The sequence below is a fragment of the Arcobacter sp. F2176 genome (genome assembly GCF_004116465.1).
Classification (GTDB): Bacteria; Campylobacterota; Campylobacteria; order Campylobacterales; family Arcobacteraceae; genus Arcobacter; species Arcobacter siniprincipis.
This window is the reverse complement of sequence record NZ_PDJV01000021.1, coordinates 1-48,297: the sequence shown is the minus strand read 5'-3', so window position 1 is coordinate 48,297 and position 48,297 is coordinate 1. Positions and strand designations below refer to the sequence as shown.

The 48,297-nt window shown below is 27.1% G+C and carries 43 protein-coding genes, 1 other RNA gene and 1 pseudogene; 35 read left to right on the top strand and 10 right to left on the bottom strand.

What is annotated here, in order from left to right:
* The 3 genes from CRU95_RS16665 to CRU95_RS14200 all read left to right on the top strand — a co-directional run.
* The coding region (locus tag CRU95_RS16665; protein ID WP_164969802.1) for a hypothetical protein at window positions 1-1,115 on the top strand (1,115 nt) is incomplete at its 5' end.
* Between the two features lie 47 nt (window positions 1,116-1,162).
* Window positions 1,163-3,205 carry a hypothetical protein gene (locus tag CRU95_RS14205; RefSeq protein ID WP_164969801.1) on the top strand — a complete coding sequence of 681 codons (2,043 nt, stop codon included), beginning with the start codon at window positions 1,163-1,165 and terminating at the stop codon, window positions 3,203-3,205.
* Window positions 3,206-3,254: 49 nt separating this feature from the next.
* Window positions 3,255-3,914 (top strand): hypothetical protein, encoded by a 660-nt coding sequence (locus CRU95_RS14200; protein ID WP_129101780.1) that lies wholly within the window; start codon window positions 3,255-3,257, stop codon window positions 3,912-3,914.
* Window positions 3,915-4,264: 350 nt separating this feature from the next.
* Here the strand turns inward: CRU95_RS14200 and CRU95_RS14195 are convergent, their stop codons facing one another.
* A complete protein-coding gene (locus tag CRU95_RS14195; RefSeq protein WP_129101779.1) occupies window positions 4,265-4,978 on the bottom strand; it encodes a hypothetical protein in 714 nt (237 codons plus the stop codon).
* 21 nt (window positions 4,979-4,999) lie between these two features.
* A complete protein-coding gene (locus CRU95_RS14190; protein WP_129101778.1) occupies window positions 5,000-5,215 on the bottom strand; it encodes a hypothetical protein in 216 nt (71 codons plus the stop codon).
* A gap of 153 nt (window positions 5,216-5,368) precedes the next feature.
* Here CRU95_RS14190 and CRU95_RS14185 point away from each other — a divergent pair, with 153 nt between their 5' ends.
* The 3 genes from CRU95_RS14185 (at window position 5,369) to CRU95_RS14175 (ending at window position 9,003) form a co-directional block, all read left to right on the top strand.
* On the top strand, window positions 5,369-5,623 hold the full coding sequence (locus CRU95_RS14185; RefSeq protein ID WP_129101777.1) for a helix-turn-helix domain-containing protein: 255 nt from the start codon (window positions 5,369-5,371) through the stop codon (window positions 5,621-5,623).
* Between the two features lie 1,630 nt (window positions 5,624-7,253).
* Window positions 7,254-8,798, top strand: a complete 1,545-nt coding sequence (locus tag CRU95_RS14180) for an anti-phage dCTP deaminase (RefSeq protein WP_129101776.1) — start codon at window positions 7,254-7,256, stop codon at window positions 8,796-8,798.
* The gene (locus CRU95_RS14175) at window positions 8,785-9,003 is read left to right on the top strand and encodes a hypothetical protein (RefSeq protein ID WP_129101775.1); all 219 of its coding nucleotides are present in this window, start codon (window positions 8,785-8,787) and stop codon (window positions 9,001-9,003) included. The genes CRU95_RS14180 and CRU95_RS14175 overlap by 14 nt, the downstream gene beginning before the upstream one ends.
* Before the next feature lie 69 nt (window positions 9,004-9,072).
* Here CRU95_RS14175 and CRU95_RS14170 read toward each other — a convergent pair whose 3' ends face one another.
* Window positions 9,073-10,308, bottom strand: coding sequence for an integrase arm-type DNA-binding domain-containing protein (locus CRU95_RS14170; RefSeq protein WP_129101774.1), 1,236 nt, complete (start codon window positions 10,306-10,308; stop codon window positions 9,073-9,075).
* A 194-nt stretch (window positions 10,309-10,502) separates the two neighbouring features.
* Window positions 10,503-10,897: a transfer-messenger RNA gene (gene ssrA / locus CRU95_RS14165) on the bottom strand.
* A gap of 145 nt (window positions 10,898-11,042) precedes the next feature.
* Here ssrA and CRU95_RS14160 point away from each other — a divergent pair.
* The 5 genes from CRU95_RS14160 to ppk2 (CRU95_RS14140) all read left to right on the top strand — a co-directional run bounded on the left by CRU95_RS14160 (window position 11,043) and on the right by ppk2 (CRU95_RS14140) (window position 15,745).
* Window positions 11,043-12,248 (top strand): saccharopine dehydrogenase family protein, encoded by a 1,206-nt coding sequence (locus CRU95_RS14160; protein ID WP_129101773.1) that lies wholly within the window; start codon window positions 11,043-11,045, stop codon window positions 12,246-12,248.
* 133 nt (window positions 12,249-12,381) lie between these two features.
* Window positions 12,382-12,546 carry a rubredoxin gene (rd, locus tag CRU95_RS14155; RefSeq protein WP_129101772.1) on the top strand — a complete coding sequence of 55 codons (165 nt, stop codon included), beginning with the start codon at window positions 12,382-12,384 and terminating at the stop codon, window positions 12,544-12,546.
* Window positions 12,539-13,675, top strand: coding sequence for a carboxynorspermidine decarboxylase (gene nspC, locus CRU95_RS14150; RefSeq protein ID WP_129101771.1), 1,137 nt, complete (start codon window positions 12,539-12,541; stop codon window positions 13,673-13,675). The genes rd and nspC overlap by 8 nt, the downstream gene beginning before the upstream one ends.
* Before the next feature lie 18 nt (window positions 13,676-13,693).
* Complete coding sequence (gene ppk2 / locus CRU95_RS14145) at window positions 13,694-14,617, top strand: polyphosphate kinase 2 (protein WP_258238729.1); 924 nt, start codon at window positions 13,694-13,696, stop codon at window positions 14,615-14,617.
* Between the two features lie 3 nt (window positions 14,618-14,620).
* Window positions 14,621-15,745 carry a polyphosphate kinase 2 gene (gene ppk2, locus CRU95_RS14140; protein ID WP_129101770.1) on the top strand — a complete coding sequence of 375 codons (1,125 nt, stop codon included), beginning with the start codon at window positions 14,621-14,623 and terminating at the stop codon, window positions 15,743-15,745.
* A gap of 2 nt (window positions 15,746-15,747) precedes the next feature.
* On the opposite strand, the gene CRU95_RS14135 is transcribed toward ppk2 (CRU95_RS14140), so the two are convergent.
* Window positions 15,748-17,418 (bottom strand): VWA domain-containing protein, encoded by a 1,671-nt coding sequence (locus CRU95_RS14135; RefSeq protein ID WP_129101769.1) that lies wholly within the window; start codon window positions 17,416-17,418, stop codon window positions 15,748-15,750.
* Between the two features lie 100 nt (window positions 17,419-17,518).
* Here CRU95_RS14135 and tig point away from each other — a divergent pair, with 100 nt between their 5' ends.
* The 18 genes and pseudogenes from tig to CRU95_RS14045 all read left to right on the top strand — a co-directional run bounded on the left by tig (window position 17,519) and on the right by CRU95_RS14045 (window position 32,788).
* Entirely contained in the window at window positions 17,519-18,820 is a 1,302-nt protein-coding gene (gene tig / locus CRU95_RS14130) for a trigger factor (protein ID WP_129101768.1), read from the top strand.
* A 20-nt stretch (window positions 18,821-18,840) separates the two neighbouring features.
* On the top strand, window positions 18,841-19,425 hold the full coding sequence (gene clpP / locus CRU95_RS14125) for an ATP-dependent Clp endopeptidase proteolytic subunit ClpP (RefSeq protein WP_129101767.1): 585 nt from the start codon (window positions 18,841-18,843) through the stop codon (window positions 19,423-19,425).
* An 8-nt stretch (window positions 19,426-19,433) separates the two neighbouring features.
* On the top strand, window positions 19,434-19,946 hold the full coding sequence (gene def, locus CRU95_RS14120; RefSeq protein WP_129101766.1) for a peptide deformylase: 513 nt from the start codon (window positions 19,434-19,436) through the stop codon (window positions 19,944-19,946).
* Window positions 19,947-19,977: 31 nt separating this feature from the next.
* Window positions 19,978-20,976 carry a TIGR00341 family protein gene (locus CRU95_RS14115; protein ID WP_129101765.1) on the top strand — a complete coding sequence of 333 codons (999 nt, stop codon included), beginning with the start codon at window positions 19,978-19,980 and terminating at the stop codon, window positions 20,974-20,976.
* Between the two features lie 83 nt (window positions 20,977-21,059).
* Window positions 21,060-22,568 (top strand): YifB family Mg chelatase-like AAA ATPase, encoded by a 1,509-nt coding sequence (locus tag CRU95_RS14110; RefSeq protein ID WP_129101764.1) that lies wholly within the window; start codon window positions 21,060-21,062, stop codon window positions 22,566-22,568.
* A 79-nt stretch (window positions 22,569-22,647) separates the two neighbouring features.
* Entirely contained in the window at window positions 22,648-24,114 is a 1,467-nt protein-coding gene (locus CRU95_RS14105; RefSeq protein WP_129101763.1) for a PAS domain-containing sensor histidine kinase, read from the top strand.
* 1 nt (window position 24,115) lies between these two features.
* On the top strand, window positions 24,116-24,799 hold the full coding sequence (locus CRU95_RS14100; RefSeq protein WP_129101762.1) for a response regulator: 684 nt from the start codon (window positions 24,116-24,118) through the stop codon (window positions 24,797-24,799).
* 95 nt (window positions 24,800-24,894) lie between these two features.
* Window positions 24,895-26,082 (top strand): NAD(P)/FAD-dependent oxidoreductase, encoded by a 1,188-nt coding sequence (locus tag CRU95_RS14095; protein WP_129101761.1) that lies wholly within the window; start codon window positions 24,895-24,897, stop codon window positions 26,080-26,082.
* A gap of 9 nt (window positions 26,083-26,091) precedes the next feature.
* Window positions 26,092-26,445: a DUF1641 domain-containing protein gene (locus CRU95_RS14090; protein ID WP_129101760.1), complete on the top strand. Its 354-nt coding sequence runs from the start codon at window positions 26,092-26,094 to the stop codon at window positions 26,443-26,445.
* A 191-nt stretch (window positions 26,446-26,636) separates the two neighbouring features.
* Window positions 26,637-26,762, top strand: a pseudogene (locus tag CRU95_RS14085) (hypothetical protein); the annotation flags it as partial.
* Between the two features lie 69 nt (window positions 26,763-26,831).
* A complete protein-coding gene (gene era, locus CRU95_RS14080; RefSeq protein ID WP_129101758.1) occupies window positions 26,832-27,713 on the top strand; it encodes a GTPase Era in 882 nt (293 codons plus the stop codon).
* 97 nt (window positions 27,714-27,810) lie between these two features.
* Entirely contained in the window at window positions 27,811-28,677 is an 867-nt protein-coding gene (locus CRU95_RS14075) for a hypothetical protein (RefSeq protein ID WP_129101757.1), read from the top strand.
* Window positions 28,649-29,344 carry a hypothetical protein gene (locus CRU95_RS14070; protein WP_129101756.1) on the top strand — a complete coding sequence of 232 codons (696 nt, stop codon included), beginning with the start codon at window positions 28,649-28,651 and terminating at the stop codon, window positions 29,342-29,344. The genes CRU95_RS14075 and CRU95_RS14070 overlap by 29 nt, the downstream gene beginning before the upstream one ends.
* Entirely contained in the window at window positions 29,328-30,680 is a 1,353-nt protein-coding gene (locus CRU95_RS14065; RefSeq protein WP_129101755.1) for a GspE/PulE family protein, read from the top strand. Before CRU95_RS14070 ends, CRU95_RS14065 begins: the two co-directional genes overlap by 17 nt.
* Window positions 30,677-31,540 carry a type II secretion system F family protein gene (locus tag CRU95_RS14060; RefSeq protein ID WP_129101754.1) on the top strand — a complete coding sequence of 288 codons (864 nt, stop codon included), beginning with the start codon at window positions 30,677-30,679 and terminating at the stop codon, window positions 31,538-31,540. The genes CRU95_RS14065 and CRU95_RS14060 overlap by 4 nt, the downstream gene beginning before the upstream one ends.
* Window positions 31,541-31,564: 24 nt before the next feature.
* Window positions 31,565-31,873 carry a type II secretion system F family protein gene (locus CRU95_RS14055; RefSeq protein WP_164969800.1) on the top strand — a complete coding sequence of 103 codons (309 nt, stop codon included), beginning with the start codon at window positions 31,565-31,567 and terminating at the stop codon, window positions 31,871-31,873.
* A 9-nt stretch (window positions 31,874-31,882) separates the two neighbouring features.
* The gene (gene folE / locus CRU95_RS14050; protein ID WP_129101752.1) at window positions 31,883-32,455 is read left to right on the top strand and encodes a GTP cyclohydrolase I FolE; all 573 of its coding nucleotides are present in this window, start codon (window positions 31,883-31,885) and stop codon (window positions 32,453-32,455) included.
* Between the two features lie 6 nt (window positions 32,456-32,461).
* Window positions 32,462-32,788: a hypothetical protein gene (locus CRU95_RS14045; protein WP_129101751.1), complete on the top strand. Its 327-nt coding sequence runs from the start codon at window positions 32,462-32,464 to the stop codon at window positions 32,786-32,788.
* On the opposite strand, the gene CRU95_RS14040 is transcribed toward CRU95_RS14045, so the two are convergent.
* Genes CRU95_RS14040 through CRU95_RS14030 form a run of 3 tightly spaced genes read right to left on the bottom strand, consistent with a single transcriptional unit; the run spans window position 32,785 to window position 36,622 of the window.
* Window positions 32,785-34,086 (bottom strand): PAS domain-containing sensor histidine kinase, encoded by a 1,302-nt coding sequence (locus CRU95_RS14040; RefSeq protein ID WP_129101750.1) that lies wholly within the window; start codon window positions 34,084-34,086, stop codon window positions 32,785-32,787. The two genes, CRU95_RS14045 and CRU95_RS14040, sit on opposite strands and share 4 nt — an antisense overlap.
* A gap of 38 nt (window positions 34,087-34,124) precedes the next feature.
* Window positions 34,125-35,480 (bottom strand): magnesium transporter, encoded by a 1,356-nt coding sequence (gene mgtE, locus CRU95_RS14035; protein WP_129101749.1) that lies wholly within the window; start codon window positions 35,478-35,480, stop codon window positions 34,125-34,127.
* A 2-nt stretch (window positions 35,481-35,482) separates the two neighbouring features.
* Entirely contained in the window at window positions 35,483-36,622 is a 1,140-nt protein-coding gene (locus CRU95_RS14030; protein WP_164969799.1) for a peptidoglycan DD-metalloendopeptidase family protein, read from the bottom strand.
* A 106-nt stretch (window positions 36,623-36,728) separates the two neighbouring features.
* Between CRU95_RS14030 and CRU95_RS14025 the strand changes: the two genes are divergently transcribed.
* From CRU95_RS14025 to CRU95_RS14015, 3 genes are all read left to right on the top strand, one after another.
* Complete coding sequence (locus CRU95_RS14025; RefSeq protein ID WP_129101747.1) at window positions 36,729-37,691, top strand: murein L,D-transpeptidase family protein; 963 nt, start codon at window positions 36,729-36,731, stop codon at window positions 37,689-37,691.
* Window positions 37,692-37,752: 61 nt separating this feature from the next.
* Window positions 37,753-39,963, top strand: coding sequence for a phosphoribosylformylglycinamidine synthase subunit PurL (gene purL, locus CRU95_RS14020; protein ID WP_129101746.1), 2,211 nt, complete (start codon window positions 37,753-37,755; stop codon window positions 39,961-39,963).
* A 59-nt stretch (window positions 39,964-40,022) separates the two neighbouring features.
* Window positions 40,023-40,733, top strand: a complete 711-nt coding sequence (locus tag CRU95_RS14015) for a sulfite exporter TauE/SafE family protein (RefSeq protein WP_129101745.1) — start codon at window positions 40,023-40,025, stop codon at window positions 40,731-40,733.
* A 2-nt stretch (window positions 40,734-40,735) separates the two neighbouring features.
* On the opposite strand, the gene CRU95_RS14010 is transcribed toward CRU95_RS14015, so the two are convergent.
* Window positions 40,736-41,719 carry a D-alanine--D-alanine ligase gene (locus CRU95_RS14010; protein WP_129101744.1) on the bottom strand — a complete coding sequence of 328 codons (984 nt, stop codon included), beginning with the start codon at window positions 41,717-41,719 and terminating at the stop codon, window positions 40,736-40,738.
* Between the two features lie 183 nt (window positions 41,720-41,902).
* Window positions 41,903-43,720: an ammonium transporter gene (gene amt / locus CRU95_RS14005; RefSeq protein WP_129101743.1), complete on the bottom strand. Its 1,818-nt coding sequence runs from the start codon at window positions 43,718-43,720 to the stop codon at window positions 41,903-41,905.
* Window positions 43,721-43,876: 156 nt separating this feature from the next.
* Between amt and purH the strand changes: the two genes are divergently transcribed.
* The 3 genes from purH to CRU95_RS13990 all read left to right on the top strand — a co-directional run bounded on the left by purH (window position 43,877) and on the right by CRU95_RS13990 (window position 48,018).
* Window positions 43,877-45,409, top strand: coding sequence for a bifunctional phosphoribosylaminoimidazolecarboxamide formyltransferase/IMP cyclohydrolase (gene purH, locus CRU95_RS14000; RefSeq protein WP_129101742.1), 1,533 nt, complete (start codon window positions 43,877-43,879; stop codon window positions 45,407-45,409).
* Between the two features lie 307 nt (window positions 45,410-45,716).
* Entirely contained in the window at window positions 45,717-47,087 is a 1,371-nt protein-coding gene (locus CRU95_RS13995; RefSeq protein WP_129101741.1) for an AAA family ATPase, read from the top strand.
* The gene (locus CRU95_RS13990) at window positions 47,077-48,018 is read left to right on the top strand and encodes a DUF4435 domain-containing protein (protein ID WP_129101740.1); all 942 of its coding nucleotides are present in this window, start codon (window positions 47,077-47,079) and stop codon (window positions 48,016-48,018) included. The genes CRU95_RS13995 and CRU95_RS13990 overlap by 11 nt, the downstream gene beginning before the upstream one ends.
* Window positions 48,019-48,297: the final 279 nt, after the last annotated feature.

The following is a 48,297-nucleotide window of genomic DNA, read 5'->3' as shown; positions in this document are numbered from 1 at the left end:
TATTAGAACAGTTGATAAAAAAAGATGAAAATATATATACTTTTCAATTTTCATCTAATGATATAAAGCCTATAGGTAGTGAGTTATGGAAGTTATTATATAGTAAAAATAAATCAAAAAAAGATGCTTTTGAAAAATGGATTTATTTAATGTCTAATGCCTTTGATTATAATGGGATAGTTGATTTAGACTTTGAAAATGAAAAGTTTAAAGATGATTTTTTAGACGAATCTGTAGATTACATTTTAAATTCAGATGAACTGAAAGAGACATGGTATGATATCTATAAAAAACTTTGTTTAGAGGCTAATAGGCATCACTTTTCAATTTATAGTACAAACATTGAATTACCAAATGAATTAAGAAAACTTAACCCTGAAAATAATATATTAGATGCTTTTTTATGGTGGAACAATAGAGCAATTACAGACAGAATTTTTCCAACAGGTATAACTATATATGAGGATTTGATTTATTTTGTAATAATAAATGATGTATTTATATATAATGAAGAAAATAGTTTTTCAAGAACAAAAAAATTATTTAATGATTGCCAAAGTAGACCATTTTTAGCGGGTCAACTTTTAACAACTTTATTTAATGATTCGTTAATTCCTTTTTATTTAAGTAGTTCAGAAACATTGACTATTGGAATGAAACATATTTTGTCAAATAATAATTTACCAACACTTAGAACAAATTCAAATGACTATGTACTTCAGTGGAAAGAAATGATATGGAATCAATCAATTGAAGTTTTCTTTTCATTTTTTGAAAAATTTATTGATATACAAAAGAGTTCTAATATTATTTCTAATTTACTTATTTTAATGGTAGAAAACCATTACTCTATGAATCAAGAGCAATCTTTTTATTTAAATAATGTATTAAAGTTTTTTGAAAAAGTAATGGTGATTCAAGTTTCAAATCATCCTAAACAATCTTTATTGAGACTTACTTTACCCAGTATTTCTAAAAAAATTATCAACAGTAATATAGGTAGAGGTCTAAGTTTTCATCTTCCATATGAAAAAATACATTTATTGTTATGGCTTTTAAATAAAAGTCATAAAGAATCTTTAGAGATTAGTGAAAATGATGATTTTTTCAATTAAATACTATTATTATCTCCGATATTATTAATCTTTATCAATCTTCACTAATGTATGCTTTAAAAAACCATGGTTTATCTGAAGATAGTATTATGGATCAATTTGATTGGAGTTTATTGGTTCAATTATCTACAAACAAACAAAAAGAGAGTCTATTTAATTCTAGCACTACTTTAATATCTAACAAAGACTATAAAGATGATGATGTTTTCCATATTCTACATACAATTAGAGTGCACTTTAGGTTTTTACTAAACTTATATAAAATATCTGTTGAAAAAGATAAAGTATTAATAGAAAATGCTCTAGTTATTATTGTAAAAGAATATACCGATAATACTGATTGGAAGAAAAATATTTTTCAACCATTTTTAGAAAAAAATGAACATAACTTAATTGGTATGTTTTTAGAATTTTTTAATCAGTTTCATAATGATAATAGAAAAGAGATTTTAGCGTATCTTTTAAACAATACAAGTATTGCAAATATTTTTGAAGTATTAAAGTACTCTACATCTACAGAAATAAGAAAAGAGGTATTTAAAAAATTAAAGACAAGACAAATAGGAGAAGAAGACTTTTCCCATATGTTTGAGATAATTGATACTTTAGTTTTAACATTAAATGAAAATGAATTGGAAGATTATTCTGAGCCATTATTAGACATTTTAGAAAATAATCAAAAATCAGATCATTTTAAAAAAATCTACAAAGAAATAAAGTATAAAAAGGATTTATTAAAAATCTTTAATCAAAAGGTTTTACAGACTAAAGATAAAATAAAGAAACTCAATAAAGTTGAAAACCCATTTAATGATAGAAAAAACTTCGGTAGTTTTAAACAATCAATGCAAGAAGAAATGGAAAGACATAGAAGATTTATAGTAGCTTTATTATATTTTGAAGAAGAACCTGAGAAAACTTATAAAATTTTAAAAGCTATTTTAAATGACTCTATTCAACCAATATATGCGCTAAACTTATTGATTGTTCGTTGTAAGCTGCTTAATAAAGATGATGATAATTATTTAGAGTCATATAAAGATGCTCTTTTAGAATGGGAGAATTTATCAATCCAATTTGAAAATAATATTTTAGATAAAAGTGAATATGTAATTTTACTTGAAGGCTATCAAATTATAAATAATTTTGATAAATTTTTGTATTATTGGAATACAATGCCAGAGTATTTAAAGAATGACTTGGATATTGTCCCTATAAGATGTAAGTTTTTACAGAAACAACAAATGTCTGCAACAGCAATTAAATACTTAGAAGAAGTTTTTATTTTTCATAAAGAAATTGACAAATCTAAAAAGGATGAATTAGAAAAAATTAAAGATGATTTAGTAAATGAATATGAAGTTGCATATAAAAGTAAACAAATACTTAAAATCAACTCAAGTTCAATAATATTAACTCCTGAAGAAGCAAAAGTATATTGGTTAAAAATAAAAAATATGATAGATGAACATCATGCTAAAATATTTCCTAGAGAAGAAGAATTATCTTTGGAAGAATTTATTTTAGAAAATATGCGTTTAATATCATTAGAATTATTAGAACGTAGAGAAAATGTAAAAAATAAAAGCAAAAAACTCTTTATAGAAGATATGATTAATGACTGGGTGACATCATTAATAAACCAAAGAATGGGTTTTATTAACTGGTCAGCTAGAGATCAATCACGTGGAGGGAATTCAGCAACTGATAAGAGTGCAGGAGAACGGGATATTATTGTTTCAAATCAATCTAAAGATGATTTATTCTTAATAGAAGCATTTAGATTATTTGGATGTTCACGACAGACTATTAAATCACATATGGATAAGTTAGATGGCTATAATGCAAAAGGTTGTAATGTTGTCGTTGTTTTAGTTTATTGTAAAGTGAAAGAATTTTTTACATTATGTAATAACTATAAAAACTATTTAGTAAATCAACAATATAAAGGTTTTGATAATACAAATTTATCCAACAATATTTTTGACGAGATTGATTCAAAAAAAGTGAACTTAAAGATTTTCAAAGAAATTCGGAAGAAAAATAATAAGGAGATTACTTTGTATCATTTATTATCTGATTTTGAATAAATGATATATGGGGAAAGTACAATTATTTAATTTTAGAGGAAATAATTAGATGAAATACAATTTAGTTGATATTGCAGAAGAGATAGCACAAGAAGGCTATAATATAGGATTATTTGCATGTAAATTTTTTTATCAAGAGTCAAAATTAGAATCGTTAAAAAATTGTATGGACGATTACATAGTAAATAGGTTTTCTCAGCGACTTGAATATTTTGCATACGAACATAGTAAAATTAGTGATAAAGAAAAAAAAGAGTTTTATAACGATTTAGTAACTAATAATAAAAACTTAAACTATTTATATGAATTTATAGAAAATGCAAGAAGAACTACATATGAAATGCAAGCTAAGTTTTTAGCAAGACTATCGGTTGAGCTAATACGTAATAAAACACTACAATATCAAGAAGCTGAATTAATAAATATTGTTTTACAATTAAATGATATGGATTTTTTATCTATTAAAAATAATCTAATATTACCTGAGAATACTATGGATAGAGGTTATTTTGAAATTAATAAAACTATTGATTATTTTACTTATAAAAAATGTATTAAGTTACAGATTTTTGATGAGATGACAAAAAAGAATTTTAGGTTATCTGGTATAGAAAAACCTTCACCAAATTATGAAAAAAACATACATGCTGAATATGCTATCTATAGTCATATAACACAAGATTTTATGAAGATTTTAAATGAAATATAAAAATTTTATAATAATATTGGTTACAGTTATAAAATAAAACTTTTTAATAGTGGAATTCTAATCTCACTTTATAAATAAAATGAGATAGAGCTAATCTAAAAGTTTAAAGAAGATAAGTCTAATTGTGTGATAAAAAATTGCAGTTTTTTATCATCTCGTTAAGCTTTCTTTTCTAGTACAAATTCTATTCTTATTTTTTTTAAATGTCAATAAGTTGTATTCATCTCATACATTTATTTAATTGACAAAATTAAAACATTATTATAGAATTATTCTAGTCACTTCTCAACAATATTTTATTGCGTGGTTATTGGTAGCAAGTCTACTGGGAGTGATTCTTCTAAAGCTACTTATTGTTTAACAGACTTAGCTAAGCCATTATTTACAGTATATGTATATTGTCTATCAAAATAACCATTAGTCCACCAATTAAAAGTAATATCTTTTAACTCTTGTTTATCATCAAAAGTCATAGCTACAATTTCTATTTCAGTACTTCTATCTTCTCCATTTTCAATATCAAATGCAGTTCTTCTTTCTCCTAATCTCCAACCATAACCTGATGGAAACTTAATACCAGTACCACTAAAATATCTTCCACCCTCTCTATCATCATAAACTCTACCTATTCCCATTTCATTGGCAACAAAATATTGAACTTTTTTAACGCCTTTTGTTTCTGTTGTTCTAACATAGATATTATTTTCTTCTTTTGTAATTTTATTAACCCATTTTTTTGTACCTACTATTTTAATAGGAACTAATTTAGATGATTTATTATGAGTAGCATAACTTGTATTATCTACTTGATGGTTGATACTTGTTTCTTTGTTACCATCAAATTTAGCACCACTCCATAATTGATAAGGTATAAAAAAAGATTTTGTTTTACAATCATATAAATTATCTATATGCCAAGCTGATAAATTTTTAGTTGGTTTAGAACACTCTTTGTTAGTAACTTTGTTTAACTCCGAAACATTTTTAAATGTAGTAGTAGCACAACCTGAAAATAAAGCTGTAACTACTCCTATACTTAAGATTTTTAATATTGTAAATTTCACTTTAGTTCCTTATTTTATTTATTATCTAGTAATAGGACAAGTATTTAAATTTAAAAGACCATTATTGTTACTCATAAGTCTTTCATCTTCTCTATCCATTCTGTCAAAATCGTCATATTTATCTTCTTGAATATTAGCTTGAACAACTTTTTCTTGTGATAAATTTGTAGTTGTTGAACTACATCCATTTAGAAATAAAACCAAAACTATAAATTCCAATACTAATAATTTTTTCATACTAAACTTCCTTTATTTCATGGCTAGATATTTGATAATTCAATGAAAAGTTTCTTTAATATTTTACAATAATAACTCTAAATACTAACTATAGTTAGTTGAGAAGATTTTTCATAAGAAATATACTTGTAAAAACTAACTATAGGTATAAAAATGAAAAACTGTGACATTACTGATAAACAAATGCAAAAGATTTATAAAAAGATTGGTGAGAATGTCAAAAATGAAAGAAAAAAGAAAAAAATAACTCAACTAAATCTATCTCTAGCAATTGGTCATAAAGCTGTAGGAACTATTTCTGTTGGAGAATTAGCACTAAATAATAAACATTTTAATATAGAACATCTAATCAAAATAGCTAATGTTTTAGAAGTGGATGTTTGTGAGTTTTTTAAAGGTATACATTAGAGTATAAATATTTATAAATATAAAATTAATTGCTCTATAAAATCAATCTAATCTTAAACTAGTTTAAGGTTTAATTTCTGAAACTTAAATGAATACTGGTGGAAGCTTAAAAAATGTATGTTTTTTCTAAAAAAAAATGATTTTGAGTTATTTTTAGCTTATGAGATAAGAATGACTATAAAATAAGGATAAAAGTGCAAAAGTCATTTTTCTACTTTTTCCGATTTCATGGTACATTGAGTGACAGTTTTTATGCAGTTTTTTTTAAATAGTAAATTTTTATATATAATAATAAATATGGTAAAAATGCCATTTCTTGCCTTTTAGATAATAAACCATTTTTGGATTGCAGAAAGTGCAAAAGTCATTTTCCCACTTTTCTCGATTTTATGGTGTATTGAGTGACAGTTTTTATGCAGTTTTTAATTTTTACACCCATTAAAAAACACCATTTTTTTTAAAAAGCAAGAATGACCTTTAAGTGCAAAAGTCATTTTTTCACTTTTCCCGATTTTACGGTGCATTGAGTGACAGTTTTTATGCAGTTTTTAATTTTTAGACCCATTAAAAAACACCATTTTTTTTAAAAAGCAAGAATGACCTTTAAGTGCAAAAGTCATTTTTTCACTTTTCCCGATTTTACGGTGCATTGAGTGACAGTTTTTATGCAGTTTTTTTAAATTGGATTTTTGTTGCAGAATTAAAAATATGATAAAAAAATCAAATAATTTTTAATTTTATGATGCTTAATTTTTTTTCAAACGAGATTCTTTATAATAAGTATTAGACTAAACTTACAATAATTATTAAAAGTAGGAGACTATAACGTTTTTTATGAGTTTGATAATTAAAAATACTGTGCAAATAAGGTATGTAAATAAAAAAGTCTTACCAAATAAGGTGTCTAATTAAAAAATACTCATAATATAAGGTAGGTAAAGTATATAAAAATCTTACAATATAAGGTAGGTGACTTTTAAAAAATCAAGAAATTTGGGGGATTATAGGCATTTACTAAAATAAAATCAAATAAATACTCACAATATAAGGTAGATAAATTGTAAAAATCTTACCAAATAAGGTATCTAATTAAAAAATACTCACAATATAAGGTAGGTAAACTATATAAAAATCTTACAATATAAGGTAGGTGACTTTAAAAAAATCAAGAAATTTGGGGGATTATAGGCATTTACTAAAATAAAATCAAATAAATACTCACAATATAAGGTAGGTATCAAACGAATATATAAATAAATTAAGAGTAATGTCTTAGAATCAAGAGCTAAAACATAGGAATTATGGGATATTCAAGAAGATAAAATTAAAAATACTGTGCAAATAAGGTGTGTAAATATAAGAAAATCTAGATTATTAAGAAACTTTGCTTTGAGTAATTTAAGCGATGCAGAGTTTATACAAAATATTGGTTTATTGCCTTTGGTTAAAAAGGTTATTGAGTTTAAGGATAAGTTGAAGGGGATTTGATTGTTTATTTAAATAATTAGATAAACTGTCCTCGGAATTTTGCTGTGTGTAATTAAATTTGTTATTTATTAATATATTAGGAAAATTTTAATATAATCACGTTAATTAATATTACCTTTAATTTATTAAATATAGGAAAAAAATGTCAAGTGCTGTACTAAAAAAAACTGAAGATTCTGCTCTATTTAAATTAACAACAACATCATCAACTACAAAAGAAAAAATTGAAAATACATCTACTGATGAATTAATAATAGGTATTTGTTCTCCCATTGGTTCTAATAGAGATTATGTTATAGAAGCAATAAAAAAAAGATTGACTGATTATAATTATGAAATAGAGTATATAAAAGTATCTGATTTTATTGAAACGTACTACGATGTTTCTCCTAATAGTGAAGTTGGTAAAACACCTGCCTATTCTAATTTGATGTGGAAAATAGAAGGTGGAGATAACTTAAGAACTAAATATAATAATAAATCAATTCTTATTGAATTAGCAATTAAACAAATACGAGAAGAAAGAAAAATAAAAAAAACGACGGATGCAACATCAAGAAGAAAATGCTATATAATAGATTCTTTAAAAAACTATGAAGAACTAAAATTATTACAATCTATTTATGGAGATATATTCTATTTATTTAGTATTTTTTCACCTGAAGAGGAGAGAAAAGAAAATTTAAGAAATAATGGATTATCTAACGATGAAATCAAGAGTATAATGGCTTCAGATGAATATGAAAATGATTTATTTGGTCAAAATGTAAGAGATACATTTATAAATGGAGATATTTTTATTAGAAGTTCTAAAGTAAATAAGAAATCACTTCATGAAAGAATAAATAGATATATGCATCTTATCTTTGATACTAAAATAATTACGCCTAATAGTGATGAAGAGGCAATGTATAATGCTAAATCTTCAGCTGGTAATTCTGCCTGTTTATCTCGACAAGTGGGAGCAACAATTACTGATGAAAATGGAGTTACAATTGCACGTGGCTGGAATGATGTACCAAAGTTTGGTGGTAATCTATATACTGATACAGATAATAAAAGGTGTAAAGACTTAGGATATTGTAGTAATGTAACACATAGAACTGGTATTTTAGACAATATTGAAGAAGAAATTGGAAAAGCACTTGCTCAAAATAGTAAAGATATAAAAAATGTTATGGATATAATTAAAAAATCTAAATTTAAGAATATTATTGAGTACTCTAGATCTATTCATGCAGAAATGCATGCTATTATTATTGGTAGCCAAATGACTAATAATAAAATGGTTGGAGGTAATTTATATTGTACTACTTATCCTTGTCATAATTGTGCAAGACACATCATCTTAGCTGGTATCAAAAATATTTATTATATTGAACCCTATAAGAAAAGTTTAGGTATGACATTACATAGTGATGCATTAACAGAAGATGAAAGTGATAATAAAAAAGTTAGAATACTTGCATATGATGGAGTATCTCCAAGAAAGTATCTTAATTTCTTTTCCATGAAGGAAGAACGAAAGAATAAAGATGGTAAAATTATAAAACAAGATATAAAAATTGCTCGTCCTAAAAGTAGAATATCGTTACAAGCAATTCCAACTTTAGAAAACCAAGCAATTCATGCATTGGTTGAGTGTGGATTAATAAAAGAAGAAGGGGCTGAAAATGGTGAAAACTAATAGAAAAATTAAGCAACTAGAAATAGATTTTACATATGAAAATACATCAAATACTCATACAGTTGTTTCGAAAACTTCTAATATAAATGTAAGTATGTATGAAATAAGAATGAATTCTAGAAGAATACTTCAAACAAATTATATTAAAGAGAAAAATAGAAAAGAATTAATATCTTATATTATTCAAAATGAAAAATCTTTTTAAACTAATTATTGTAGGAATCTAAATTTATACTTATATAAGGTAATAGTTTTTTTATTAAAGTATATAGCATTATTTACATTTTATATAATCCAAATATTCAGCATACCATTCAATTAAACCTCTCATGCTGTCTCTATATAATGCTCTATTATAAGCTGCTTTTATTTTATTTTGTTCTTTATGAGCAAGTAGGGCTTCGATAACTTCTCCTGTATATTTATGCCCATTTTCAGTATTTGCATTTTCGTAAGCTATTGTAGAAAACATAGCTCTAAAACTATGTGCTACAAGTTCATCTTTTGCATAACCCATTCTTCTTAATGCTCCAATAATAGTATTATCACTCATAGGTTTATCTTTATCTCTAAAACTTGGAAATACATATTTACCACTTCCTGAAAATGGTTTTATTTCATTTAGTAAGTTTATTACTTGGTTTGGTAATGGAAGTATAAATTCTATTTTTGTTTTCATTTTTTCTTTTGGGATAATCCATAGTTTATTTTCAAAATCTATTTCAGACCATTCACAATATCTAATATTAAAACTTCTAACAAAAACATAAGGAAGCATTTTTAATGCCATTTTTGTTGAGTAATCTCCGTTATAGTCATTAATAGCAAGAAGTAAAGCTTTTATATCTTTATCTTTCGTAAAAGTAGGGTAGTGTCTTTTTTCTCTCTTACCTAAGATTGTTTTTTTTTCTATGTCAGCTATTATGTTGTGTGAAGTGTATTCTAATGTTACTGCATATTTATATATTTTGTTTAATGTCGTATAAACTCTATTAGCAGTTTCTACAATTCCTTTATTTTTTAAGTCTTGTAGTATTTCAATGATATTTAATCTACTTATATCTTCTATTGATTGATTCTTTATAAATGGATAAATATAGTTTTGTAGTGCTTTTCCTAATTTATCATGATAATTTTCAGAAACTTCTGATTCATAATTTTTATGCCATTCTTGAGAAACTTTATAAAATGTGTTCTCTTTTTTCTTTTCATTTGTATTGTTTTCTTCTTTAGCTTGTCTTTTTTGTTCAATGGGATCAATGCCTTTTGCGATTAGATTTTTATAATCATCTCTAATCTCTCTAGCATCTTTTAGAGAAATTGTTGGATATGTTCCTATAGATAAAACTTTTTCTTTATTATTGAATCTATATTTTAATCTCCATCTTTTTCCACCAGATTTTACAACTAATAAGAAAAGACCTCCACCATCAAAAAGTTTATAATCTTTTTCTTTAGGTTTTGCAGATTTAATTTCTATATTAGTCAAAGGTATGATAGTTCTTGCCATGTGAATCCTTTTGAGAATTTTTAGGGTACTTTTTTTAATTCAATTTCTTAATTTTACAAAAAGAACCCTAAAAAGTACCCCAAAAAATTTAGATTTACTGAAAAGTAATTAGATGATGTTAGACGAAAAATGATAATAAAGTCCTATTTGTTAGTGGCTTAATGGACTTTTATGAATTGTATGGAGAGTTATAATGGTGGAGATGTCCGGAATTGAACCGGAGTCTTAAAACAGCTACTACCAGCGTCTACATGTTTAGTAAAAGGTTGAAGAATTTCACTTTACAACAACTCAACCTGCAAGGCATATTGTGAAGCTAAGATTTTAAATGTCTCAAAATAGTCAAATCAACTCTAAAATGATAATCTATCTAGGGTGAATCTCCGTAATACTACATAGATAGAATCTGTAGTGGAAACCTCCAAAGTCTCAAGCCGTTAGGCGAGTCTGTGTTTAACTTATGCTACTTTAGCGTAAGCTGGAGCGTAATTTGTATTATTTGCGTCTAAAAAAAATGAACCGTATAACGGCATGTTCAGGCCGACATGCAACCAATCCTCACTGCTCTAATCGATACCAAGTCATCCCCATATCAAAGAAGAGGATTATATCCTAAATTTCTTTAAATAGAATTTATCTTTATGTAATTAAATTTTAATCTAATTTTGGTAACCTTGTTGTTCTTTAACTATTATTTTAATATAATATTAATAATTTTAAAAGTAGAGGTTTTTATGAAAAAAGGTATATTAATTATTGGTGCTGGTGGAGTAAGTCGGGTTGCAACTGTTAAGTGTGCGATGAATATAGATACATTTGAAAAAATTACATTAGCTTCAAGAACTATTTCAAAATGTGAATCAATCAGAGATGACATTTTAAAAAATCAAAATGTAGAGATCTCTGTAGCTTCTGTAGATGCTGATAGTGTTGATGATTTAGTAATACTTATTGAAAAAGTTAATCCAAAGTTAGTTTTAAATGTGGCATTGCCATACCAAGATTTGACAATCATGGATGCTTGTACAAAATGTGGTGTTGATTATGTGGATACTGCAAATTATGAACATCCAGATGTTGCAAAATTTGAATATAAAGAACAATGGGCAAGAAATGATCAGTTTAAAGATGCTGATATTATGGGATTATTAGGTTCAGGTTTTGACCCAGGAGTTACTGGTGTTTTTTGTGCTTATGCTCAACAAAATCTTTTTGATGAAATCCACTACATTGATATTATGGATTGTAATGCAGGTGATCATGGATACCCTTTTGCTACAAACTTTAATCCAGAAATCAATCTTAGAGAAGTATCTGCAAATGGTAGATATTGGCAAAAAAATGATGAAGGTGTTGGGGAATGGATAGAAACAAAGCCACTAGAAATAAGAGTTGATCATGATTATCCTGAAGTTGGTGTAAAGCCATCTTATCTTTTATACCATGAAGAGTTAGAGTCATTGTCAAAAAATATTAAAGGTCTTAAAAGAATTAGATTCTTTATGACATTTGGAGATTCTTATATACAACATATGAATTGTTTACAAAATGTAGGAATGTTGGGAATTGAACCTGTTATGCATAAAGGTGTAGAAATTATTCCAATAGAATTTTTAACTACATTACTACCAGATCCTTCAAGTTTAGGGCCAAGAACTGTTGGAAAAACAAACATTGGGTGTATCATAGAAGGTGTAAAAGATGGTAAAGCTAAAAAAGTTTATATTTACAATATTTGTGATCACCAAGAGTGTTACAAAGAAACAGGTGCACAAGCTGTAAGTTATACTACAGGAGTTCCTGCAATGATTGGTTCAAAACTGCTTTATAAAGGTATTTGGAAAAACAAAGGTGTATTCAACATCGAAGAATTTGATGCTAAACCATTTATGGATGAATTAATGGAACAAGGTCTTCCTTGGAAAATAGTTGAACTATAAATAAAACATTTTAAAAAGTAACTCGTTACTTTCTTTAGGCTTTGCTTCTTTAGATGGAATTTATTTCCATCGTTAAAAGAAGTTAAAAATATAAGGTTCCCTTGAAAAATGGAACATTTTTAAAGGACAAATTATGCAAAAATATATCTGTAAAGTATGTGATTATATATATGATCCAGCCATTGGTGATGAAGATAGCGGTATAGCTGCTGGGACTGCATTTGAAGATTTACCAGAAGATTGGGAATGTCCAGACTGTGGTGTGAGTAAAGAAGATTTTGAGCCATATAATGACTGATATTGTTAATTCTTTTGAAGATTTACCAAGTCCTTGCTTTGTATGTGAAGAAGAACTTTTAAAGAAAAATCTTGAACTTTTAAAAAAAATTCAAGATGAAGCAAGTGTGAAAATTCTACTTGCTTTAAAAGGTTTTTCATTATATTCAACATTTGATTTATGTAAAGAGTATTTACACGGGTGTTGTGCTTCTGGATTACATGAAGCGCTATTGGCATCTAAAGAGTTTGGAAGAGAAGTTCATACTTATTCTCCTGCTTTTAAAGAAGAAGAAGTTGATGAAATAGTGTCACTGTCAAATCACATTGTATTTAATTCAATTGCTCAATTAAAAAAATTTGAAAACAAAGCTATAGGTAGAACTTCTATAGGGCTTAGAGTAAATCCAGAATATTCTTCTGTTGAGGTTGATTTATATAATCCTTGTGGAGCATTTTCAAGACTTGGAATTACAAAAAAGAATTTTGATAAAGATGCAATTTTCAATGTAGACGGTCTTCATTTTCATGCCCTATGTGAACAAAATGTAGATGCACTAGAGGGTGCTTTAAAAAGTTTTGAAGAAAAGTTTGGTGAGTTTTTACCTAAAATGAAATGGGTAAACTTTGGTGGTGGACACCATATTACAAGAGCTGATTATGATATAAATGGATTAGTTACTCTTTTAAAAGAATTTAAAATAAGATATCCACATTTAGAAGTTTATTTAGAACCAGGTGAAGCAGTAGGTTGGAAAACAGGATACTTAACTGCTACAGTTTTGGATATTGTAAATAATGGTATGGACATAGCTATTTTAGATACTTCAGCAGAAGCTCATATGCCAGATACTCTTGCTATGCCATATAGAGCTGATATTAGAAATAGTGCAGAATCTGGTCTTAAAGCCCATACTTATAGATTAGGTGGAAATACTTGTTTAGCTGGTGATATTATTGGGGATTATTCATTTGATGAGCCATTAAAAGTAGGTGATAAAATAATTTTAGAAGACATGATACATTATACGATGGTAAAAACTACCACTTTTAACGGAATTAAGTTGCCATCTATTGCAATAAAAAAGGCAGAGGATTGTTACCAAATTGTAAAAAACTTTGGTTATAATGAATATAAAGCAAGACTTTAATATTTAGAAGGTAATAAAATGGGACAAAAGCGAGTTATAATTGAAGATGAATTCAAAGAAGACGAAGAGATTGATACCCATGAAAATATAAAACATAAGTCAAAAAATTTTAAAAGAAAAAGAAAAGAGTTAAAACAAAAAGGTAAAAAAGTTCAAATCTGGGTAAAAAAAGAGACCTTAGAATATGAAAAAGAACTTACTTTATTACAAATAGAATTATTAAAATTTCAAAATCATGTAAAAGATATGGGTTTAAAAGTCTTGATGATTTTTGAAGGAAGAGATGCAGCAGGTAAAGGTGGTACCATAAAAAGAATCACTGAGCATCTAAATCCTAGAGGTGCAAGAATAGTGGCTCTTGGGAAACCAGGTGATATAGAAAAAACACAATGGTACTTCCAACGATACACTCAACATCTACCTAGTGCTGGAGAAATGGTCTTTTTTGATAGATCTTGGTACAACAGAGGTGGAGTTGAACCTGTTATGGGATTTTGTACCACAGAAGAACACCATGAGTTTTTAAGAGAAGTACCAGAATTTGAAAAGATGATTGTAAAATCAGGAATAATTTTGTTTAAATTTTATTTTTCAGTTTCAAAAAAAGAGCAAGCAAGAAGATTTAAAAAAAGGGAGATAGATCCTTTAAAACAATTTAAACTCTCTCCCGTAGATAAAGAATCCCAAAAACTTTGGGATAATTACACAACAGCTAAATTTTCTATGTTAATGGCTTCAAATACAGATATTGCTCCATGGATTGTTATCAGAAGCGATAATAAAAAATTGGCTAGATTAAACTGCATAAAATATATTTTAACAAATGTAAAATATACAGATAAAGTTGAATCTGAATTATTAAATATAGACAAAAACTTGGTAAATACGGGAACTCAAGAAATTGAGTACATGGAAAAAGAGAATAAATTTGCAAAGGTATAATAGATGAATTTAAATGATTTTGAAAAAACAGATTATAATGGTTTATATGTTTCAAAAGTTGCTCATGTAACTTATGGAAGAAAATATGTAGCAAGATTTCAATATGACAAAAAAAGATATGTAAAAGTTTTAGGGTATTCAAAAAAAGATAACATTACTAAAAGAGATGCTATTACTTTGATGAATAATTACAAAGATAGTATTATTATAGCTCAAGAAGAAGAACCGAAGATTGAAGTTTTAGATGAGAATAAAACTACTTTACCAGCCAAAGAATATGAAAAAGTAGTATCACAAAATAAAGAGATGAAAGATTTATTAGGTGATTATAAATCTCTTGCTAAAAGTGTTATGAAAGATGGTATAAGAAAGATTTATGAACTTGAAGAGCTTAAACATTATCAAATAGAATTAATCAAACTTCAAGATTATCTAGAAAAAGAAAATAAAAGAATGATTATTCTTTTTGAAGGTAGAGATGCATCTGGAAAAGGTGGAGCTATCAGAAGAATTACTAGATATATGAACAATAAACATTACAGAATAGTTGCTCTTGGTAAGCCCGATGATACACAAAGAAATCAATGGTTTTTCCAAAGATATATTCAACACTTTCCAACAGGTGGAGAGATGGTTTTATTTGATAGATCGTGGTATAACAGAGCAATGGTAGAACCAATTTTTGGATTTTGTACACAAGAAGAACATGAAATCTTTATGGAAGATGTTGTTAATTTTGAGCAAGATTTAGTAAGACAAGGAATGATATTAATTAAATTATATTTCTCTGTTTCTAAAGATGAACAAAAAAGAAGATTTGATAGAAGAATTGAAGATCCTCTTAGACAATGGAAATTTTCAGAAGTAGACATGCAAGCTCAAGATTTATGGGGTGAGTTTTCAGAAAAAAAATATGAAATGCTTAGACGAACTAATTCAAGAAGTGCACCATGGCATATTGTAAGAAGTGATGATAAATTTTTATCAAGAATTGAAGCCATGAAAATCATACTAAATTCTGTAGATTATGATGGGAAAAATTATGCTTTAAATTTTGAAGCAAATGATAAAATCAACATCTCTGTTCAAAGAGAGTTGATGCAAATGAGAAAATCAGCTAATTACTAATATTACCAAGGAGATGAAGAACTATTTTCCGAATTGTTCTTTGTCTCAACTTTTTTTAGTAAGATGGGTGTTTTCTGATTTTTAAGTAAATTAAGCCACTTTTTCTCTTCTTTATTTGATAATAAATCTTCTTTTATTTTAGTTTGATTTGATTCTTTTTTATCTTTCTTATTTTTATTTTCTTGATTACTTTTATCACCCTTCTTCTCTTTGTTTTGTTTATCTTTTTCATTGTTTTGTTTAGTGTTTTTATCATTCTTATCATTCTTATCGTTTTGATTCTCTTTTTTGTCTTTATTATCTTTATTTTTCATCGCATTTTTTACAATTTCCAAGTTCTCTTTTGTCTCTTTGTCTTCTTTTATTTTTAAGGCTTTTTCGTACATTTTTTTTGCGTTTTCTAAATCATTTAGTTTAACATAAGTATTTCCCATATTGTGCAGTTTTTTGAACTCTAATTCTTCATTACTAGTTGTTATATCTTTATATGTATCTAAGGCACTTTTGTATTTTTTTTCTTTGTATAAAGAATTAGCAAAATCATATTTGCCTTCGTTTGTATTTATAAAGTCTTTAAACTTATTAGAAGCAGTTTCATAGTCTTGTTCATTATAAGCTTTTGTTGCATCTTTAATAGTATTAAAATCTAGTAATGAAGCTTGTAGATTAATATTTTGAAAAAGGAATATAATAATAGATAATTTTACAATTGATTTGATATTTGGCAGTGATGAAAAGGCAATTAAGAGTAAAATTAAAGCTAAGCATAAAGGATAATAAAATAGTTCAGTATAAGTTTTTTGTTTTTTTATTTGCATATTTATTTTATTTGCTTTTTTTGTAATATCACTTATGATTGAGTTTATATCGTCATCATTTAGTGTATAATTTGTATATCCACCATTTGTATTTAAACTAAGTTTTTTTATACTTTCATTCAGTTTTACCATTGCAATATTACCGTCTTTATCATTTTCATACCCATCTTTTAATGGTATTGGAGTTGGTTTGTTTGTAGCAATTGTTATGATATAAATATTTTGATTATTTTTATTTGCATACTCAATTTCTTTTTTGTAGTCACCTTCATTACCCCCATCTGTTAATAGAATTATATTTTTTGATTTATAATTTTTTAACAATTTATTTGAAGCTTCAAGTGCTGAAAATATGTTTGAACCATTATTTATATTTAGATCATAATCAAAATTTTGAAGTAAAAAATTTAATGAGGTAAAATCATTTGTAAGTGGTGATAATATAAATGATGATTGACCAAAAATTATCACTCCAATTGAGAGTTGATTTGGTGATTTGATAAGATCTAATACTTTTTTCTTTGCCATTTTTAATCTACTTGGAAGAACATCTTGCGCTAACATTGATTTTGATGCATCAATTGCTACAACCACAGGAATTACTTCTTGTTTAATATTTTGTTCTTTTTCATTTGTCACAGGTCTAGCAAGAGCAATTACCATAAAAATGAGTGCTATGAAAAGTAAAATATTTCTACTTTTTTTTGTTAGATTTGAATTTGGTATTGCAAGTCTATTTAAAACATCTTGATCAAATATTTTTTCAAATTTGCTTTTTTGAGTAATAATTAAAAAAAACAGTATTAAAGAGGGAATTAACATTAAAAAAAGAACATTAGGGTATAAAAATTGCATTGAGACTCTTTTGTGTAGATTTATATAATGAACAATTTTAGTAAAGCCTTAGTAAAATTTAGATAAAATCGCTCAAAATAATTATATTGGAGAAAAGTTAATGGAATTTAACGCAAAAAGAGTTGATGAAGCTAATGCAGAAATAACTGCAACTATGACTAAAGCTACAATCGACGCAAAAATGGACAAAATTGCTAAAGAAGCTGCAAAAACAATGAACATACAAGGGTTTAGAAAAGGTAAAGTTCCTGTAAATGTTGTTAAAGCTAGATATGGTGAAAAATTGTCTGAAGATGCAGCTAACGAAGTATTAAGAGATTTATTACAAGAAGGATTAGCTAAATTAGAAATTGCGAATGAAGAATTAATTGGTGAACCAGGTGTTAGTAAATTTGATAAAAAAGAAGATGGTGACATTGATGTAGAACTTAAGATTTCTTGTAAACCAAAATTTGATTTAGGTGATTACAAATCATTAGTTCCTGCTGTTAAAGAGAAAAAAGTTGCTAAAAAAGATCTTACTGAGAGATTAGAAAATCTTGCAAAAGGTTCAGCTCCGTTAGAAAAAATCAAAAGAAAAAGAATGGTAAAAGAGGGTGACTTCGCTGTCATTGATTTTGAAGGTTTTGTTGATGGTGTTGCTTTTGAAGGTGGTAAAGCTGAAAAGTATGCATTAGAAGTTGGTTCTAATTCATTTATTCCAGGATTTGAAGAGCAAGTTTTAGGAATGAAATATGAAGAACAAAAAGATATCGTTGTAACTTTCCCTGAATCTTACCAAGCTAAAAATTTAGCTGGAAAAGAAGCTACATTTAAAGTAACTTTACATGAAATTCAAGAAAAAGTTCCTGCTGAATTAGATGATGAATTTGCTAAAAAGATGTTACCAAATGAAGAAGATGCTACAATTGATACATTAAAAGCAAAAATTGAAGAACAAATGAAAACTGAATTAATGTATACATATTATAGAGAAGAATTAAAACCTGAATATTTAGACAAATTAGTTGAAAATGTTAAATTTGCTTTACCAACAAGTGTTGTTGAACAAGAAGTTAATTATGCTTTAAATAATAAAGTAAGAACAATGACTGAAGAAGAAATTAAAGAACTTCAAGAAAATGCTGAAAAAGTAGAAGCAATTAGAGATGAATTAAAAGCTGATGCTGAAACTTCTGTAAAAGCTACATTTATTGTTGATGCTTTAGCTGCTGCTGAAGGTGTAGAAGTAAATGATCAAGAAGTTACTCAAGTAATTTATTATGAAGCAATGCAAAATGGACAAAATCCTCAAGATGTTTTAAAACAATACCAAGATGCAGGTTATATGCCAGCTATTAAAATGTCAATGATTGAAGATAAAGTTTTAAATAAATTATTTGACGAAAAATTAGGTAAATAAATTAATAATAGGAAAATTATATGAGTTATATTCCATACGTTGTAGAAAAATCTGGTAGAGGTGAAAGAAGTTATGATATTTATTCAAGACTTCTAAAAGATAGAATTATTATGTTAAGTGGAGAGATAAATGATGCTGTTGCTTCTACAGTTGTAGCACAATTACTTTTCTTAGAAGCTGAAGATCCAGATAAAGATATCTATTTATACATAAACTCTCCGGGTGGAGTTATCACAAGTGGAATGTCTATATATGATACTATGAACTATATCAAACCTGATGTTTGTACTATTTGTATAGGACAAGCTGCTTCAATGGGTGCATTCTTATTAAGTTCTGGAGTTAAGGGTAAAAGATATTCTTTACCTAACTCTAGAGTTATGATTCACCAACCATTAGGTGGAGCACAAGGTCAAGCAACTGATATTCAAATTCAAGCAAAAGAGATTCAAAGAATGAAAGATACTCTTAACCAAATGATTTCTGAACAAACAGGTCAACCATTAAAAGTTATTGAAAAAGATACAGATAGAGATAACTTTATGAGTGCAGAAGAAGCTTGTAAATATGGATTGATTGACGAAGTAATCACAAATCACAAGTAAGAGAAACAATGGTTAGAGAAGTAATAACTTATCCAAATAAGTTACTTAGAACAAAATCAAAAGATGTGGAGAAGTTCGATGAAGAACTTCACACTCTTTTAGATGATATGTATGAAACAATGATTGCTCAAAGTGGTGTAGGACTTGCTGCAATTCAAGTTGCAGTTCCCCTTAATGTTCTTATTATTTTAATTCCAGATGAAAATGATATTCAAGCAAAAGACTCTTTAATAGAAGCAATAAATCCAAAAATAACTCATAAAGATGGAATTCAAGTTTTTACTGAAGGTTGTTTAAGTGTTCCTGGATTTAATGAAGATGTTAAAAGAGCTCAACATATAATTGTAGAGTATCAAGACAGATTTGGGAACAATCATAAAGTAGAAACAGAAGACTTTCCCGCAGTTGCATGGCAACATGAAATGGACCACCTTGAAGGTCACCTTTTTATTGAAAAACTTTCTTTGATGAAAAGAAAGAAATTTGAAAAAGAGTATAAGAAAAACCAAAAAAATAAATAAAGTTTTTTTTATACTACTCAAAAGAGATTAAATGAAATATCTTGAAGTAGTTCTAAATGAATCAAGCAATGAACTTGTAAAGAAGATTGCAGAAAATGTAAAAGCTAAAGACTTGCGTTTTTCTCCTGTAGATAAAGATGGTATGCAAGTATCAAGAATGATTGTATCTGATTATAATTTGCAAAAAACTATAGATAGTTTTTGCCATATTATGGGAGATCAAGTTACTTCTAAAGTGATGATTCTTCCAATAGAAGCTTATTTACCCAAAGAATCAGAAGAAAAAGAAAAAAAAGAAAATGAAGCAAATGCTGCAAAAGAAACAATATATAAGGAAATGAAAGAAAATAGTGATATTAATTCAAACTATATTTCTTTATTAGTTTTTTCTACAATTGTGGCCACAATAGGACTAATTCATAATAATTTAGCAATTATTATAGGAGCAATGGTTATTGCTCCACTACTAGGACCCAATATTGCATTTAGTTTTTCAGCCTCAATTGGGGATACTAAGCTAATGTATTCTTCAAGTAAAACAGTTCTATTTGGTCTTTTTATATCAATAATGCTTCCAATGTTTTTTGCAATGATTTTTAATCAAACTTTTGATGCCCATGAATTATTATCAAGAACAGAAGTTAGTTATGACTCTTTTATTCTTGCTTTAGCTTCAGGTGCTGCTGCATCTTTGTCAATTACTACGGGTTTATCTAGTGTATTAGTGGGAGTTATGGTATCTGCTGCATTATTACCTCCTGCTGCTGTTTTGGGAATTATGATTGGCTCAGGAAATAGCGATTTAGCAATTGGAGCTGGAGTTTTGCTTTTGATTAATATAACTAGCATTAATTTAGCTAGTAAAATAGTATTTTTTATTAAAGGTATTAGGCCTAGATTATGGCAGGAAAAAGAAAAAGCTAAAAAGGCTATGATAATTTATATATCTTCATGGATAATTTTATTGATAATATTATTTATGTATGTTTATTATAATCCAGCTATATTAAAAGGTACTTTTATTAGATAAAATATTAAATAAATATTTTAATTACAAAAAAATTAATATAAAATTACATATAATAAATAAAATAATTATTATATGGATTTTATATGAAAACTATCAAAAGTGCTACTTTAGAGTCATTGGATGCAATTTGTGTGGATGTTGAGGCTACATTTACAAAAGGATTACCTAGTTTTTCAATAGTTGGATTAGCTAGTTCTTCTATTCAAGAGTCAAAAGATAGAGTAAAATCTGCTTTATTAACAAATGATTTTAAGTTTCCACCTAAAAAAATCACTATCAATCTTTCACCTTCAGATATAAATAAAAATGGTACTCATTTTGATTTATCAATTGCATTACTTGTAGCTTTATATGACACCAAAGTAAAATTTGATGATTTTTATATTTTTGCAGAATTAGCCCTTGATGGAACACTAAAAGAAAATAGTTCCATCTTCCCTTCAATATTATCTTTAGCAAAAAAAGTTGATAAACTAAATGTATTAGTACCAAAATCTATTGAAGATAAAATTGCAATGATTCCTAATATAAGTGTATATAGTGTAAAAAATTTAAATGATACAATTATGTTTTTTAATTCTAAAGAGAAAGAACAGTATAAAGTTCCTCCATATACAATGTCTTGTAATACTTTGTTTATAAAAAACAAACAATTTTATTATAACAAAAAATATATGTTGGATTTTTTGGATGTAAAAGGACAAAAAGTAGCGAAAAGGGCAGCTTTAATTGCTGTAAGTGGTAACCATAATATAATATTTGAAGGAAGTCCTGGTTGTGGAAAGTCTATGATAATAAAAAGGTTACAATACATTATGCCACCACAAACAGTTGAACAAATACTAGAAAAAGCAAAATTAGATTCACTCAATTTGATTGAGCCAAACTTTGATGCAAGTACGGTTTTTAGGTCTCCACATCATACTTCAACAAGAGCATCAATATTTGGAGGAGGTACAATTAATTCTAAAATAGGGGAAATAGCTCTATCAAATAATGGGATATTGTTCTTTGATGAACTTCCACATTTCCCAAAAGCTATACTTGAATCAATGAGAGAACCACTAGAAGACAATAAAATATTAATCTCAAGGGTAAATTCAAAAACAAATTATGAAACAAAGTTTTTATTTGCATGTGCCATGAATCCTTGTCCTTGTGGCAATTTATTAAGTGCTACAAAACAGTGTAGATGTAATGAATTAGAAATCACAAGATATAAATCAAAACTATCAGATCCTTTTTGTGACAGAATTGATATTTTTGTGACAATGACGGAGGTAAATTATGATGATAAAGCAGATATAAGTTCAAGAAAAATGCATGAAATGGTTTTAAATGCTTTTAAAATCCAAATGCAAAGAGGGCAGAGTGATTTAAATGGAAAATTAAAAGATGAAGATATCAATAAGTATTGTATATTGGATTCTACTTGTGAGAATATTTTAAATTTAGCAACAACAAATTATTCACTCTCTTTTAGAAGTATTAACAAAGTTTTAAAAGTAGCAAGGACGATTGCTGATTTGGAAAATAGTGTAAATATAAAAAAAGAACATATTTTTGAGGCGCTTAGTTTCAGAAAAAGATAATTTGTTTCTCTTCAATTCTTTATGTTAATCTTATCAATCTATGATATAGTGATTTTTATAATATATCCATGGAGTTTACATGATATTTAGAGATTCGAAATTAGCAAATTTAAATGAAATACCAAAAACTATAATTTTACTTATTGATAATAATGAAAAAATCGTAGAAAGTTGTGGTAAACAGCTTGAATTATTTAATATCTCTGTAAAAAATAAAAAATTGAATAAACTCTTTTCTAAGAATAACTATAATTTATTAAAACCTTTAATAAACCAAGAAGAAGAAAGTATAAATATTTATTGGGAAGGAATTAGTTTTGAAGTTAGTTTTCAAAAAATTCCTAATAGTGAATTAGGAGGTTTATACTTTTTTGATATTACTAAATACTCCAATGTGGAAAATGAACTTAAAAAAAGTATGCATGATTTAGTTTCTAAAAAAGAGGAATTACAAGCTGTTTTTGATTTAGCTGCAAATGGAATTTCAATATTAAATAAAAATGGTATGTTTTTATATGCAAATAATTTCTTTCAAAAAATGATGGGTTATACAATGGAAGAACTATATAAAGAATCATGCATATCATTATCCTCAGAAGAGTATAAAAAAGCATCTGAAACAGCAGTAGAAAAAGCTATAAAAGAAGGAAGTGTTGTAAACTTTAGAAAAGTATGCGTTTCAAAATCTGGGGAACATATAAATGCTAGTATGTCACTTAGTTATGTAAAAATAACAAATACAATTGTAATGATAACTTCTGATATTACGGATGACATAAAATACCAAGAAGAGTTAAAAAGACAAGTCGAATTAGAAGTTGCAAAAAGAACAGAACAATATGAAGTTATGTGCCACCAATCAAGACTTGCAGCTATGGGAGAGATGATTGATTCTATTGCTCATCAATGGAGACAGCCTCTAAATGGCTTAGGCATTATAGTTCAAGGACTAAGACATATTTCTAATGCACAAGAGATAAATAAAGAGCTTCTTTTTGAGATAGAATTAGAAATCATGGAAAAAGTTAATTATATGTCCCAAACAATAGATGACTTTTCAGAATTTTTTAGAATATCAAAACAAAAAGAGACTTTTAATTTGCTAAAAAATATTAAAGATGCAATAAGACTTATTAATGTTCAACTAAAATTAAATAACATTGATATAAAAATAGTAGTAAGTAAGAATACTACTTTAGATGTTTTAGGCTTCCCAAATGAATTTAGACAAGTTATTATGAATATGGTTCATAATTCAATGATGGCAATCATAGAGAAAGAAGTGACAAATGGATATGTACATATTGATATAAGTTCTACAAATATTGAAAATAAAGTAACTATTTTAGATAATGGTGGAGGAATTGATAAAAAATATTTTGAAAAAATATTTGACCCATATTTTAGTACAAGAGAAAAAGGTAGTGGAATTGGGTTATATATGTCGAAAGTTATAATTGAACATCATATGAAGGGTAGATTAAGTGTAAAAAATCAAAATAAAGGCACAAAATTTACTCTATTTTTACCAAAAGGGAAAGAGTAAAATGGAAAAAATATATTCTCGTTTACAATCTCATACAATATTAATAGTTGAAGATGATGAAAGTACTTTAAAGTGGTTAAAAAGAGTTCTTAGTATTTATTTTAAAGAAGTATATGTTGCTTGTGATGCTTTAGAAGCTTTGGAAAAATTTAATATAAATAAAACAGATATTGTATTGACGGATATACAAATGCCTCAGATTGATGGATTAACTTTTTTGAAAAAACTTGCTTCAATATCGCCTCAAACCATGAGAATAACAATGACTGCTTTTAATGCTGTTCCATATTTAAATCGTGCAGTTGATTCAGGAGTTCAATTTTATTTAAAAAAACCTATTGATATAGATGAATTACTTTTTGCAATATCTTCTCATATGCCAAATAGTAATGAAATTATTGAAACTGTAAATTTAGGTAGAGGTTTTATATATGACCATTTAAAAAAGATGCTTTTTAAAGAATCAAAGTTAATAAAACTTACTAAAAAAGAGTTGCTTTTATTGGAATTGTTTTTAAAAAATAAACAAGGGTTTATCTCCTTAGAATTAATAGAACAAAGTATTTGGGAAGAACAAGCAACCCCTGATGCAATACGTATGGTAATAGTGGGCTTACGTAAAAAGTTATACAGTGAACTCTTTGAGAACTTAAAAGGTTTAGGATATAGAATAAATCTTTCATAACATATTTTAAAACCTTATATAAATCTTATATAAACCTTATATTTGCCTTGTTTTGCTTTGTTACAATATTTTACATACGTTGTAAGGAGTGAAAAATGAAAAAGATTCTTATTGTTGGTGGCGGTACTGCTGGAACAATGACCGCAAATAATTTAGCAAAAAAATTAATGCCTGAGATTGACAGAGATGAAATAGAAATTACAATGATTTCAAATTCATCAAAGCATGTTTATAGACCAGGAGCTATGTATGTTGCTTTTCATAAATCAGCTGGAAATGAATTTATAAGAGAACAAAAAAGTCTTCTTATGCCTGAGATTAATTTTCATGTGGATGCAGCAGTTGATATTCAAACAAAAAATAATTGTGTTGTTGCTCAAAGTGGTAAAAAATATGTATATGATTATTTAGTACTTGCAACAGGTTGTGAAGTAGCACCTGATAGAATTCCTGGTCTTGAAGAGGGGGGAGATTGGTTTTATACTTACGAAGGTGCTAAAAAAATTGCTAAAAAGTTTGAGAAACTTAAAAAAGGTAGAGTGTTAGTTACAGTTAGTTTTCCTAAAACTGAAAATATTCCACATCAATGTGGAATTGCACCTATTGAAACAACAATGATGTTACATGATTATTTAACAGAAAGAGGTGTTAGAGATGATGTTGAAATTGTATATACATATCCAAAAAAGGCACAATCTGTAGTAGATGGATTATTTTTACAAGTTCCGACATCAAATGTATTACCAATGATTTTTGATGGTATTAATGTAAAACATAAAACATCATTTACCTTAAATAAAGTGGATCCAAAGAAGAAAATAGCATATTCTGAAGAAGGGGAAGAGATAGAATTTGATATTTTAATGTCAACTCCACCTTTTATTGCAGCAAAAGTTATAAGGGATTCTGGCTTATCAAAAGCAAAAGATAATGAAGGTTGGCTTCCTACAGATAAAGAGAGCTTAAAAGTAATAGGTTTAGACAATGTTTATACTTTAGGCGATACAGTTGATTTATCTGTTTCAAAAGCAGGAGGGACAATTCACAATCAAACTGATGTAGTTGCCGATAATATTGCTGCTGAAATTAGGTTTGGGTACCCTACAGAGTCTTATGATGGTAAAGTAATTGCTGTTGCACAAATGGGACTTTCTTGTGGTATGCCTTTATGGTATGACTATGAAGAAGATGTTAAACCCACACCTTGTAGTAAATTAGGGAGTTTCGTAAGATTAGGTTTTAATAAAGGTTTATATTGGGCAGCTGCTCGAGGTATGTTATAGGAGAAAGTTATGAGTGAAGAAGTAAAAGTAATAAAAAGTGCAGAGATGCAAAAAATCGAAGAACAAATGACTATGTTAGTTCAAACTGGTAGATTGAATAATTTAATTGATTTATTAGCAGTAGTATCTGATCAAATTGAAATGACAACAACTCCAATGGTTGAAAAGATGGTAACATCAATTGATAATATGGCAACCGCAGGTTTTATAACTGAAAATGCTGTACGTCATGCAAAAAGAGAAAATGCTAAAAATGAAGTACCTTCCTTATTTGGTTTATTAAAACTAATGAAAGACGAAGATACAAGAAGGGGATTAGCGTTTATGTTAAATTTAACAAAAGGTATTGGAAAACAACTCTAATAAGTATAATTTATAACTGTCTATTAAGCCCGTGCATAAATTTATGTACGGGTACACATTTGTAATTTTAGACTTAATATAAAATAAGTACTTAAAAGTTATTAATATACGACTATTGAACCTTAATACTACAGTGCAATGACACAAAACTCTGAACAGTCTTTATATATATAAATTTATCAATGACAAACTATTTACTATTTTTTAGAAGTATTAACAAAGTTTTAAAAGTATCAAGGACGATTGCTGATTTGGAAAATAGTGTAAATATAAAAAAAGAACATATTTTTGAGGCGCTTAGTTTCAGAAAAAGATAAAATTATTGTATAATGCGAAAAAATTAGATTTTACGAAGGAAAACTTCGTATTGATTACAAAGGGATAAAATGACAAAATGCGGATATGTATCAGTAGTAGGAAGACCAAATGCAGGGAAGAGTTCACTACTAAATTGGTTAGTTGGTGAAAAGATTGCGATGGTTTCTCATAAAGCAAATGCTACAAGAAAAAGATCAAATATAATAGTTATGCATGAAGATGACCAAGTTATATTTGTAGATACTCCAGGAATTCATGAAACAGAAAAACTATTAAATCAATTTATGCTTGATGAAGCACTAAAAGCAATGGGTGATTGCGATTTGATTTTATTTTTAGCACCAGTTACTGATCAAGTTTCTCATTATGAGGCTTTTTTAGAAAAAAACAAAAAAAATACAAAACATATCTTACTTCTTACAAAAATAGATTTTGTCTCAAATGAAGAAGTTTTAGCAAAAATGAAAGAGTATGAAAAATTTTCTGATAAATATGAATCAATCATACCAGTATCAATAAAAAAAGCAACAACTCATGCAGATATTTTAGATGTAGTTGTAAAATATCTTCCTGAACACCCTTATTTGTTTGATCCAGAGATTTTGACAACTGAACACTTAAGAGATATTTTTAAAGAGTTTATACGAGAGTCAATTTTCGAAAATATTTCTGATGAGATACCTTATGAAACAGATGTTTTAATAAACAAAGTTGAAGAGAAAAAGAATGTTGATGTAATAAAAGCTACAATAATTGTACAAAAATCTACTCAAAAAGGTATGATTATTGGTAAAGGTGCAACTGCAATAAAGAGAATAGGGAAAGATGCCAGAGAAAAAATAGAAAAACTTACCGGTAAAAAATGTTTCCTAGAACTATTTGTTTCTATTAAAAAAGGCTGGACTAAAAACAGAGAAGGCTTAAAAGAGCTGGGATACGATATAGATTGATTAAAAATTTCATATTAGTTATTGTGTGATAACTAATATGAAACAGTTTTGTTATTTTTAAGTTTCATAATAATATAATTTATTATGGAATACTCAAATGATACAAAATATTATAAGTCTTGATTTTACTTATTCAAATATAATTAAAGTTTCAGAAGAAATTTTAAATAAAAACCTTGAAAAGTTTATTTTTCATAATTTGAAAGAAAAAACTACTTTTAAAAAAAATCACAAAATCTTTTACACTTACTTAAAATACTCAAATGAGTATTTTGTCTGTTTTTATGAAAATAAGAATAATGCAGTATTTATAATTGAATTAATTATTAAGTATATCAAAACTAAAAAACTTTGTAATAAAAGAGTTCTCGTTTATTATCAAGATTATTTATTATTGTTTGAGAATTCCTATTTTTATTACTTTCAGAAAATAGAAAATGAACTTCAAAATCAAGATATCCAAGTGTATATCAAAAAAAGATTTTTATTTGATTATGATGAAGTAATAAATATTGAGAATAACGAGTTACAAGCTTATAAAAATAAAAAAATAATTACATCAGATTTATCTTATATTCATAATAACAATGAATTAAAGTTTTATTACTTATATCTATTCTCACTACTTTTTTTATGTTTATCTTTTCTATGTTTTACTTATTATGAAAAAGAATCTAATAAAAAAGAACTTCAATTAATCCAGAATAATAAAACAAAACAAAACAAAATAATTCCAAAAAGTAAAAGTTTATATTTTAAAATGAATAGTTTATTTTCCACATTGGAAGAACATAATATAAAAATATCAAAGTTTGATTTTAATAAAAAAAGTTTAACAATAACTCTTTTTGCTAAAAATAGAGAGGACTTTTATACTTTTATTCAACCTTATAAAAATAAAAAAATAAATTCATTTTTTAAAACAAAGGAGGGCTATGAGATTAATGCATCATTTGTTTTTTAATAGCAAATATAGAACTTTATTCTATTTTCTTCCTTTATTTCTTACTATTTCTTTTATCTATCTTTTTTACTCATTTAGTCAAATAAATGAATATCAAAATATAAAAAAAGTAAATATTATTAAAAAAGAAAAAAAATTAAGATTATTTGATTTTATTTATGATTTAGAAGAAGAAATAAAACATAAAAAACTAGATGTTAAGAATATAAAAATTACACCTAAAAAAGTTTTTTTACAAATTGAAGATGATTTTTTAAAGAGTATAGCTGTTATTGATTTTATTGAAAAATATAGTTCTAAAATAACTATTAATAAATTAAGCTTTAAAACTCTAGGTAACAATAAAATAAACTTATACATAGAAATAGAGTTAAATAATAAGGATATATTTTATAAAAAATCAATACCACAAGAGATTAAGAATATAGTTTTATATCAAAAAAATACAATAAATAGTAAAGAAACATTTATTATTAACGATATAAAAGAAGATATAAAAATTGATGCAATTATTAATAGCACTGTTTTAGTAAATAATAAGTGGTACAAAATAGGAGAAAAAGTAAATGGAGAAAAAATAATTTCTATAAAAAGTGATTTTATTGTGATAGAAAAAAATAATCACAAAACAAAAGTATGGATATATCAAAATGAATATACTAGATAATTATAGATGTGACTATGAACTTATTAAAAACTATGATGTTAAAAGTTTAAGAAATAATTTAGTTTTACCAATAAAAAAAGATGAATATTTTATTACAGTAATAGTTTGTGATGAGAGTTCAGATTTAGAGTTATTTGATACTAATTTAGTAATAAAAGAGATTAAATCTAGTAAAAATGAAATTTTATTTTGTTTGGATGATTTTGAAGAAAAATATGACATTTTTATAAATTATAAAAATTCAATACAAGAAAATCAAGAAAAATCTATTCATGTCTTTTTTGATTTTGTATTAAGATATTCTCTTGAAAAAAAGTGTAGTGATATACATATTGAAACTTTAAGTGAGTGCTTAATAATAAGACTTAGAATAGATGGTATTTTAAAAACTTTTTTTAGTTTTGATCTCAGTTTTTATTTGATTCTTAGTTCATATATTAAACTTATATCAAATATGGATATCACAGAAAAAAGAAAACCACAAAATGCAAGATTTGAAAAACAAGTTTTAAATAAAGATAAAATTGATTTTAGGGTATCAACCATGCCAACTATTACAGGCGAATCAATTGTATTAAGAATTTTAGATAATGGAACTAATAAAAAGGAATTAAATAATATTGGGTTTGATAATTTCATATTGGAAAAAGTTAAAAGAACAATCATGAAATCAAATGGCTTAATTCTAGTTACGGGTCCCACTGGAAGTGGAAAGACTACTACTTTGTACTCTATATTAAATGAGTTAAATGATAATTCTAAAAAAATCATTACAATAGAAGATCCAGTAGAATACCAGATAAAAGGAATACAACAAGTTGCAATTAATAATGCCATAGGACTAAGTTTCAATGATGTTTTAAAAAATATATTAAGGCAAGATCCTGACATAATTATGATAGGTGAAATAAGAGATGAAGAATCTTTGAGTATAGCTATTCAAGCTTCTCTTACTGGTCATTTGGTTTTTAGTACCTTGCATACTAACGATTCTATTTCAACACTTTCTAGGCTTTTTGATTTAAATGCAAAACCATATTTAGTAGCTTCTACTTTAAGAGCTGTTATTGCTCAAAGATTAGTGCTTAAACTTTGCCTTTTTTGTGAAGATGGTTGTAGTAAGTGCAATTATACTAGGTTTGAGGGTAGGTTATCATTATTTGAGTTTTTAGAGTTTGATGAAAATATATCTTCGATTGTGGCAAATGATTTTGATAAAAATAAAATTATGCACTATGTAAAAAGTATTGGCTTTAAATCTCTTTTTGACGATGCAAAAGAGAAAATTGAAAAGAATCTAACAACTAAAGATGAAGTAAACAAAGTATTATTTTGAATAAGTATAAAATACACTATCAAGAAAACCAAAAAATCAAATCTAAAGTTATAATAAGTGATGATTTAAAAAAAGAAAAACTTCCTGAGAATATTGTAAAAATAAAAAAGATAAAAAAGCTTCAATTTAAAAATATCAAAATAGTAAATAAAGCAAATGAAGAGCAGATTATTGAATTATTTATCCAACTAAGTATTATGTTAGATTCTAATATTTTATTAATAGATGCTATAAGAATCTTACAAAAAAGTATAAAAAATGATTATTTATCAGATATATTAGTCTCTATGGAATCTGCTTTGCAAAATGGAAGACCTATTTATAAAGCTTTGGAAAAATATGAAAAAGATTTGAATCCAATTATAATTCCTTTTTTCATGATATTTGAAAAAAATGGAAATATAAAAGCTGTCATTGTGGCTTTGTCTACACTTTTAAAAATAAGACTAAAGAATAAAAAAGAGCTGAAAAATTCTTTGAGATACCCTCTAATCGTCATGATAACTTTTATCTTAGCCCTTAGTTTGATTTTTATTTTTGTAGTACCAAAATTTGAAAATATATTTTTACAATATAACATGCAACTTCCTATTTCTACTATTTTATTACTTAACCTAAAAAATTTCTTTTTAAAATACTCTTTATATCTTTTGCTTTTTTTTATTTTCATTTATTTTGCAATAAAATATTTTATTAATATATCTGATAGATTTTCTTACTTTAATGATGAATTTTTTATAAAATATCTCCCCGTAATAGGAAGTTTAAATAAAACATATGAACTATATAATTTTTTTGTGGCACTAAATATTTTATTACAATCAAAATATGAATTTCATTTAAGTATGGAAGATGCATGAATTTTAATAAAAAATAAATACCTTTTGGCTAGAATATCGTCTATTAATGAACATCTTAAAAATGGCAAATCAATTTCATACTCATTTAATTCAACAGAATTATTTGATGAGTTGGTTATTAGTTTAATAAGAAGTGGTGAAGTTAGTAATTCTTTGGATATATGTGTAGAGAGATTACAAGTTTTGTATGAAAAAAAGTTTGATAAAAAGATTAAGTCTTTAACTTCTCTTATTGAACCAATCTTTCTTATACTTATTTCATCGCTGATATTATGGATTATGCTTGCAATTTTTACTCCCATATGGAATATGAGTGAGATGTTAAATATTTAAAGGGAATATATGAAAGATGAAAAAAAATTTGAAGATGCAATAAAAAGTGTACTTGAATATGTAGGGGAAGATGTAACTAGAGAAGGCTTAGAAAAAACTCCAAGTCGTGTGAGAAAAGCCTTTGATTTTATGTGTAGCGGATATAATCAAGATCCAAAAGAGATAATAAATTCAGCACTTTTTACAAGTTCAAATGATGAAATGGTTGTTATAAAAGATATAGAATTTTATTCTATGTGCGAACATCATATGTTGCCAATTATTGGAAAAGCACATGTGGCATATATCCCAAATGGAAAAGTTGTAGGACTTTCAAAGATTCCAAGAGTTGTTGATGTATTTGCTAGAAGATTACAAATTCAAGAACAAATGACTGAGCAAATTTGTGATGCTCTTCATGAAGCCTTAAATCCAAAAGGTGTTGCTGTTATGATAGATGCAAGACATATGTGCATGGAGATGAGAGGAGTAGAAAAAATTTGTTCTACGACTGTCACTTCAGCGCTTAGAGGGTTATTTAAAAAAGAGAAAAAAACAAAAGATGAGTTTTTATCAATAGTAGCTCAATCTTTGCATAAATAATCTTTCGTGCTTAATTTAGAGAAAATCAAAAAAATCAGATTTTCATATTTTGACTCAAATGGATATGTTTATCCATTTGAGATGATTGAAGACAGCTCAAAATTTGAAAATAATCAATTAAAATGTTATATGTATTGTAAATCAACAAATTTAAGTGCAAATGGAGAGGTTTTTTTATATTTAAAAGTTGAAAATGATAAACTTTCTTTTAGAACAAATTATTTTGCAAATAGTAAAGAATTTACAAAGTTGATAAAAAATAGTGATGATGAATTAAGTTATAAAGTTAATTTTGGAAAAGATTATTTGGAGTTAGATTTAGAAATTCTTTAATTTTTCAGGGGTAAAATTATCGAAAATTTTGCACCTTTTTGTTTTTCTTCATTGTACTCAAATTCTATATTCTCAACATTTATTTCTCCTTGCATGTGCTTTACAACAATTTCTTCACTCATATATAATCCAATTCCTGTACCAAGAGATTTGTCTTTGGTTGTAAAATATGGTTCAAATATTTTATTAATAATGCTTTCATTAACTCCACCTGCATTATCTTTTATTTCAATAATAAGTTTATTATCTTTTATGTTTGTTTTGATAAATATTAGCCTATTACTTAAATTATTCTCAATAAAAGCATCTTTTGAATTATTAAAAAGATTTATTAATACTTGTATTAGGGCATTTTTATCATTTATTATATCTATATTATCTATTTCATTTATAAATTCAATATTCTCATTTTTAAATTTACTTCCAATAATCATTAAAGATTTTTCAAATGTCTCTTCAATTGTAAAGTTTGTTTTTTCTTTTGAGGGTTTAAAAAAGCTTCTAAAATCATCTATAGTTTTTGATAAATATTGAACAGAATCATTAATTTGATTCATTGAATCATGAATCTCTTTTTCTTCTAGTGTTTTTAATTCATTTTTTAAGCCAATACCAGTAGAAATTGCAGATATATTTGATAATGGTTGTCTCCATTGATGTGCAATATTTTCTAAAACTTCTCCCATTGCTGCCATTTTAGATTGTTGCTTCATTATTTTTTCTTTGTTCTTTATATCTGTAATATCCACTGCATTTGATATAATTGTTCTTTTACCTTTTCTTATACCAAAAGGTGCAGAATAAAAATGCCAAATTAATACTTTTCCTGATTTTGTCTTAATATTAAATATCCCATTATCAAATATTTCGTTGATTGTGTAAAGTGAATTTATTATCTCTTTTACATTTGAAGCATTATTCTCATAGGCAAGCTTTGTCCATTTATCTATGGTATCTACTTCTTTATATTTATAGCCAGTTAGTTTTTCAAAAGTTTTATTTATAGTTAAAACTTTACCCTCTTCATTAAAAACTATAATTGGTGAAGCTAAGTTATCAAGGCTTTTTTTAAAATACTCTTTTAAGTCTTGTTCTTTTTTAAACTCTTTTGAAATAATAAAATATAAATAAATTGAAGTAATTGATATAAAAATCCAACCTTTTATTGTTTGGATGTAAGTTAATATTTGATTCTCTTGAGTAAGTAATAAAATAGCTTTATCAGAAAATAAAATCCAAAAAAAACTAAGAATAAAATAAATACAAGCTATATAAAATGCTGAAGAAACTTTTTTCATGGATACCCTTTAAAGATTAATTATATCACAATTAAAAATTAGAGTAAAATCAATTTTGCTAGCATTAAAAAACTAAAAAAGCCGACAATATCAGTTACTGTTGTAAGTAAAACTGTACTTCCAACTGCTGGATCAATATTATATTTTTTTAGAAAAAGTGGTATAGTTGCTCCAAAAAAACCTGCACTAAATAGGTTTATTATCATAGAAAGTGCTATTACTAAACCTAAAAGAAGTGTATTAAACCAAAAATAAGTAATTATACCAACAACTAAAGCAAATAGGAAACCATTGAGTAGCGATACTAAAACCTCTTTTATAATAGCATCTTTTGAGTTCTCAAAATCTATTTCACCTAATGCCATTCTTCTAACCATTACAGCTAAGGTTTGTGTTCCTGCGTTTCCACCCATTGAAGCTACTATTGGCATAAGTACAGCTAAAGCAACAAATGCCTGAATAGTTTGATCAAAAAAACCAATAACCATAGAAGCTAATATAGCAGTCCCTAGATTTATAAAAAGCCACATAGCTCTTTTTTTAGCTGTAAATATAAAACTATCATGTTCAAAGTCATCATGAACCCCAGCTAATTGATACATTTGCTCCGTTGCACTATCTTCAATAACATCTAAAATATCATCTGATGTAATTCTTCCTATTAGCATATTTTGGTAACCAACTACAGCTACAACGCTAAGGTCATACTTTTCAAATTGCTTTGCAACATCTTTTATAAGTTCATCGTCATTTACTTTATAGGGTTTGAATCTTTTAGCACCATGTTCTTCAATTATTTCTTTGTAAGTTTTTTTATAATCAAAAATAATTAAATCTTCTAACAAAATAGAAGCTACTAAAATTTTATTATCATCTACTATATAAACTTGGTGGATATTTTCAAGTTCTTTTTCTTCTTTTGCAATTCTAAGTTTTTCTATTGAGCTACTGATTGTTTCATTTAAGTTTGCGCTGAAAAGCTCTGTTTGCATATATGCACCAGCTTCTCCTGCTTCATATCTTTTTAACCAATTAATTTCTTCTTGGTCATCAACTTCAAGACCATCAAAAATCTCTTTAGCTTTATCAATATTAAGTTCTTCTATTTCTTGTAAAATGTCTGTTTGATCATCAGATTCCAATTCATCAACAGCATCTGTAAGTTTTTCAATAGTTAGCTCTTTATAAGCATATTCTCTTAGTTTTTCAGGAAGTTCTAAAATTACATCACCAAGTATGTCCTCAGGTAAATTTTTTAGAATAAAGACAAAATCATCTGGATCATTTTTTATTATTTTTTTTAAAGAATAAGCTATATCACTTGGATGTAGCTTATCTAACTTTTTTAGAAGTTCTGTTGGATTTTTTTCTATAAACTTTCCATTTACTTTCAAATTTACACTTTCAGTAAGCTTTTATTTGGTATTTCTTTTAAATCTAAAACTTCTTGCGTTGGATTTTTACTTTTTTCTTCAAGTTCTTTTGATAAGGCTTTTGTATATTTTAGGAATTTTTTCTTTGCATTTCCATTTAGTTTTGTTTTTGTTACTCTTACTATTTTAGCTGGATTTATTGCTCTTCCATTTTTATACAAACCAAAGTGTAAGTGTGGGCCTGTACTAACACCCGTTGTACCAACATATCCTATTGTTTGTCCTTGTTTAACTCTACTTCCTACTCTAAGTCCAGGCTTAAATCTACTTTGGTGCGCATAAAGAGTTTTATATCCATTTTTGTGAACTATCTCAATAACATTCCCATATCCACCTTTTCTACCTCTAAATACAATTCTTCCATCAGCAGCTGAATGAATAGCTCTTCCTCTTGGGGCTGCATAATCAATTCCTAAGTGGGCTCTGTATCTTTTTAATACGGGATGCCATCTTTTCAATGTAAAAGCACTTGAAATACGAGTATAAGTTAGAGGTATTTTAAAAAAGTAACTTGTTAAACTTTTACCAGCTTCATTATAATATTTCCCATCATCTTCATTTTTAAATATAAAATATTCTTTATTTCTTATTTTTACAACTGCTGAAATAATATCTGGTGTTCCATGATATTGACCTAGTCTGATTCTCTGTCTATATTTTATTGTAATGGTGTCATTTTTTCTCATATATTTAAAGTTTACACTTCCACTATATGCTCGAATAAACTCATTTGCTAATTCACTATTTGAAGTCATATTTAATATGTCTTGATAGGGTGATGATGTAATAGGAATAGTTACGGTTTCAACAGCTTCATCAAAAATGATTGGAAGAGTAGAAAATTTATAAGAATCACCATCTTTGTAAACTTGTAGTTGTATCTCTTCTGATACTTCTATTAAGGCTTGAATTAGTTCACCTTTTTCATTTTTTGTTTCATAATAAGTGGCACCTGCTCTAATCTCTGAACATAACTCTTTGTCTTCTCTTTCTAAGTTAAAATAAAGTTTGTTATCAATATTGTTTTCTTGTAAAAATGTTAGAAAGGTATCACCTTTGGGCCAAGACAGTTTTTTTACTTCTAAACTAAATAGTGAGCTCACTATTAATAAAATGCATATTAAATACTTCAAATCGTTTCTCTTTTTATTATAAAATCAAGAGTATTATTATACAATTGCAACCTTAAATATAATTTTGGAGAAGTTTTTGAAGAAAATTGCGTTTTTAGTTTTAGTGTTATTTAATACATATCTTTTAGCTGATTTTGTAACAATATATAGAACAATGGGAATAGAAGAAGTACAAAAAGAGTTAGATAGACAACTTAAAAGTGAAGAGTACTGGAATAAGTATTTAGAAAATGTTGATGTTAGATATGGATATTATGAATCAAAAAAATATGTTTTAGTAGCTGATAAACTATCAAAAAAGTTTGAACTTTTTAAAAGAGAAGATAAAAAGTTTTTAAAACTTCTTACGCAAACAATGATTAGTGGAGAAAAAGATGGTGATAAATTTCTTGAAGGAGATTTAAAAACTCCTATTGGAGCTTATAGATTGACTAGAAAATTAACTAAACTTGATCAATTTTACGGTCCTTTAGCCTTAGTAACAAACTATCCAAATACTTTTGATAAATCTTTAAATAAAGAAGGTCATGGAATTTGGATTCATGGTATGCCTTTTGAAGAGACTAGATCAGACTATACAAAAGGTTGTATTGCACTAGATAATGAAAGTTTAGTTATTTTAGATAAAAGCATAAATTATGATGAATCTGTTTTATTGATTTCAGAAAAAGATATTGAACCAACAACTAAAAAAGAGATGAGCGAAGTATTGGCTTTTATTTTCTCTTGGACTGATGCTTGGAGAGTTTCTGATGTAGATAAATATTTAGCTTATTATTCAAAAGATTTTAAAAGAGCAAATGGACAAGATTTTGATGCATTTAAAAAACAAAAAGAGTATATTTTCTCAAGAAAAGAAGAAAAAACAATTGATTTCTCAAATATAAATATAATGCCATATCCAAACTCTTTCAATAAAAAAATGTTTAAAATAGTTATGGATGAGCACTATAAAACAAATTCATATCTTTTTGATGGAGTAAAAGAGCTTTATATTCAACTTGAAAATGGAAAAATTTCAATCCTTTCAGAGGGTTAAAACTTTTATTAAATCTTCTTTAGTTATAATCACGCATTAATAAAACAACTTAAGGTTAATAATGCAAAAAGAGATGACAACTGAAGAGATGGCTCTTGCCCACTCTTTAACACTTGAAGAGTTAGAAAACATAAGAAATATCCTAAAAAGAGAACCAAATCATGTAGAAATTGGTATTTTTTCTGCTATGTGGAGTGAACACTGTTCATATAAATCTAGCAAAAAATACTTAAATGGTTTCCCAACAAAAGCGCCATGGGTTATTCAAGGTCCAGGTGAAAATGCTGGGGTTATTGATATTGGTGATGGTTATGCTGCTGTATTTAAAATGGAATCACACAATCATCCAAGTTTTATTGAACCTTATCAAGGTGCTGCTACAGGTGTTGGTGGTATTTTAAGAGATGTATTTACAATGGGTGCAAGACCAATTGCAAATATGAACTCTATTAGATTTGCTTCTATTGAGGGAGATTCTGAAACTGCTGCTAAACATAGATTTTTACTTCGAGGTGTAGTTGCTGGTATTGGTGGATATGGTAACTGTATGGGAGTTCCAACTATTGGTGGAGAGACTACTTTTGAAGAGTGTTATGCTGGAAATAACCTTGTAAATGCCTTTACTTTAGGTTTAGCAAAAGCTGACGAAATCTTTTACGGTAAAGCAGAAGGTTTAGGAAATCCAGTTATGTATGTGGGTTCTAAAACTGGGAGAGATGGTCTTGGTGGAGCAGTTATGTCATCAGCTTCATTTACAGAAGACTCAGAATCAAAAAGACCAACTGTACAAGTTGGAGATCCTTTTACTGAAAAACTACTTTTAGAAGCTTGTTTAGAGCTGTTTAAAACTGATTTAATCATCGGTATTCAAGATATGGGTGCTGCGGGACTTACTTCATCCTCTTTTGAGATGGCGGGAAGAAGTGGTTCAGGTATGATTATGCATTTAGATAAAGTACCTGCAAGAGAAGAAGGAATGACTCCTTATGATTTCATGTTAAGTGAATCACAAGAGAGAATGCTTATTTGTGCTAAAAAAGGTTGCGAGCAAGCAATTATTGATATCTTTGAAAAATGGGAATTAGATGTTGCTGTTATTGGTGAAGTAACTGGTACTGGAAATATGGAATTATTTTGGCATGGAGAGAAGTGTGCAGAAGTTCCTGTTCAACCAGTATCAGAAGAAGCTCCAATATTAGATAGACCAGTTAAAGAACCTGAATATCTAAAAGATATAAAAAATATAACATTAGACAAAAACATCTCAAACCAAGAAGCTTTTGACGCTATGTTTAGTGATATGGAAGTAGTTGATAAATCATGGGTTTATTCTCAATATGATTCTATGGTACAAACAAATACAATCGAAGGACCTGGAACTTTAGATGGTTCATCAATTAGAATCAAAGAGACAGGAAAAGCACTTGCTATGAGTGCTGATTGTAATACAAGACTTTGTTATATCAATCCAGAACTAGGAGCTGCAGCTGCTGTTATGGAATCAGGAAGAAATGTAGCAATGAGTGGAGCAAGACCAAAAGCAATCACAGATTGTCTAAACTTTGGAAACCCTCAAAACCCAGAAGTTATGTGGCAGTTTAAAATGGCTTGTGAAGGTATCAAATCAGCTTGTAAAGCACTTGTAACTCCAGTTATTGGTGGAAATGTATCTTTATACAATGAAACAAATGGAGTAGGGGTTTTCCCAACACCTTCAATTGCAATGGTTGGTGTAAATGAAGATGCAAACAGAGTTTTACCTTCAAGATTACAAGAAGATGGAAACACACTTTTCCTTTTCGGGGATACAAAAGGTGAATTTGGGGCTTCTTTATATATGAAAAAAATGTATGACAAAGTAGCTGGTGTTCATCCAGAAGTTGATTTTGAAAAAGAGTTAGCACTTTGGGACACAGTTATTGATGCAAATACATCATCTCTTTTAGCAAGTGCTAAAGATGTAAATGTTGGTGGATTAGCAATTGCAATTGCTAAAATGGCAGTTGTTGGAAACAAAGGTGTAAATGTATCTGTTGAATTAAATGATTCAAAAGATATCTTTTGTGAATCTTTGAGTAGAGCAGTTGTAGAAGTAAAAGAAGAGAATATCGAAGCATTTATTAACCTTGCAACTTCTAAAGGTATCTCTTGTACAAAAATTGGAACAGTTGGAGGAGATATAATCTCAATCAATGATGTGACAATCTCTTTAGAAAATGCAAAAGATATTTACTTTAATAAATTTAAAAAAGTAATCGAACAAGACTTATAATGAAAAAGGCTTTTTGGCCTTTTTTATAAAACTGCTAATCTAATACAATTAGGAACTCAATGGAAAATATAAGCATAATAACTATAATAGCAATTGCCTTTTTGGGTTCTTTTGGACATTGTGTTGGAATGTGTGGGGGAATAGTTGTAGCTTATTCAAGTACAAAGATAGATAACTCTTGGAGTAAAGTAAAACAATCTTTATCTCATATCTTATATGCCCTTGGAAGAGTTTTTACTTATACAATATTGGGTTTTATTTTTGGATATTTTGGAAGTGTTGTAACTTTTAATCACACCACAAATGGCATATTACTTTTAATTACTGGTTTTTTGATGATTTTAGTTGGATTATCATTAAGTGGCAAATTGAAATTTCTTACTAGTATAGAGCACTCAGTTTCAAAATCAAAAATCTATCAACAAACTTTTCGTAAACTTTTAGGTTCTAATAGCTTTATTAGTTTCTATTTATTGGGCATGTTAAATGGACTCTTACCTTGTGGTTTTGTTTATGTATTTGCAATAACAGCTGCTAGTACAGGAAGTGCTCTATGGGGTGCTTTTGTTATGTTGATTTTTGGATTAAGTACAATTCCTGCAATGTTTTCATTAGGTTTTTTTGTAGGGATTTTTAAACAAATTGCCTTAAGAAATCTTTTTATTAGTATAGCTGCAATTTTAGTAATTATATTTGGTATTTATACCATGTACCATGGTTATGAATTTTTAAGTGACCCCAGTAAAGCAATTCTTACTACTTCTTTGTAATTTTATTTGAGACAATTAGTTTCTATTGAAGAAACTCTTTTTTTTGCACTATCAACCATCATCTCTAAAACTTTGTCATAATTTATATCTTGAGTTAGTTTAAATGCTCTTGGAAAATAATCACTTCTCTCATTCATTCCTGGTATTAAATTGATTTCAAGAAAAAAACATTCACCTTCTTTATTAGTTTTTATATCAATTCTTCCATAATCTCTTATATTCAAATGAATAAAAGAGTCTTGGGCTATTTTCTCAATTTTACTTCTAAGTATAGTATCTTCTATAACTAAGAGCTTCTCACTATTTTCTCTTTTAACTCTTTCTGATAATATATTGTGATTAGATTCTGAATTACTAGCCAATATCTCAATTGCACTTACTAATAGTTCATTTTCATCTTTTTTTATAATAGCAACTGTAAATTCTCTTCCATCGAGGTATTTTTCAACTAAAATTGGTTCTTTAAATTGAGTATATAAAGATAATATTTTACTTTCATATTCTTTAAAATTATTAGCCAATGAAAACTCATCTATTCCATAACTATTTGAAGCATTTACAGGCTTTAAAAAAACTGGAAATTCTATTGGAAATTCTTTTTCTTTATATTCTTTTGGATTTGCTATAAAATAGTCTGCTGTATTTATACCTTTTCTTCTTAAAAATGATTTTGCAAGGGCTTTATTTGAATCATATTTTAATACATCTTTTTCACATCCTGTATAGTTTATATTATGTTTTTTAAAATATTCACACAATAAAATATTGGATTTGTTTTTTAGTTCAATATATTTAACTGCTAAAATAATTAAGTCAGGTTTTCTTTTTAGTACTTTTTCTAAGTCTTCCTCACTTTTACAGATATTCATTCTGGCATTGTCATATGAGATTTTTAAAGTATTTAATATATTTGTACAAACAGCTAAAGTACCAAAGCCATTCTCTTTTAGGTTTTCATTTACAGCAGTTATAATCTCTATCTTCATTCATTTTCCCCTTTTGTTTTTTATAATTTAAAACTTTTGCTAGGGTAATATTGCTAGTAAATAGGTTTTATATTTAATATTACAGCTAATAAATAGTTGTTTTTTAAGTAGTGAAATTTTTGTTAGTAAGTACTAGTATAGCATAAATATGATTAATATGATATCAGATTTTTTAAGCTTAATTTAAAAGGTAAATACTCTATTTCTTCCATTTTCTTTTGCTTGATATAAAGCTTTATCTGCATTTTTGAATACTTCATCGAAGCTTTGTTCTGAACTTTTGAAACTGCTTATTCCAAAAGATGCAGTTATATGTTTTACAGTAGGAAATTCAGTTTTTGATATATCAATTCTGAGTTTCTCTGCAATATTTTCGGCAACTTGTAAATCTTTTGTTTTTAGTAATAAAACAAACTCTTCTCCACCCCATCTTGCAAAAATGTCATTTTGTCTTATTTTTTTTGAAACAGTATTTGCTAATTCTTTTAAAATCTCATCTCCTACATCATGTCCATAGGTATCATTTACCAATTTAAACTTGTCTATATCAATTATTACAAGACAATAATTGAAATTTAGGATTTTATCTTTTATTCTCTCTTGTAGACCTCTTCTATTATGAATACCTGTTAATGCATCATTATATGCTTTTGTTCGCAAGTTATTATTTGTGGTAGTGAGTTTTGCATTTTTATCTCTTAAAATCACTAAAAGATGGTTGAAAAATTTAGCTACTATTCCTACTTCTGTATCTCTTTCTTCATGGATCTTTTTCTGAAGATTTCCAGTTTTCATTATATTTACAATACTTTCAATAGTATCAACCCAAGGAAGTTTTGCATTATGTTCACTTCTATTTAATCCCAAAACTTCATGTTTTTTACTAACTCTTAATAAGTTTATTCTATATAAAAAGTAAAATAAAATAAGCCCTAAAGAAAATGCAAAAACAAAAGCAACCAATACTCCTAGTGTTTGTATATAAATAAAATGTACTCTAGTAAAACCTTCTGGAAGTTTTCCCAATAGCCCAACAGCAATTGTTCCCCATGCTCCTACAAAACCATGGATACTAACAACACTTAGAGGATCATCTACTTTAAGTTTTTTTATTAAAAATTGATCGCTATAGTGCATCACATAAGCAGATATAAAACCTACAAATGCAGATTGTGCTATAGTTAATTCATAACAACCTGCTGTAATTCCTACTAATCCTGCAATAATTCCAAAACTAAATAGTTCAACATCAACTTTTTCTTTATTATATAAAGTTATAGTCCAAGCACCAAATCCACCAAAGACAGCTGATAGAAGGGTATTTAATAAAATTGAAGTTACAGAAAAATTAAATTTTAAAAGACTTCCTGCATTGAAACCAAACCAAGCAAAAAATAAAATAAATACACCAAATACAATAAAATTATGATTACTAGGAGCAAAATATTTTATTTTGCCATTTTTTTTAAATTTACCAAGTCTTGGACCTAAAATAATTGTTCCAGCCAATCCAATCCAAGCACCAAGGGAGTGAACAACAGTTGAACCTGCAAAATCTATAAATCCAAGTTCATGTAACCAACCATTGTCATTCCATGCCCAATGACCAAATATAGGATAAATAATAGCAGATACTGTAATTGAAACTACAATATAACTAGTAAATTTGATTCTCTCCGCCACTGCTCCTGAGATGATAGTTATAGCAGTAGCGGCAAACATAGCTTGAAAGAAAAAAATTCCATTTTCTTCTAAATTAAGTCCATCTATTAAGAATTTATCTTGACCTATAAGACCTAAACTATCAGTTCCAAACATTATGCCAAAGCCAATAATCCAAAAGAAAATTATACTAAAAACAGTATCAATAAGATTTTTCATAGCTACATTAATAGTATTTTTAGTCCTTACAGTTCCTGTTTCTACAAGTGCAAATCCAAGTTGCATCATAAATACTAAAAAGCCACAAAGCAAAATCCATAATAAATCTATGCTAGTCATATAGTTATCCTATCATTAAATAAGAATAAATAATATCCAAAAAGCTACATCCAATAATTGAAACTATGTATATTTAATATACAGTTTTATACAAAGCAACTCCTAATTACTTTTTTTGTATAATCACGAAAAATTATAAACGACAGAGGAATTAATTTGAGAGCATTAATCAGTGTTAGTGACAAAAGTGGTGTTGAGAATTTTGCGAAAGAGTTAGTAAAATTAGGCTATGAGATAATTAGTACAGGTGGAACTTATAAAGCTTTACAAAATGCAGGAATAGCAGTAATTGAAGCAAACGAAGTTACAAAATTTCCAGAGTGTTTTGAGGGAAGAGTTAAAACTCTAAACCCATATATTCATGGTGGAATTTTACATAGACGAGACAAACAATCTCACTTAGATCAAGCAAAAGAATTAGGTGTTGAAGGTATTGATTTAGTATGTGTAAACCTGTATCCATTTAAAGCAACTATTGAAAAAACTGATGACTTTGAAGAGATTATCGAAAACATTGATATCGGTGGTCCAGCGATGGTTAGAAGTGCTGCAAAAAACCATGATAGCGTTATTATTGTAACTGATGTTGTTGATTATGATTTAGTATTAAACAATCTAAAAAATAATACAAATACTCAAGAGTTTAGAAGAGATATGATGATAAAAGCATATGAGCATACAGCTGCTTATGATGCTATGATTGCAAACTACATGAACAAAAGATTTAACAATGGAATGGGTGCAAAACAATTCATCGTAGGTGAAAAAGTATTTGATACAAGATATGGGGAAAACCCACACCAAAAAGGTGCATTATATGAATTTGATAAACACCTATCAAATAAATTTATCACTTTAAAAGGTGAAGCAAGTTTTAACAACATGGGAGATATCTCAGGAGCTGCAAAAATAGCATCAGCATTTGGAACTGACAATGCCGTATGTATAGTAAAACACGGAAATCCATGTGGTTTTGCTATCAAAGATACTCTTTTAGAATCTTATACAGAAGCACTAAGATGTGACCCAATCTCAGCATTTGGTGGAGTAGTTGCAGTAAACGGTGTAGTTGATTTAGACTTAGCTGTTAAAATGAATGAAATCTTCTTAGAAGTAGTTTTTGCAGCAGACTTCACACCTGAAGCTGAAGAAGAATTAAACAAAAAGAAAAGAATCAAACTATTCAAACAAGGTACTAAAAAACTTGAAATGGCAAACGACGCTTTCAACTTCAAAATAGTTGATGGTGGATTTGTTTATCAAGATGCTGATAAAGTTGAAGATGATGAGGTAAAAAACTCAGAACTAAAATCAAAAAGAACGGCGACTGCTCAAGAAATAAAAGATATGGAAATAGCTTACAAAGTAGCAAGTCTTACAAAATCAAACTGCGTAGTTTATGTAAAAAACTCAGCAATGGTAGCAGTTGGTATGGGTATGACTTCAAGAGTTGACGCAGCAAAAGCAGCCTTAAGAAAAGCAGAAGATTTAGGTATCGATGTAAGTGGTTCAGTTCTAGCATCTGAAGCTTTCTTCCCATTCAGAGATTCAATTGATTCAGCACAAGAAGCTGGTGTGAAATGTGTGATTGAGCCTGGTGGAAGTATTAGGGATGATGAGATTATAGAAGCGGCAGATGAATTTGGTATGGCGTTGTATTTCAGTAATAAACGACACTTCTTACACTAAAAAGATTGAAAGATTGTTTTATAATCTTTCATATAATTTTTGTAGTAGAGGATATAGTCCTCTACTTAGCTTTCTATAAAAATTCTATCTGCTCCTTAGAATATCACTTTTAAAGTTAATATTTTTATATGGTTTTAATTTATTTCAATAGATTCTTTATATATTTAGTCTAAAAGCATAAGCTATTTTTAGGATTAACAAATACTTAATAAAAAAACATGATTTATATCATTTATTTAAGACTTTTATGTATATAATATATTATTAATAAATAGTTCAATAATATAGTATATACGAGGAAATAGTAATGATTAATAGATTTAAAATTACAAACTTATTTGGTTATAAAAATATTAATATTGATTTTGAATATGACATAAAAATCTTGATTGGTGAAAATGGACTTGGTAAAACGACAATATTAAATTCATTGTATTTTTTATTAAACAAGATGTATCATAAATTAATTCAAATAGATTTTGAAAAAATAGAACTAGAGTTTAAAGGATATAAAAATATATCTATTTACAAGTATGAAATAGAAGAATATTTAGAATATAACAAAAGAGGAAGAAAATTAAGAATACCGCCAAAAGTTATTGAAGAATTAAAAAATATCAATCTTGATGAATTAAAACAATATTCTGATTATGATGATTTTAATATAAATGCAAGAAATATAATTAATCGATATGTTAAAGAAGACAAAATACGTAGATTTGCACCTATTGATATTATGGTACGTGAGATATATAGACATATAAATTTACCCAAATTTGAAAATATTAAAGAATTAGAGAATACTTTAGAAATGTTAAATTTTTCAATATTATACTTACCAACATATAGGAGAGTTGAAGAAGATTTAAATAGTTTGGGTGCCACAGATACTTACTTTGATGATATTGAAGAACTTGACGATGATGACATGAAAACTGCGGATGATACCTTAATTCATTTTGGCATGGAAGATGTTATTTCCAGAGTAATAAAGGTAGAAAACGAGATTACCAAATTGACGGTTAATGGATTTTCAAAAGTAACTGGGGAAATATTATCACAATTTCTGAAAGGGTTTCCAAAAATTAATGATAAAGCAATTGATAGATTAGATGTAAAAACAGCTGAGATTATTTTGCATAGAGTTGGGAAAAATATATCTAAAAAAGATAGAGATGAAATATTACATCTACTTCAAAACAAAAACGAATTAAAAGAAAAAAGGGAGTTGGTTTATTTTATATTTAAATTAATTGATATATATGAACAACATAAACATCTTGATGATGCACTTAAAACTTTTCGAGATGTTTGTAATGAGTATTTAAATGATAAAGAATTCAGATATGATGAAAGTTCTGTAAATATTGATTTATATAGAACTGCTTTAGATGAAATAGTAACTTTAAACAAATTATCTTCAGGTGAGAAACAAATTATTTCTATATTTTCAAAAATTTATTTGCAGGAAGAAAATAATTTAATAGTATTATTTGATGAACCAGAACTTTCATTATCCTTGCCATGGCAAAAAAAATTGTTACCTGATATTGTTAAATCTAAAAAATGCAAATTATTATTATCTGTTACACATTCACCTTTCATTTTTGATAATGAATTAGATAAATATGCAATAGGAATGAATACATATTTAAGTGAGAGTATTGATGAGCATTGATTTAATAACAGAATTAAGAAGTAACAGAAAAACAGCTCATGTTGCATATACTGAATTTACTGTAGCTTACTCTAAAAATGCTAATATGATATATTGTTTTTTTGAAGGAGGAGAAGATAAGAGATACTATGGCACTAGAATTAAAATTAAATATAATCTAGATTATGAAGATTTTGATTGTGGAGGAAAAGATAATGTTAAAAAAGTTGTTAAACTAGTAGAACAACATTATAAAGATGCGCATACATTATTTTTTATGGATAAAGATTTTTCTAATGATGTGACAAACAATGAGATATATGTCACCCCTTGTTATAGTATAGAGAATTTTTATACCAATCATCAAGTTTTGGAAGAAATTTTGATTAATGAATTTGACATGAAAAAAACTGATGATGATTTTCATTTATCTTTAGAACTTTTTAATAACTTACAAAATAAATTTCATGCAGAATTATTGGTTTTTAATTCATGGCTTGCTTGTCAGTATGATATAAAAATTGAACAAGATATAAAAACATTTCTTTCAATTGATGAAAATGTAAAAAGATATTTTATAGATATTGTTAAAGCTAATTTGCAGGAAATTAGTAATTTTGATGATTTAAAGGATATTAATGTTATTCAAAATACATTATTTCCAGAAGCTCCAAAAATTGATATGGAAATTTTAGAGAAAAAAATAGAGAAATTTAAAGAATCTAATAGCTTGGGGTGTCAGTATAGAGGTAAATTTGAATTAAAGTTTTTTGTTGCATTTTTGCGAAAATTAACTGATGAATTAAATAAAAAAAATTCTACAGTTTTTAAGAAAAAAAGAAAATGTAAATTACAGTTTAAAGTAGAAAATATAATATCTGTAATTACACAACATGCTATTACTGCAGAATGTTTATATAAGTTTTTTGATGAACATTTAAAAAGTGCCTAAAAAAAGCTTTAGCACATGAATCTCTATTCTTTGTGATACTCCTATTTAAATGAAATCTTATTATGGTAAAAAAAAAGCAAAAAAAAAGGGGTCAGGTGCAATGCCGTTAAGTTAAGCCAAGAATCCCCTTTTCATAGTATCTTCAGTACTTTTAAAAAACACTTTTTTTCTTCCTCTTGGAAAAATTAGCTGATTTAATACCTTTAGTATTTTTACCTTCCAAAGGAGATGGTCTTTTAAATTTTCTATTAGGTCTTATTTGAACAGTACTTGTTAAAA

Coding starts and splice junctions, on each gene's coding strand:
- CRU95_RS14040 (WP_129101750.1), bottom strand. CDS start 34,086: ATGAAAAAAGTTTCTTCAGCATTTTATATAGCTTGTATTTATTTTATT.
- CRU95_RS14175 (WP_129101775.1), top strand. CDS start 8,785: ATGGTGAAAACTAATAGAAAAATTAAGCAACTAGAAATAGATTTTACA.
- CRU95_RS14100 (WP_129101762.1), top strand. CDS start 24,116: ATGGAAAAAATATATTCTCGTTTACAATCTCATACAATATTAATAGTT.
- rd (WP_129101772.1), top strand. CDS start 12,382: ATGCAAAAATATATCTGTAAAGTATGTGATTATATATATGATCCAGCC.
- CRU95_RS14070 (WP_129101756.1), top strand. CDS start 28,649: ATGAGATTAATGCATCATTTGTTTTTTAATAGCAAATATAGAACTTTA.
- CRU95_RS14090 (WP_129101760.1), top strand. CDS start 26,092: ATGAGTGAAGAAGTAAAAGTAATAAAAAGTGCAGAGATGCAAAAAATC.
- CRU95_RS13990 (WP_129101740.1), top strand. CDS start 47,077: ATGAGCATTGATTTAATAACAGAATTAAGAAGTAACAGAAAAACAGCT.
- CRU95_RS14105 (WP_129101763.1), top strand. CDS start 22,648: ATGATATTTAGAGATTCGAAATTAGCAAATTTAAATGAAATACCAAAA.
- CRU95_RS14205 (WP_164969801.1), top strand. CDS start 1,163: ATGTATGCTTTAAAAAACCATGGTTTATCTGAAGATAGTATTATGGAT.
- CRU95_RS14185 (WP_129101777.1), top strand. CDS start 5,369: ATGAAAAACTGTGACATTACTGATAAACAAATGCAAAAGATTTATAAA.
- ppk2 (WP_258238729.1), top strand. CDS start 13,694: ATGGGACAAAAGCGAGTTATAATTGAAGATGAATTCAAAGAAGACGAA.
- CRU95_RS14010 (WP_129101744.1), bottom strand. CDS start 41,719: ATGAAGATAGAGATTATAACTGCTGTAAATGAAAACCTAAAAGAGAAT.
- ppk2 (WP_129101770.1), top strand. CDS start 14,621: ATGAATTTAAATGATTTTGAAAAAACAGATTATAATGGTTTATATGTT.
- CRU95_RS14180 (WP_129101776.1), top strand. CDS start 7,254: ATGTCAAGTGCTGTACTAAAAAAAACTGAAGATTCTGCTCTATTTAAA.
- CRU95_RS14015 (WP_129101745.1), top strand. CDS start 40,023: ATGGAAAATATAAGCATAATAACTATAATAGCAATTGCCTTTTTGGGT.
- tig (WP_129101768.1), top strand. CDS start 17,519: ATGGAATTTAACGCAAAAAGAGTTGATGAAGCTAATGCAGAAATAACT.
- CRU95_RS14110 (WP_129101764.1), top strand. CDS start 21,060: ATGAAAACTATCAAAAGTGCTACTTTAGAGTCATTGGATGCAATTTGT.
- CRU95_RS13995 (WP_129101741.1), top strand. CDS start 45,717: ATGATTAATAGATTTAAAATTACAAACTTATTTGGTTATAAAAATATT.
- CRU95_RS14065 (WP_129101755.1), top strand. CDS start 29,328: ATGAATATACTAGATAATTATAGATGTGACTATGAACTTATTAAAAAC.
- CRU95_RS14115 (WP_129101765.1), top strand. CDS start 19,978: ATGAAATATCTTGAAGTAGTTCTAAATGAATCAAGCAATGAACTTGTA.
- purL (WP_129101746.1), top strand. CDS start 37,753: ATGCAAAAAGAGATGACAACTGAAGAGATGGCTCTTGCCCACTCTTTA.
- CRU95_RS14135 (WP_129101769.1), bottom strand. CDS start 17,418: ATGCAATTTTTATACCCTAATGTTCTTTTTTTAATGTTAATTCCCTCT.
- era (WP_129101758.1), top strand. CDS start 26,832: ATGACAAAATGCGGATATGTATCAGTAGTAGGAAGACCAAATGCAGGG.
- CRU95_RS14200 (WP_129101780.1), top strand. CDS start 3,255: ATGAAATACAATTTAGTTGATATTGCAGAAGAGATAGCACAAGAAGGC.
- CRU95_RS14190 (WP_129101778.1), bottom strand. CDS start 5,215: ATGAAAAAATTATTAGTATTGGAATTTATAGTTTTGGTTTTATTTCTA.
- def (WP_129101766.1), top strand. CDS start 19,434: ATGGTTAGAGAAGTAATAACTTATCCAAATAAGTTACTTAGAACAAAA.
- CRU95_RS14075 (WP_129101757.1), top strand. CDS start 27,811: ATGATACAAAATATTATAAGTCTTGATTTTACTTATTCAAATATAATT.
- folE (WP_129101752.1), top strand. CDS start 31,883: ATGAAAGATGAAAAAAAATTTGAAGATGCAATAAAAAGTGTACTTGAA.
- CRU95_RS14095 (WP_129101761.1), top strand. CDS start 24,895: ATGAAAAAGATTCTTATTGTTGGTGGCGGTACTGCTGGAACAATGACC.
- clpP (WP_129101767.1), top strand. CDS start 18,841: ATGAGTTATATTCCATACGTTGTAGAAAAATCTGGTAGAGGTGAAAGA.
- nspC (WP_129101771.1), top strand. CDS start 12,539: ATGACTGATATTGTTAATTCTTTTGAAGATTTACCAAGTCCTTGCTTT.
- CRU95_RS14170 (WP_129101774.1), bottom strand. CDS start 10,308: ATGGCAAGAACTATCATACCTTTGACTAATATAGAAATTAAATCTGCA.
- amt (WP_129101743.1), bottom strand. CDS start 43,720: ATGACTAGCATAGATTTATTATGGATTTTGCTTTGTGGCTTTTTAGTA.
- CRU95_RS14160 (WP_129101773.1), top strand. CDS start 11,043: ATGAAAAAAGGTATATTAATTATTGGTGCTGGTGGAGTAAGTCGGGTT.